The 42,055-nt window shown below is 64.0% G+C and carries 55 protein-coding genes (1 of these 55 running past the window's edge); 25 read left to right on the top strand and 30 right to left on the bottom strand.

The window, feature by feature from the left end:
• Positions 1 to 306: 306 nt before the first annotated feature.
• Positions 307 to 870 carry a phasin family protein gene (locus tag ABIB73_RS29745; RefSeq protein WP_354229848.1) on the top strand — a complete coding sequence of 188 codons (564 nt, stop codon included), beginning with the start codon at positions 307 to 309 and terminating at the stop codon, positions 868 to 870.
• 291 nt (positions 871 to 1,161) lie between these two features.
• Here the strand turns inward: ABIB73_RS29745 and ABIB73_RS29740 are convergent, their stop codons facing one another.
• Positions 1,162 to 1,449, bottom strand: coding sequence for a hypothetical protein (locus ABIB73_RS29740; protein WP_354229847.1), 288 nt, complete (start codon positions 1,447 to 1,449; stop codon positions 1,162 to 1,164).
• Between the two features lie 853 nt (positions 1,450 to 2,302).
• Between ABIB73_RS29740 and ABIB73_RS29735 the strand changes: the two genes are divergently transcribed.
• The 3 genes from ABIB73_RS29735 to ABIB73_RS29725 all read left to right on the top strand — a co-directional run bounded on the left by ABIB73_RS29735 (position 2,303) and on the right by ABIB73_RS29725 (position 4,467).
• Positions 2,303 to 2,497, top strand: a complete 195-nt coding sequence (locus ABIB73_RS29735; protein ID WP_354229846.1) for a DUF4926 domain-containing protein — start codon at positions 2,303 to 2,305, stop codon at positions 2,495 to 2,497.
• A 27-nt stretch (positions 2,498 to 2,524) separates the two neighbouring features.
• On the top strand, positions 2,525 to 3,322 hold the full coding sequence (locus ABIB73_RS29730; RefSeq protein WP_354229845.1) for a transglycosylase SLT domain-containing protein: 798 nt from the start codon (positions 2,525 to 2,527) through the stop codon (positions 3,320 to 3,322).
• Positions 3,323 to 3,537: 215 nt separating this feature from the next.
• Positions 3,538 to 4,467, top strand: a complete 930-nt coding sequence (locus tag ABIB73_RS29725) for a hypothetical protein (protein ID WP_354229844.1) — start codon at positions 3,538 to 3,540, stop codon at positions 4,465 to 4,467.
• Between the two features lie 136 nt (positions 4,468 to 4,603).
• Here the strand turns inward: ABIB73_RS29725 and ABIB73_RS29720 are convergent, their stop codons facing one another.
• The 3 genes from ABIB73_RS29720 to ABIB73_RS29710 all read right to left on the bottom strand — a co-directional run bounded on the left by ABIB73_RS29720 (position 4,604) and on the right by ABIB73_RS29710 (position 6,816).
• Positions 4,604 to 5,626 carry an acyl-CoA desaturase gene (locus ABIB73_RS29720; RefSeq protein ID WP_354229843.1) on the bottom strand — a complete coding sequence of 341 codons (1,023 nt, stop codon included), beginning with the start codon at positions 5,624 to 5,626 and terminating at the stop codon, positions 4,604 to 4,606.
• Between the two features lie 270 nt (positions 5,627 to 5,896).
• Positions 5,897 to 6,178 carry a hypothetical protein gene (locus ABIB73_RS29715; protein WP_354229842.1) on the bottom strand — a complete coding sequence of 94 codons (282 nt, stop codon included), beginning with the start codon at positions 6,176 to 6,178 and terminating at the stop codon, positions 5,897 to 5,899.
• Between the two features lie 239 nt (positions 6,179 to 6,417).
• Positions 6,418 to 6,816, bottom strand: coding sequence for a VOC family protein (locus ABIB73_RS29710; protein WP_354229840.1), 399 nt, complete (start codon positions 6,814 to 6,816; stop codon positions 6,418 to 6,420).
• 484 nt (positions 6,817 to 7,300) lie between these two features.
• On the opposite strand from ABIB73_RS29710, the gene ABIB73_RS37655 reads away from it, so the two are divergent.
• Positions 7,301 to 7,573: a GCG_CRPN prefix-to-repeats domain-containing protein gene (locus tag ABIB73_RS37655; RefSeq protein WP_502918466.1), complete on the top strand. Its 273-nt coding sequence runs from the start codon at positions 7,301 to 7,303 to the stop codon at positions 7,571 to 7,573.
• Positions 7,574 to 7,603: 30 nt separating this feature from the next.
• Here ABIB73_RS37655 and ABIB73_RS29705 read toward each other — a convergent pair whose 3' ends face one another.
• Positions 7,604 to 9,010, bottom strand: coding sequence for an adenylate/guanylate cyclase domain-containing protein (locus ABIB73_RS29705; RefSeq protein WP_354229838.1), 1,407 nt, complete (start codon positions 9,008 to 9,010; stop codon positions 7,604 to 7,606).
• A 139-nt stretch (positions 9,011 to 9,149) separates the two neighbouring features.
• Here ABIB73_RS29705 and ABIB73_RS29700 point away from each other — a divergent pair, with 139 nt between their 5' ends.
• On the top strand, positions 9,150 to 9,500 hold the full coding sequence (locus tag ABIB73_RS29700; RefSeq protein ID WP_354229836.1) for a zinc ribbon domain-containing protein YjdM: 351 nt from the start codon (positions 9,150 to 9,152) through the stop codon (positions 9,498 to 9,500).
• Between the two features lie 155 nt (positions 9,501 to 9,655).
• On the opposite strand, the gene ABIB73_RS29695 is transcribed toward ABIB73_RS29700, so the two are convergent.
• Positions 9,656 to 10,576 carry a DMT family transporter gene (locus ABIB73_RS29695; RefSeq protein WP_354229834.1) on the bottom strand — a complete coding sequence of 307 codons (921 nt, stop codon included), beginning with the start codon at positions 10,574 to 10,576 and terminating at the stop codon, positions 9,656 to 9,658.
• Between the two features lie 79 nt (positions 10,577 to 10,655).
• Complete coding sequence (locus ABIB73_RS29690) at positions 10,656 to 11,072, bottom strand: nuclear transport factor 2 family protein (RefSeq protein WP_354229832.1); 417 nt, start codon at positions 11,070 to 11,072, stop codon at positions 10,656 to 10,658.
• A gap of 113 nt (positions 11,073 to 11,185) precedes the next feature.
• On the opposite strand from ABIB73_RS29690, the gene ABIB73_RS29685 reads away from it, so the two are divergent.
• Positions 11,186 to 11,773, top strand: coding sequence for a bifunctional transcriptional activator/DNA repair enzyme AdaA (locus tag ABIB73_RS29685; RefSeq protein WP_354229830.1), 588 nt, complete (start codon positions 11,186 to 11,188; stop codon positions 11,771 to 11,773).
• Between the two features lie 84 nt (positions 11,774 to 11,857).
• Here ABIB73_RS29685 and ABIB73_RS29680 read toward each other — a convergent pair whose 3' ends face one another.
• The 3 genes from ABIB73_RS29680 to ABIB73_RS29670 form a co-directional block, all read right to left on the bottom strand.
• Positions 11,858 to 12,004, bottom strand: a complete 147-nt coding sequence (locus ABIB73_RS29680) for a hypothetical protein (RefSeq protein WP_354229828.1) — start codon at positions 12,002 to 12,004, stop codon at positions 11,858 to 11,860.
• A gap of 297 nt (positions 12,005 to 12,301) precedes the next feature.
• The gene (locus ABIB73_RS29675; RefSeq protein WP_502918465.1) at positions 12,302 to 12,553 is read right to left on the bottom strand and encodes a hypothetical protein; all 252 of its coding nucleotides are present in this window, start codon (positions 12,551 to 12,553) and stop codon (positions 12,302 to 12,304) included.
• Between the two features lie 358 nt (positions 12,554 to 12,911).
• A complete protein-coding gene (locus ABIB73_RS29670; RefSeq protein WP_354229857.1) occupies positions 12,912 to 13,076 on the bottom strand; it encodes a Flp family type IVb pilin in 165 nt (54 codons plus the stop codon).
• Between the two features lie 326 nt (positions 13,077 to 13,402).
• Here ABIB73_RS29670 and ABIB73_RS29665 point away from each other — a divergent pair, with 326 nt between their 5' ends.
• Positions 13,403 to 14,701: a M15 family metallopeptidase domain-containing protein gene (locus ABIB73_RS29665; protein WP_354229826.1), complete on the top strand. Its 1,299-nt coding sequence runs from the start codon at positions 13,403 to 13,405 to the stop codon at positions 14,699 to 14,701.
• Between the two features lie 8 nt (positions 14,702 to 14,709).
• On the opposite strand, the gene pdxY is transcribed toward ABIB73_RS29665, so the two are convergent.
• Together pdxY and ABIB73_RS29655 are read right to left on the bottom strand one after the other, a co-directional pair.
• Positions 14,710 to 15,522, bottom strand: coding sequence for a pyridoxal kinase (gene pdxY, locus ABIB73_RS29660; protein ID WP_354229824.1), 813 nt, complete (start codon positions 15,520 to 15,522; stop codon positions 14,710 to 14,712).
• 48 nt (positions 15,523 to 15,570) lie between these two features.
• A complete protein-coding gene (locus ABIB73_RS29655) occupies positions 15,571 to 16,212 on the bottom strand; it encodes an FMN-binding negative transcriptional regulator (RefSeq protein WP_354229822.1) in 642 nt (213 codons plus the stop codon).
• A 176-nt stretch (positions 16,213 to 16,388) separates the two neighbouring features.
• Between ABIB73_RS29655 and ABIB73_RS29650 the strand changes: the two genes are divergently transcribed.
• Both ABIB73_RS29650 and ABIB73_RS29645 read left to right on the top strand, forming a co-directional pair.
• The gene (locus ABIB73_RS29650; protein WP_354229820.1) at positions 16,389 to 16,733 is read left to right on the top strand and encodes a DMT family transporter; all 345 of its coding nucleotides are present in this window, start codon (positions 16,389 to 16,391) and stop codon (positions 16,731 to 16,733) included.
• Complete coding sequence (locus tag ABIB73_RS29645; RefSeq protein ID WP_354229819.1) at positions 16,733 to 17,302, top strand: TetR/AcrR family transcriptional regulator; 570 nt, start codon at positions 16,733 to 16,735, stop codon at positions 17,300 to 17,302. Before ABIB73_RS29650 ends, ABIB73_RS29645 begins: the two co-directional genes overlap by 1 nt.
• 11 nt (positions 17,303 to 17,313) lie before the next feature.
• On the opposite strand, the gene ABIB73_RS29640 is transcribed toward ABIB73_RS29645, so the two are convergent.
• Both ABIB73_RS29640 and ABIB73_RS29635 read right to left on the bottom strand, forming a co-directional pair.
• Positions 17,314 to 17,631, bottom strand: a complete 318-nt coding sequence (locus ABIB73_RS29640) for a hypothetical protein (protein ID WP_354229817.1) — start codon at positions 17,629 to 17,631, stop codon at positions 17,314 to 17,316.
• A 74-nt stretch (positions 17,632 to 17,705) separates the two neighbouring features.
• Positions 17,706 to 17,912 carry a hypothetical protein gene (locus ABIB73_RS29635; RefSeq protein WP_354229815.1) on the bottom strand — a complete coding sequence of 69 codons (207 nt, stop codon included), beginning with the start codon at positions 17,910 to 17,912 and terminating at the stop codon, positions 17,706 to 17,708.
• 118 nt (positions 17,913 to 18,030) lie between these two features.
• Here ABIB73_RS29635 and ABIB73_RS29630 point away from each other — a divergent pair, with 118 nt between their 5' ends.
• Positions 18,031 to 18,294 carry a DUF3551 domain-containing protein gene (locus ABIB73_RS29630; protein WP_354229813.1) on the top strand — a complete coding sequence of 88 codons (264 nt, stop codon included), beginning with the start codon at positions 18,031 to 18,033 and terminating at the stop codon, positions 18,292 to 18,294.
• 14 nt (positions 18,295 to 18,308) lie between these two features.
• On the opposite strand, the gene ABIB73_RS29625 is transcribed toward ABIB73_RS29630, so the two are convergent.
• From ABIB73_RS29625 to ABIB73_RS29615, 3 genes are all read right to left on the bottom strand, one after another.
• Complete coding sequence (locus ABIB73_RS29625) at positions 18,309 to 18,536, bottom strand: hypothetical protein (RefSeq protein WP_354229812.1); 228 nt, start codon at positions 18,534 to 18,536, stop codon at positions 18,309 to 18,311.
• A gap of 219 nt (positions 18,537 to 18,755) precedes the next feature.
• Positions 18,756 to 19,730 (bottom strand): SH3 domain-containing protein, encoded by a 975-nt coding sequence (locus ABIB73_RS29620; protein ID WP_354229810.1) that lies wholly within the window; start codon positions 19,728 to 19,730, stop codon positions 18,756 to 18,758.
• 158 nt (positions 19,731 to 19,888) lie between these two features.
• Positions 19,889 to 21,811 (bottom strand): FAD-binding monooxygenase, encoded by a 1,923-nt coding sequence (locus tag ABIB73_RS29615; RefSeq protein ID WP_354229808.1) that lies wholly within the window; start codon positions 21,809 to 21,811, stop codon positions 19,889 to 19,891.
• A 104-nt stretch (positions 21,812 to 21,915) separates the two neighbouring features.
• On the opposite strand from ABIB73_RS29615, the gene ABIB73_RS29610 reads away from it, so the two are divergent.
• Entirely contained in the window at positions 21,916 to 22,380 is a 465-nt protein-coding gene (locus tag ABIB73_RS29610; RefSeq protein ID WP_354229807.1) for a MarR family winged helix-turn-helix transcriptional regulator, read from the top strand.
• 120 nt (positions 22,381 to 22,500) lie between these two features.
• The gene (locus tag ABIB73_RS29605) at positions 22,501 to 22,935 is read left to right on the top strand and encodes a COG4315 family predicted lipoprotein (RefSeq protein ID WP_354229805.1); all 435 of its coding nucleotides are present in this window, start codon (positions 22,501 to 22,503) and stop codon (positions 22,933 to 22,935) included.
• On the opposite strand, the gene ABIB73_RS29600 is transcribed toward ABIB73_RS29605, so the two are convergent.
• Positions 22,932 to 23,153: a hypothetical protein gene (locus ABIB73_RS29600; RefSeq protein ID WP_354229803.1), complete on the bottom strand. Its 222-nt coding sequence runs from the start codon at positions 23,151 to 23,153 to the stop codon at positions 22,932 to 22,934. The two genes, ABIB73_RS29605 and ABIB73_RS29600, sit on opposite strands and share 4 nt — an antisense overlap.
• Positions 23,154 to 23,304: 151 nt before the next feature.
• Complete coding sequence (locus ABIB73_RS29595; RefSeq protein WP_354229802.1) at positions 23,305 to 23,901, bottom strand: L,D-transpeptidase; 597 nt, start codon at positions 23,899 to 23,901, stop codon at positions 23,305 to 23,307.
• A 329-nt stretch (positions 23,902 to 24,230) separates the two neighbouring features.
• Here ABIB73_RS29595 and ABIB73_RS29590 point away from each other — a divergent pair, with 329 nt between their 5' ends.
• Complete coding sequence (locus tag ABIB73_RS29590; protein ID WP_354229800.1) at positions 24,231 to 25,223, top strand: hypothetical protein; 993 nt, start codon at positions 24,231 to 24,233, stop codon at positions 25,221 to 25,223.
• Between the two features lie 404 nt (positions 25,224 to 25,627).
• Positions 25,628 to 25,858: a DUF6894 family protein gene (locus ABIB73_RS29585; protein ID WP_354229798.1), complete on the top strand. Its 231-nt coding sequence runs from the start codon at positions 25,628 to 25,630 to the stop codon at positions 25,856 to 25,858.
• A gap of 103 nt (positions 25,859 to 25,961) precedes the next feature.
• On the opposite strand, the gene ABIB73_RS29580 is transcribed toward ABIB73_RS29585, so the two are convergent.
• Entirely contained in the window at positions 25,962 to 26,747 is a 786-nt protein-coding gene (locus ABIB73_RS29580) for an SDR family NAD(P)-dependent oxidoreductase (RefSeq protein ID WP_354229796.1), read from the bottom strand.
• A gap of 131 nt (positions 26,748 to 26,878) precedes the next feature.
• Between ABIB73_RS29580 and ABIB73_RS29575 the strand changes: the two genes are divergently transcribed.
• On the top strand, positions 26,879 to 27,268 hold the full coding sequence (locus tag ABIB73_RS29575) for a hypothetical protein (protein ID WP_354229795.1): 390 nt from the start codon (positions 26,879 to 26,881) through the stop codon (positions 27,266 to 27,268).
• 104 nt (positions 27,269 to 27,372) lie between these two features.
• The gene (locus ABIB73_RS29570) at positions 27,373 to 27,621 is read left to right on the top strand and encodes a hypothetical protein (protein ID WP_354229793.1); all 249 of its coding nucleotides are present in this window, start codon (positions 27,373 to 27,375) and stop codon (positions 27,619 to 27,621) included.
• Between the two features lie 145 nt (positions 27,622 to 27,766).
• Here the strand turns inward: ABIB73_RS29570 and ABIB73_RS29565 are convergent, their stop codons facing one another.
• The 5 genes from ABIB73_RS29565 to ABIB73_RS29545 form a co-directional block, all read right to left on the bottom strand.
• Positions 27,767 to 27,952: a hypothetical protein gene (locus ABIB73_RS29565; protein ID WP_354229791.1), complete on the bottom strand. Its 186-nt coding sequence runs from the start codon at positions 27,950 to 27,952 to the stop codon at positions 27,767 to 27,769.
• Between the two features lie 202 nt (positions 27,953 to 28,154).
• A complete protein-coding gene (gene minE, locus ABIB73_RS29560; protein ID WP_354229789.1) occupies positions 28,155 to 28,436 on the bottom strand; it encodes a cell division topological specificity factor MinE in 282 nt (93 codons plus the stop codon).
• The gene (minD, locus tag ABIB73_RS29555) at positions 28,433 to 29,248 is read right to left on the bottom strand and encodes a septum site-determining protein MinD (RefSeq protein WP_354229787.1); all 816 of its coding nucleotides are present in this window, start codon (positions 29,246 to 29,248) and stop codon (positions 28,433 to 28,435) included. The genes minE and minD overlap by 4 nt, the downstream gene beginning before the upstream one ends.
• A 19-nt stretch (positions 29,249 to 29,267) precedes the next feature.
• The gene (gene minC / locus ABIB73_RS29550) at positions 29,268 to 29,957 is read right to left on the bottom strand and encodes a septum site-determining protein MinC (protein WP_354229785.1); all 690 of its coding nucleotides are present in this window, start codon (positions 29,955 to 29,957) and stop codon (positions 29,268 to 29,270) included.
• 281 nt (positions 29,958 to 30,238) lie between these two features.
• The gene (locus tag ABIB73_RS29545) at positions 30,239 to 31,255 is read right to left on the bottom strand and encodes an ABC transporter substrate-binding protein (RefSeq protein WP_354229784.1); all 1,017 of its coding nucleotides are present in this window, start codon (positions 31,253 to 31,255) and stop codon (positions 30,239 to 30,241) included.
• A gap of 100 nt (positions 31,256 to 31,355) precedes the next feature.
• Here ABIB73_RS29545 and ABIB73_RS29540 point away from each other — a divergent pair, with 100 nt between their 5' ends.
• From ABIB73_RS29540 to ABIB73_RS29515, 6 genes are all read left to right on the top strand, one after another.
• Positions 31,356 to 32,003 (top strand): TetR family transcriptional regulator, encoded by a 648-nt coding sequence (locus tag ABIB73_RS29540; RefSeq protein WP_354229781.1) that lies wholly within the window; start codon positions 31,356 to 31,358, stop codon positions 32,001 to 32,003.
• Positions 32,004 to 32,085: 82 nt separating this feature from the next.
• Complete coding sequence (locus ABIB73_RS29535) at positions 32,086 to 32,856, top strand: ABC transporter permease (RefSeq protein ID WP_354229779.1); 771 nt, start codon at positions 32,086 to 32,088, stop codon at positions 32,854 to 32,856.
• Between the two features lie 31 nt (positions 32,857 to 32,887).
• Complete coding sequence (locus tag ABIB73_RS29530) at positions 32,888 to 33,925, top strand: NAD-dependent epimerase/dehydratase family protein (protein ID WP_354229777.1); 1,038 nt, start codon at positions 32,888 to 32,890, stop codon at positions 33,923 to 33,925.
• The gene (locus ABIB73_RS29525) at positions 33,912 to 34,733 is read left to right on the top strand and encodes a GNAT family N-acetyltransferase (protein ID WP_354229775.1); all 822 of its coding nucleotides are present in this window, start codon (positions 33,912 to 33,914) and stop codon (positions 34,731 to 34,733) included. Before ABIB73_RS29530 ends, ABIB73_RS29525 begins: the two co-directional genes overlap by 14 nt.
• 6 nt (positions 34,734 to 34,739) lie before the next feature.
• A complete protein-coding gene (locus ABIB73_RS29520; RefSeq protein WP_354229774.1) occupies positions 34,740 to 35,795 on the top strand; it encodes a dihydrodipicolinate synthase family protein in 1,056 nt (351 codons plus the stop codon).
• Entirely contained in the window at positions 35,783 to 36,565 is a 783-nt protein-coding gene (locus tag ABIB73_RS29515; RefSeq protein WP_354229772.1) for an ABC transporter ATP-binding protein, read from the top strand. Before ABIB73_RS29520 ends, ABIB73_RS29515 begins: the two co-directional genes overlap by 13 nt.
• A 69-nt stretch (positions 36,566 to 36,634) precedes the next feature.
• Here ABIB73_RS29515 and ABIB73_RS29510 read toward each other — a convergent pair whose 3' ends face one another.
• The 3 genes from ABIB73_RS29510 to ABIB73_RS29500 form a co-directional block, all read right to left on the bottom strand.
• Positions 36,635 to 36,853 (bottom strand): hypothetical protein, encoded by a 219-nt coding sequence (locus ABIB73_RS29510; RefSeq protein ID WP_354229771.1) that lies wholly within the window; start codon positions 36,851 to 36,853, stop codon positions 36,635 to 36,637.
• A gap of 92 nt (positions 36,854 to 36,945) precedes the next feature.
• Positions 36,946 to 37,203, bottom strand: a complete 258-nt coding sequence (locus ABIB73_RS29505) for a hypothetical protein (protein ID WP_354229769.1) — start codon at positions 37,201 to 37,203, stop codon at positions 36,946 to 36,948.
• Between the two features lie 66 nt (positions 37,204 to 37,269).
• Positions 37,270 to 38,235 (bottom strand): DUF2778 domain-containing protein, encoded by a 966-nt coding sequence (locus tag ABIB73_RS29500; protein WP_502918467.1) that lies wholly within the window; start codon positions 38,233 to 38,235, stop codon positions 37,270 to 37,272.
• Between the two features lie 189 nt (positions 38,236 to 38,424).
• Here ABIB73_RS29500 and ABIB73_RS29495 point away from each other — a divergent pair, with 189 nt between their 5' ends.
• Positions 38,425 to 38,865: a DUF1810 domain-containing protein gene (locus ABIB73_RS29495; protein WP_354229765.1), complete on the top strand. Its 441-nt coding sequence runs from the start codon at positions 38,425 to 38,427 to the stop codon at positions 38,863 to 38,865.
• A gap of 99 nt (positions 38,866 to 38,964) precedes the next feature.
• Positions 38,965 to 41,046 carry a methyl-accepting chemotaxis protein gene (locus ABIB73_RS29490; RefSeq protein ID WP_354229763.1) on the top strand — a complete coding sequence of 694 codons (2,082 nt, stop codon included), beginning with the start codon at positions 38,965 to 38,967 and terminating at the stop codon, positions 41,044 to 41,046.
• Between the two features lie 107 nt (positions 41,047 to 41,153).
• On the opposite strand, the gene ABIB73_RS29485 is transcribed toward ABIB73_RS29490, so the two are convergent.
• Together ABIB73_RS29485 and ABIB73_RS29480 are read right to left on the bottom strand one after the other, a co-directional pair.
• The gene (locus tag ABIB73_RS29485; RefSeq protein ID WP_354229761.1) at positions 41,154 to 41,744 is read right to left on the bottom strand and encodes an NADPH-dependent FMN reductase; all 591 of its coding nucleotides are present in this window, start codon (positions 41,742 to 41,744) and stop codon (positions 41,154 to 41,156) included.
• 45 nt (positions 41,745 to 41,789) lie between these two features.
• Positions 41,790 to 42,055, bottom strand: the 3' end of a protein-coding gene (locus ABIB73_RS29480; protein WP_354229759.1) for a helix-turn-helix domain-containing protein. 682 nt of this gene lie beyond the right edge of the window; only the last 266 of its 948 coding nucleotides appear in the window; its start codon lies off the right edge, out of view — the gene reads right to left on this strand; it ends in the stop codon at positions 41,790 to 41,792.

The raw sequence follows: 42,055 nt of genomic DNA, 5'->3' as shown, positions 1-42,055 counted from the left end.
TTCTTCCCTCTTGCTGCCACAGGTCATCCTCGGAAATGCCCTGTCACCGAGATTATCGTGTCTCACTTGAGGGGTGCAGTCCAGCACTGTCACCGTAATCCTGTCACCGTAATCTGAGATCGATGACGCGGATGGGGCGAGCGTGGTCTCAGACGCAGGACGGTCAAGACCCGGCAGGATGGCCGTGCCGATGCCCGGCAAAATCTCACCACATGGCCGCCACGCAAGCGACAACCCGCAATCGCGATTTCAGCGCAAACACGACGGAGGCTTGCGGTTTCAGCGATATTTTAGGAGCCATTTGCAATGTTGAGTGCAGTCGAAAATAAGCCAACGGGAAAATCCGGCCGGCGCGGCGGGAAGAAGAAGGGCGGGCAACGGACCGGGGCCGGCGAGCAACACGCAACTGCAGCCCATCGATTGCCGGATGCCTCGGCGGAGATCAGCCAAGAGAACAGGCAAGAGATAAGGCAGGAGACGAGCCGAGAGATCAGTGCGCAGGTACCCTCGGCTGCAGCCTTGCCGGGCGAGGCTTCCGGGATGGAGATCGCTGCAAGCGCGCCCGTCGCACCGGTGGACCCCTCCCAGGCCAGCACGCAGGCGATTGCCGATGCCTATAGCGACTACACGAGGACGTCGCTTGAGCACGCCTGGACCTTCCTGGGAAAGCTCGCGACGGCCCGCTCACCCGTCGAGGCCTTTGAGCTTCAGATGGAGTACGCGAAGCAGGTGTGCGAATCGTTGATCGCCGAATCCCAGAAGATCGCCGAGTTGCATGGACAATTGACCAGACAAAGGGTCATGCATTTTGAGGGGTTCGTGGCCAGGCTCACCCAGACGACGCTCGAAATCCGCGCGACACGTCACTAACGACAACTGCGTATTCCGACGCGGCGGGGCCGGAAAACATATGAGCCAGCGAGCGGTGCGGCGATCACCTCGTTGGGGCCTATATCTGGGTCAACGCGATGAAGCGGCAATTTCCGCGCTTTGCGGCGGATGACGGCAATTAGATCGTAGGATGGATGGCGCGACTGTCCGCCGTAGCTCGAAGAGCGAAGGCGGAAGCGATACCATTAATTGCCGGCCGCAAAGATGATGCGTTTCGCAAAGGCTCAACCCATCCTTGTCTGAGCGTGCTTTCCGCCGGGTGCTTACGCCCTACCTGATCTTCGCCAAGCACTCCTTCAGCCGCTCCAGCTCCGAACGAACCTGCGCCTCCATGGCGTCCTGCAAAGCGAGCGTGCCTCTGCTGGACAATTCGGCGGAGGCCTTTCGGTCCAGATTCTGCCTCCAATCCCGGATTGCTTGCTTCGTGGCCCTTTGGGCCTCCGATGTTGCCTTAACGTACTCCTTCATGCAGGCGTCGGCCATTGAGCATGTCTGGCAGTCCTCGGCTGCGGCCGGGCTTGAAAGAAGCAGGGCGAGTATCGCGGTAAGGACTCTCATGCCGATTCCTCCCCCCATAAACATAGCACATCTCAGGGATGCCTCGGGGAGCAGCGCGCGATAGGGCGGACTAGCCGGAGGCGCAATCCGCCATTCATTCTCCAGAGGATCGGAGGGTTACGCTATTGCTAACCTGTCCCGCACGCTCTTCTCTTGTCTTGCGCGGCGACGCAAGTGGTGGGTTATGCTTCGCTACGAGCTGCTGTGGCCAACCGGTATTACCGGCATCACCCACCCCCACGTCGCGTTGGCGGCAATGGGAATGTCGTCCGGTGATCGTTGCGCGTCGGACAGGCGGCCACCAGACCCGGCTCAACCGGTTACTCGGTGGCCGCTGCGCCAAGACCGGCTACAAGACCGGCTAGTAGCAAGGCGGGTAAGGTTCGTAGCCGCAGCGGCGATAGCCTCCGTAGGCTCCGTAAGCCCCGTAAGCAGCAGCACCAACCGCAGCAGCTCCGACGCCCACGGCAACTCCACGGCGCACGGCTGCACCACGATAGACGCCACCGCGATAGACACCGCCGTGATAAACACCAGCGCGACCAACCCCAACGCCTCTTCGATACGCGAAGGCGTCAGTCGAGACAGTCACGATGCAGGCGATGCCAATGATGACGGATGCGGTAAGTGAAACGATGGTTCGGCGCGACATGACCACTCTCCTTCCAGGACTGGAACGGTTCGTCAGCGTAGTTCGCCAATGAGCGGGTTTGTTGATTTAGAACAATGCGGGCCCTTGAGATCTGGTTGCCGAGTTCCTGACGGGACAGTGAAACTGTCACGCTTACCTGCATAGGCATCAGCGGGAACCACGGCGACGCACTCAACTCTAAGGGATTGGGAATATAAGTCGATGCCGAAAGAATTTGACGTAGTCACCTTGAAGCAAATGACGCCAGCGATTCCACTGCCGCCGGGTAGCCGAGGGACTATTCTGATCGTGCATTCGGCCGACCCGCCAGCATACGAGGTCGAGTTTGTAGATGACGCAGGAGCATCACTTGGAACATATACGGCTCAAGCTGCGGAGCTAAATATAGACCCGTAGGACCTCCTGTTCGCTCCCACAACACCCATGCCAAGAAAAAGCAAGCGCCTCCTCCCTCGCCTTCGCAGCGTCCGGCGGGGCGCTCGGTGGGTGCGAAAGACGTTCGCGCGCGCACCGCGGTTCGTTCGGATCGCGTGCAGCGTGGCAATCCTGCTTGCGGTCGCCGCACTCCTGAACATCGTCTATCAAACGATCCGCAAACCGACCGAGCTGTTCGTCTTCGTCGGCAACGCCCTCGACAAGGATCCATCAGAGAACTGGCGGCAATACGGGCCGCTGTTCCGCACCTACTCCACTGCTACGATCACGCCCGAATTGCTGGCCGCGCTGGCGCAGGTCGAGAGTTCGGGCAATCCGGTGGCGCGCACCTACTGGCGCTGGCGATGGAGTCTCAATCCCTTCGCGATCTACCGGCCCGCCTCCAGCGCCGTCGGCCTCTACCAGATGACCGATCCGGCCCTCAGCGAGGCCGCGCGGTTCTGTATCCGCGGCAACGCGGTCACGGAGACCGGTTGCGGGTCGACCTTCCTCTATAGCCGCGCGATCCCGAGCCACGCCATCGAGCTGGCGTCGGTGTATCTGGACCGCAATGTGGCCGACATTCTCGCCCGCGCGGGCGATGTGAAAGCAAGCGCGCAGCAGAAGCAGGATCTGGCCGCCTTCATCCATCTCTGCGGCGCCGGTCCCGCCACGGCCTACGCGCGCCGTCACTTTCAGATGATGCCCAGTGAGCGCTGCGGCGATCACCTCGTTGCAAGCTATATCTCCCGGGTCAATGCGATGAAGCGGCAGTTTCAGCACCTTGCGGCGGATGACGGCAATTAGCATTGCAGCCCCGCCGTGACGGGCAACTGCGATCCGGCCCTGTTCCTGAACAGGCTTGCGAGCGAGATGGGCCGGCTTGACTTACCGGGGCCCCGCTCCGGCCGACCAAGGTCGCCATAATTTCTCCCTCGCGCGCGCGTTGTCTTGGCGGGCGGCAGGAACTAACCTCACGATGATCTCGGACTGCCGCACTCATTCCGTTGACGCAAGGCTGTATGGAGAGCGCATCGGTGCCTCAGACGAACGACCCGAAGCCGGACGATCCGCAAGGCCCGCAGCGCGCCGATGGCGATCTGACGCGGGCGTATGAACAGATCAAGGGCGCCGAAGAAGACCTTGCGCGCCTGGACCGGCTGGTTTCGGGAATGGAACGCGGCAGCGATGGCCCGTCAACCTCGCAGGCCAGGGCCAGTGCGGCGCCAGGCGTCAATCCCTCGGAAACGACGTCATCGCCGCAAAGCAAGGTTCGCGACCAAAACCCGAAGGGGAATCGGCCCTGGCTGCGAGGTTTCGTTGGCCTGTTGCTGACGACAGGCATCCTTGGTGCCGCGTTCGCTTCGCAATATCGCGATGAGGCGAGAGCGATCATGGCGCGATGGGCGCCGCCGGTCTCGAACCCGCCGCCGGAAGCGTCAGAGGTTCGCGCTCCGGTGAATCCACCAACAGTCCTGCTGGCCGCCGCCGATGGATCGGTGTCCGTGCCGGCACCGGCGGCCCAGAAGGACGCGGAAACTAGTCCGTCGACCGCCGCCACGCCGCCCGATCAGAAATCCGCCGAGTTGGCGCAATCGCTCAAGACCATCACGGACCAACTTGCAAGCATCAGCGACAAGCTCGAGCAACTGAAGAGCCGCAATGAGCAGACGCTTCACGAGCAGGCCGACGCCATTCAACAACTCAAGACGGCGCGGGAGACGGACACGGCGGACAGTGCGCGCCTCGCGGCGCAGGTCCAGGCGCTCCAGACGCAACTCACTGCGCTATCCGCATCCGCGAAATCCGCGCCGCGCAGCGTCGTGAGGGAGAGCGATGCGGCTGCGCGCCAGCATATACAAGCAGCCGCACCTCGGCGGCCCACGCCGCCACGAAGACCCTGGATGCCCCCGCCCTATATGGTCGACCCTTACGGCGATCCGGATTGGTGAGCCTCATCGGCGCATGAGCCGAAGGCGCATTGAAGCACAGCGCGCGCTTGACCGCGGCGTCGACATCGTCAACGACGACGTCGAGCGGCGACGCCGTTGGCCAGGTGTCCGCGGGCGGATGTCTCCGCTTCGTGGTTCAGACCATAGCTTCCGGATCTGGTATTGAATGTTTTCCGCCGTCCGAATCTCGGGAGCCAGGATCTTGGGAGAGACGGGTCCGGCTTCCGGCCGCGAAAATGTCGTGCACCAGCCCGAGTTTCCCGAGCCCCAGAATGATCAGGCCATTGATGTCGATTTCGTACCAGGCGTGCGAAAGATAGGCGTCCCGCGGAAACCGATGATGGTTGTTGTGCAGCCCTTCACCGAAGGTGAGGATCGTGGTCACCAACTCGTTGGTCGTACCGTCATTGAGGTTGAAGCGACGGTAGCCGTAGCGACCATCGCTGTGGCAGACCGAGTTGACCAGCGAGGTGGCCATGGTCATGAGGTAGCTGCGGAACAGGCCGGAGAACAAGACGCAGCCGATCATCGCGTGCACGCCGCCAAACGCGTAGCCGAGGGCGCCCGGAATGATGATCGCCGACAGCGCGTACCAGTACCAGCGCGTCCTGGTGAAGAACATGGCGATCGGGTCGGCCAGAATATCCCTGGCGTAGTATTCGGCATCGGTGGTGGCGAGGTCCCACACCCAGCCGCCTTGGGCATGCGACATGCCCTTGGCGAAGCTGGCAATGCGGTTACCGAAGCCGTCATAGTAGGGGCTGTGGACGTCGCCGGGCTTGTCGGAGTGAAGATGGTGCCGCCGGTGGTTGCTCACCCACTTCAGGATCGAGCCCTGCACCGCCAGCGTGGCGATCGCGGCGAAGACCGTCCGCATCACCGGACCGCAGCGGAAGCTGCGGTGGACGAAGTAGCGATGCATGAACCCGATGCCGACCGTGGACATCACAAACATGCCGGCGAAGACCGAAATCTCCACCCTGCCGATGCCTTGCGTGAAGGCCCAGACCAGCGCCGCGATCGAGCCCAGGATCATGATGGCGAACGAGATGTAGGAATCGCGAAACTTGGCGTCGACCACCGGGCCATCGACAAGCACGCCCGGTGGCATTTTGAGGTCCGCACCTGCCTCCGACGCCACGCCCTCGATTACAGTCATTTCAGCCGATCCGTTGATGGAAAATCAACTCTTCTGCAACGCAGGGTACAGACGCCAGTTATTTTGAGCAAGCCGCGGCAAGCGCGGTGCGGCGATCACCTCGCCGCAAACTATCTCGGGGGTTAACGCGGTGAAGCGGCAATTTCAGTTGTAGGGTGGGCAAAGCGAAGCGTGCCCGCCATCTGAATGCTGTGCCAGGAATGGTGGGCACGGCGCTTTGCGCCTTTGCCCACCCTACGCACTATTCGCCTCCCTGTGCCTCGGTGGCCTTCACCACCAGTACGGCCACCGCCACCCCTCATAGCGGACGAACGACGGCACAAGCGGCGGGCCGTAGGGATCGACCCGGTCGTCTTCAGGGCGATAACGATATCGTGGAACAACATTATAATCCCACGGCGTTGGCCTGAGAACAGGCGCCGTGACGACAAGCCTCTGCTGTGGTTCACGAACGACCTGGCTCTTCCGCGGCCGGGCTTCAGCACCTGATATCCCGAGGCTACAGAGCACCAGGGCCGCTCCGAGCGCACACGCGACGGTCATGATCTTCATGCGTTGGTCTCCTTCCCGCAAGAGTGCTAAAGGAAGCCAAGCAACGCAAGCTTAATTCGTTCTCGATTTGCTTGAATGACCGCTGTTGGCTCTCACGGATTTCGGCGGCCGCCCGCACGGCTACGGGCACCATGCCATAATGCCCCTGTTTTGCCCGACGGGTCAAATCCTATTCGGTATCGCCGAAATCAAAAATCCTGAGCGATTTCTACTTTGCATGGGGTTGTTTTCGATATTTTTCATCGGACCAATGCCCCATACCCCTCGTGACTGAACGCCAACAAACAGAACCCATGCCCGAACGGATCGGCCAGCATCGCGATCCGTCCATACGGCGCATCGCGCGCGGGGGCTTCGAGCACGGCGCCGGCGCGCACCGCGCGCTCGACTGCAGCGTCGACATCGTCGACGACGACGTCGATATGCAGCGGCGTCCAGTGCCGCTCGTAGCGGCGGCGGTCACGGCCGGCGCCTAACGTGCCGGCCTGCTTGGTCAGGAGATAGACCGGCGCGGGCCAGCCCAGAAGCTCGACGAAGTCGGTGCCGAAGCGGCGGCCGACGGTCAGGCCGAACGCGGCGGTGTAGAAATTCGTGGCGGTTTCGACATCGGGGACGTCGATGTTGAGGAGGAAGGTCATGGGGCGGACCTCTTCAAGATTGAGCACGGTGGAGCGTCGGCGCGATCCAATCAAGCCGCGACGGTGGAGTGTCTCACGAGCGCTCTCCCCATACTCGGCTCGCCTGCCTCACGCCCCCGAGTTCCTGTTCCGGAACACACAATTCGTCATACACATGCAGCAAATCCGTGTAAGCTTTGGCCAGCCGGGGCAGACATTTGTAGCTCGTAGCGATTTCTTTAACCCGGGGCTGGTTTTTGTGGACACCTGTTCGATTGCGTCAGCGCTTTGAGACTCAAACGGTCGCCCATTTGGCGACCGTTTTGCTGGCAGCATCGCCGCCGTCGCGCGGGGCTCAACAGCGCCGGCGCAGCCGCGCACGAGATCCTTGGCGTCGGCGTTCTCGGGCACAGCCTTTGGTGCTATGCTTCAGGGCAATCCGGCCGGCAGGCCCGCGGCCAGGCTTGTGCGACATCGAGACGGGCATCGGTAAAGGAGCGAGCGTATGAGTAGGCACTTTCCACGCCTCTTGTCAGCCAGTGCAGCCCCTCTCGTGCTTCTGCTTGCGATCTGCACAGCCAACGCGGCAGACGGCTGCGGTCCTGGTTGCCACAACACCGCCGCGGGCGCGTGTGTGGTCGATGGCTGGGGCACGGGCGCGCGTGTCTGGAATGAATGTCCCGCCACTACACGTCCGCGGCCGCCCTGTGGCGGCTCCGATTACATTTGGAGCTCGCGCCAACGGGCGTGCGTCCCGAAGATAAAAGACTGGCTCTGAAGCGCCACGCTGCCCGCGACCTGCGTGCGTTCACGGAATCTCATACACCGACACCTTGTCCGCGATCCCGCTCAGCGCCACGCTGCGCCGGGTCGGGTTGAGGCCGCTGGCCTCGAGCAGCGTCCTTGTCTCGGCGTTGTCCACCACCGCTTCCGTCACCACGATCGCGCGCGAGGCGGCAAGGCCCTGGACGCGCGAGGCGATGTTCACCGTCTGGCCGAAATAGTCCTGCTGGCCGTTCAGCGTCACCGCGAGGCAGGAGCCTTCGTGGATGCCCATCTTCAGGAGCAGGCCCTGATGCTGGCGCTGGGCCCCTAGCTCGCTCATGGCCTCGCGCATGCGGATCGCGGCAGCGATGGCGCGATCCGGGGTCTCGAACGTCGCCATCACGGCGTCGCCGATGGTCTTGACCACGGCGCCCTGTTCGGCCGCGATGATCTCCTGCAACAGCCGGAAATGCTCGTTGACGAGATCGAAGGCGACGAGGTCGCCGACATGCTCATAGAGCCCGGTGGAGTCCTTCAGGTCCGAGAACAGGAAGGTCAGGCTCAGGATCTTCAGCCGCTGGCCGATCGCCAGCGTCTCGGTGCGATAGAGGTCGCGAAAGGTCTGGTTGGTGAGCAGGCGTTTTGCGGTGAGGCTCGGCTTGCGCCGGGTCAGGAGATCGTCGAGCCGCTGGCTCGCGACCCAGACCGCGGGCAGCACGCGGGCGTCGGTGCGGTTTTCGAGCGCGAGGCGCAGCGATCCCGGGCGCAAGGTCACGGCATCGGCGGGGACGTCGGCCTTGTTGAAGATCAAAGAGAGGTTCTGGCGCTCGCTCGTCTCCTCGCCCTTGACCTCGATGAACTGCGCCGTATGGGTCACCGGATCGAACACGATCAGCATGCCCGCCGGCACCTGGAGGGAGAGGATGGCGCGCTCCCCCGCCGGCAGGTCGACCGCTTCCAGCGTCAGCTCGCGTAATAGACCGTCGAGGTCGGGCGGAAGATCGATGGTCGAGCTCCAGAACACCTGGCGATAATATTCGGCGAGCGGCAATTCGTCGGCACTGTGGGCCGCGATCTTGCGCACGCGCGGGCTGACCATGAAGGTCACCTCGACCAGATTGTCGAGCGTGGTCTCATAGCCGGCGGCACAGAACGCGCAGTGATATTGCGGGCTGGTCACCGTCTTCAGGCTCTTGTTAGCAGAGAGCACGCCGGCGCAGCTCGGGCACATCACGCTCCAGGTCATCTCGAGAATGCCGAGCCCGACCGCATGCAGCAGCCCCGCGATCACCTGCTCCTCGCCGAAGCCGGAAGCCCCCGCGAGATCCAGCGCATTGATCTTGCTCAGGGCATGGTCCGGCGCCTCCCGCACCATGCGCTCGAGCATGTCGACGATGCCCTCGTCGGCCGACTGCCGCAGGACACCGAACAAGGTTTCGATTTCGCTCATGCGACGATGTTACCCGAAAGTTGTGTCAGCGAAAATCCGTTTTCCCGATCACGTCTGCGTAGCGGCCCGGCAGCTTTCCCTTGCATTCCTCTTCTCCGCCCCTACGGTGCGCCGCGCCAACGGAAGATCGAGACCAGCCATGAGCGATGCCATGAAATGCCCGACATGCAACTCGGAGCATGCCTACCAGGATCGCGATCTCTGGGTTTGCCCGGACTGCGGCCATGAATGGAGCCCTGCGGCTGACGCCGCCGCGCTGGCGCCGCAGGAGGCGGGCGTGCGCGATGCCCACGGCAATGTGCTGGCCGACGGCGACAGCGTCATCGTGATGAAGGACCTCAAGGTCAAGGGCTCGTCATCGGTCGTCAAGGGTGGCACCAAGGTTCGCAACATCCGGCTTCAGGATGCGGCCGATGGCCACAACATCGCCTGCAAGATCGACGGCATCGGCGCGATGAACCTGAAGTCGGAGTTCGTGAAGAAGGCCTGAACCCTCAAAGCATGGGCGGATGGACTTGTCCGCCATCCGCAAGGCGCCGGCCAGATCGTTTGCCTGTTCACGGGATGTCGGCCGGTTCGAAAGGGATGCGATCTCGAACATATCGGCATCTACAACGAGGAGGTCTGCAGTTAGCAAACAGCGGCCTATCGCTGCCGCTGCGCCAGATAAAACCCGCACAGCACCGTGACGAGCCCCGCCGCCTGCAACGCCGTCGGCGGCTCGCCGAGCAGGAACCAGCCGGTGAGCAGCGTCAGCGCCGGCACGCATGCAGGAAACACCGCAGCGCGGGCGACGCCCAGGCGCTGGACCGAGACGGCGAACAGATAAAGCGCGGCGGGGCCTGCGAGCACGCCCTGCGCCAGCGCCTGGATCGCATTCTCGCTCACGCCGATCGCCGCGATGCGGGCGAGCCCGCCGGTCAGGAAATACAGCGGCAGCAGCAGCAGCGACAGCACGTTGATGACGAGCGCGGCCGAAAATGCGGAGACACGCCAGTGGCGCAGCAGCGCGCCAAAGCCCGCGAACATGAATCCGGTAAGCACGAAAATCAGATCGCCCTGCACACCATCGGCCCCGATATGGCCGATCGATTCCGCGCCGATCACGCCGAGACCGCCGACGATGACGACGGCACCGGCCAGGCGCGAGGCGGATACGTGTTCTTTCAGGAACAATGCCGCGAGCAGCAGCCCGCCCAGCGTCGCGCAGGACGGCTGGATCACGCTGCCATGGCCGAGCGGCACGAACTGGAATCCGGTGTAGGAGATCAGCGACATCACCGGGCCGCCCAGCACCATCAGCGCGAGGCCCCTGCCCCAGCCGATGCCGCAGAGATCGCTGATGCCGGCGCGCAGCACCAGCGGCAGGAAGGCGATGCCCGACCAGACATAGCGATGCACCAGCAGATCGACCGGCGTGAAGCCGACCTTGAGGCCATGCCGCGTGCCGGCAAAGCCCAGCGCCCAGAACAGCGCAGCCGACAGGCCGCAGACGACGCCGAGAAGCGCCGGTGCCGCATCGTTCTTTTGAGTGAGAGCGTCAGCGCCGCTCGTTCGCTGATCCATGGGCAAGCCTTATGTCAGCGCGTGCACCGACTCAACCCACGCGGCTGCAGGGCTGGCACGCAGCGAAGAATGTGGGCCATCACGCTCCCGCGCCAAACACCATCCGCCATCCCTTGCGCGTATCCATGTATTCCCTGACCTCGCGGATGCGGTCGCCGGCCACCGTGAACACGAAGCAATAGTCGTTTTCGTAAGGCTTGCCGCCGGCAAGGGTGGCGCGCATCCGCTCCTCCACGATCACCACATCGCCGTCGGCATAGACGCCGCGAAAGGCGATATCGATCTCCGAAAACATCCGGTGCATCTCTTGGGCGATGAAGCGCGCGATCGCTTGCGCTCCGACCATGTGGTCGGTGTGATCGAGCGCGACCGCGGTGGCGTTGCCTTTCGGCGCGATCCATTCGGCATCCTCGGTGAACAGCGCCGCGATGCGCTCGGCGTCGCGCGATGAAAAGTTCTTCCAGGCGTTGAGTACGATATCCCTAGGGCTGGTCACGACAGGCTCCCCTGCTTGCGTTGGCGTGAGGATCGCCTTTCTAGGCCGGGATACGCATTGCGGCTCGCCACAATCGGACTCGGTCATCCCGCGGCACTTCCCCGCGCACATGCATGCGCTATCATGAGGCCATGCTGAGCTTCGAGATCTGCAACGCCGCGCGCCTGCGCCGCGACCCCCGCTATGACGGCCGCTTCTTCACGGCAGTGAAGACCACGGGCATCTATTGCCGCCCGGTCTGTCCGGCCAAGCACCCGCTGATGCGCAACGTCGCCTATTATCCGACGGCGGCCGCGGCCGAGGCCGCCGGGTTCCGGCCCTGCCTGCGCTGCCGTCCCGAGACCGCGCCGTTCTGCCCGGCCTGGAACGGCACGCGCGCGACGGTCGCACGCGCGGTGAAGCTCATCAATGAGGGCGCGCTCGACGACAACTCGGTGGTGACGCTTGCCGAGCGGCTCGGCATCTCCTCGCGCCATCTGGCGCGGTTGTTCGAGCGGCATGTCGGCGCCACGCCGCAGCAGCTCGCCAGGACGCTTCGCGTCCAGCGCGCCAAACGCCTGCTCGACAGCGGCGATCACACCATGACGGACATCGCATTCCAGGCCGGCTTCGGTAGCCTGCGCCGCTTCAATGCCGCATTCGCCGAACTCTACGGCCGTTCGCCATCGAGCCTGCGCGCGGTACGGAAGCGGAGAGCGTAGCGTTCGTTACGCCGCTCGCCTTTGCCTATTGAAGTGCGCATAGCCCGAATTGCGCTTCGCTCCATCCGGGCTAAAAGAAACTGCTCAGAAAAAACCCGGGCTGAGATCGAGCCCATAGGTCAGGCTCAGCACGAACACGAACAACGCGGCCGCGGCGAACAGCGCAGCATGCCTGAAAATGAATGCGCGCGGCGCGGCGGTCGCAATGACGGCTTTCTGGGCAACAGGCATGATGGCCTCCAATATATGAAATCAATTATTGGCCGCTCACGATGCGGCTGGCGCATCAAGCACCGCGATCTGCAAAACAACTATTAAGAAGATCACACTCGTTTTGAACGGCTGTACATGATCGGACGTTTGCAGCGATCTTTTCCGCCGCAAGCTTCTCAGTCAGCGCATCGAGCGAACGCGCGAGAGATGCCATCGGTCACCCTCGCGTGATGAGCATGCAACGCCTCGCGTGCGTGCTGTCGCATGAGGCAGCGGGCCTCGCCTCGCGAGCCCACTGCTCTCACGCGATATCAGTTAGCGGGCGCTGCCCGTCGTCACCGTCGCGGTCTTCAGCTTGCGCGGCGTCAGAACGCTCGCCTGGTGAACCGTGACGGTCGTGGCCGGCGTCGTCTGCTCCTGCTGCACATGTGCGGCACCGACTATGCGAACCTGCACGGGCGAGACCGGGAAGCCATTGGCTTCATAAGCCGGCAGTTCGGCGGCGAAGCTCGCCGTCGAGGCTGTCATGGCAAGGGCGGCGGCGATCGAGAATTTCAGTTTCTTCACTGTGATGCTCCTGAGTGAGGATTCGGAGCACATCTAAGGGTGATTTGCTGCATTGCGACATGCATTGTCGCATCGCAACATCGCACGGCGCGCATGGGCGCAATGGTTAACTTTCACAAAGACTTGCGCAGGGAGCCGCCGGGCAAGACACCCGGTCCCGACTCGGGCGGAATAAACCGCGAGGAGGCGGTAGTTGCCCCCTCTCTTGTGCCCCGGACGCAGCGCAGCGTCCCTTCGACAGTGCGCTGCAGAGCCGGGGCCCACGTTGCCGCGAGCAATCGCTGCGGCATGGGTCCCGGCTCTGCGCAGCAACGCCAAAGGAGCGTTGCAGCGCGTCCGGGACACGAGAGGGAATGACCTACTTCAACGCAGTCGCAAGCGATTGCAGTTTTGCGACGAGATTGGTGCCCAGCGCGTAAATCACTTCAATAATCGCGAGCGCGATGCCCGCTGCGATCAGGCCGTACTCGATCGCGGTGGCGCCGGATTCATCGGCGGCAAAATCAGCCAGCATGCATTTCAAATTCACACTCGTGTCCTTCCCAAGGTCTACCGGACGTTGCCGGCGCGCGAGCAATGCATCACTACAATCCAAGATTGAGTAAATCCGGATCATCCAATTTGATGACAATCGAAGGCTGTTTTTTGCCTGCTTTTCCGCCTGCCGGCCACTGGAACCACTGGGGAACCCGCGTTGCACCCGGGCAACACTCGTCTGAAAAGCCCTTTTTCGGGGATTTGCGCCATTGCACCGCCACATCGTCCTCCGAACAATCGATGTGCCGCGTGCTTGGCTGTGTGCTTGGCTGTGCAAACTGGTTCGGTCAGAACCTTTTGGAGGCAGGGATCATGAATGATCGGCGGTCTCTTATCGTAGCGGTCTCGTGCCCCTCGGCCGTGATGGTCGGCTGGCTGGCGCTCTCCCTCTCCGCCTATGCGCCGGCCCTGATCGAAAACAGCGGCGCCAATGCAGCCGCCGTCTCTCGCGCGAAAGATCTCACCCACCTGGAGCTCGCCGACATCCCGCGTGCAGCGACCATCGATGACGGCATCGCCCTGACCGCCGACATCGCGGCCGCGGCAGCTGCGACGCCGAGCCTGGCGACGGTTGAAGCGGCAACGCCCGAGACGCCCGCCCCCGCCATCAAGCTCGCCTCGGCCGATCCGACGGAGATGCTGCCAGCGGCCTCGCCCGCTCCTCAGATGTCGCCCGAACCCGCTCCCATCGCCAGCGAGGCTGCGCCCGCGCCGGAGCCCGCCATCAAACTCGCATCCGCCGATCCCGGCGACGTCGTCCCGTCCGAGACGCTCTCGCCTGCGGCGATCGCGAGCGGACCTGTTGCCGAGAGCAAGGCATCGCCGTCCGCCGACACCGTCGCCGTGCTCGACGAATGCTTCGTCATGGATGCCTGCATCGACCGCTATCTCTGGGCGCTCTATCAGCGCACGCCGAAGGAAGACTCGATCAAGGTCGAGGACCGGCACGCCGTCACCATCAAGCGCAAGGGCAAGATGGTCACGGTGATGCGCAGCTTCACAAAGCTCGTCGACGAGGACTTTGGCTGGAAGGATCCGAAGGCAGCCGAGCACGCCAAGATGCCGCTGATGGATTACGTCATCGGCGGCATGGACCGCAGCTTCAAGCAAAAACTGTTTCGCACGCTGCTGGCGGCGGAAGCCGCAGGCCTCTCGCCCGGCATCACCAGCGCGTTCCGCGACGACTATCGTCAGTCGATCGCCAGCGGGTTGAAGGCAGCATCCGACCGCTCCTATCACGGCGGCAGCACGCGTGGCGGCTACGGCCACGGGCTTGCGGCCGACATCGTCAGCACCAAGGGCGACAACCGCGCGCAGCGCTGGGTCTCGACGGAAGTGCTGTGGAAATGGGTCGATGCCAACGGCAAGGCGCTCGGCATCGGCCGGCCCTATCTCGGCCGCGATCCGCCGCATGTCGGCCCGATCGACGGCCAGGAGTACATCTCGAAGCGTGGCGTCGCGACCGACCGCAAGGTGGCCGCCAACAACATCAAGCCGAAGAAGGCGCGGGCTGTGGCCAGCGCAAAGCCGTCAAAGGCTCAAGTCGCGCGCGCGAAGAGCCCGGCAAAGCCGCAGAAGTCGGCGCAATCCGCCGCGAAGCGGGCGACTTAATTGAGAGCCTAAGTCCCAGACGCCGGCAACGGCACGAGGCGCATCTCGGCCGATCCTGCTTCCTGCGTGCGGACTAGCACGGCAAAGATGGTCTCGACCGCAAGCCGCACCCCCGCCTCGATCGCCATGCCCCTGGCGAGATACGCCGCGATCAGGCCGGTCAGGAGATCGCCGGTGCCATAGGGGCGGATCGGCAGGCGCGGCGTCGCAAAGCGCGACAATTGTCCGTCCGCGCACAAAATCGTCTCCACCTGCCCTTCCGGCGTATCGGTGAGCGTGCAGCCGGTGGCGACAATGTCGATCCGGCCCTTCCCTGAAATCGCAGCCGCTGCAGCACGCAAGCCGTCTGCATCCGCGATCGTGACACCGGAGAGCAGCTCGAGCTCGAACTGGTTCGGCGCGATCAGGCTTGCCGCCGGCAACAGCCGGTGCCGGACCACGTCCAAAATGCCGTCGGCCACATAGATGCGGCCGTCGTCGCCGATCACGGGATCGCAGAGATAGACGAGCTTCGAATTCCGCGAGAGCGCGCGCTCGACGAAATCGGCGACGACGGCGGCGTTGCCGGGCGAGCCCAGATAGCCGGTGACGAGCACGGCCGCCTCATCGACGAGGTCGCGCTCCTCGACGCCCTTGAGAAGATCGGCGACGAGCTCGGCCTCCAGCACGCGTCCGCGCAAGGTCGGATAGCGTGGATGGTTCGACAGCAGCGTCGTCGGCACCGCGGCGACGTTCACGCCCTCCGCCTGCATGGCATGGACGGCCGCGCTGTTGCCGACATGGCCGTGGACCACCTGGCTTTGAATGGAGATGACGAGCATGGAGAGGTCCGTAGGATCAATCGCGCTGCAAGGCAAGCGGAGCCCCGATCACGAAAAATCATACCCTAGTCCCGGTCGTAGCGCCCGCATTGTCCGCGCCAGCCGCCGGTGTCCCGTCTCCTCCGACTGCGCCAGTCGATCGGCAACCGCGACATGGTCCGCATCGCTCTTGTGCTGGTTGAGCTTGGCCTGCCCCTCGACCTGGTCGACCACGAGATCGATGACGCGGATCGCAGCCAACATGGTCTCGCGCTTGCCGGGCTCCATCTGCGCAAGATCCCAAGGTGCTTTCCGCAGCCGCGCCTCGGCCACCACAAGCAGCGCATCGCCATGGCCGCGGTTCTCGCCGTGTGCGCGCAGATACGCCACACCCGACAGGTGCACCGCCTCATAGAGCCAGGTCGAGACGTTGTCCCGCGAGGCATACCAGTCGTTGGAGATATAGGCATCGTCGCCGGTGACGATCAGCAGGAAGCGACGCGTGCCGTCCGCGAGCTCGACCAGCGGGTTCCTGGCCGTGAAATGGATTTGCACGATCGTGCTGCCATCGCGCTGATTCAGCACGAACGGCACGTGCGAGGCGCGTGGTCCCTGCACATCCTCCGCGACGATCACACCGAAGCCGCGTCGGCCCGCGAACTCCAGCGCGCGCTGTTCCTCGATGTGAAACTGGGGACGAAGGACATGCATGGCGTGGCGCTCGATCTCTCGGACGGAAGGAAAGGTAAGGCTAGCTATTTGTCGCGGGTTCGTCACGCCTGAGTGGTATGCCTCGGGGGCATGGCCAGCCCACTGAAAAGCCATGATCCGCCTGCTAAACATACCTACCGCGCGGTATCTTTTGCGCGCCAAACCCCGAGTCGACCATGACCACCGCCTTCAATGCCTATGCTGCGCTCGCCATCGCCATCGTCTTCGAGGTGACGGCGTCCGCCTTCCTGCAGCAGTCCGCGCAGTTCTCGCGGCCCTGGCCGACGCTGGCAATGGTGCTGTTCTATGTCGCCTCGTTCTACGCGCTGTCGGTCGCGATCCGGGTCATCCCCCTGAGCATCGCCTACGCGATCTGGGGCGGGGTCGGCATCATCCTGACCGCTACCGCCTCCTTCGTGTTGTTCCGCCAGATGCTGGACGCCGCCGCCTTCGTCGGCATCGCGCTGATCGTATCCGGGGTCGTGGTCATCAACCTGTTTTCGGAGACCACGGTGCACTGATGCCGGCAAGCGCCTACACCCGCGCCAAGCAGCCGGAGCAGGTGCGGCGCGCCCTGCTCGACTGCGCGGCGGCGATCGCCATGGACCACGGCGTGTCCGGCGTCACCGTACAGGCGGTGGCGGCGGCGGCCGGCGTCACCAAGGGCGGGCTATTTTATCATTTCGGCAGCAAGCAGGCCCTGATCGAGGGCCTGTTCGCCGATCTGCTCGCCCGCGTCGATGCCGAGATCGACGCCACCATCGAGGCCGATCCGAAGCCGCGCGGCAGTTTTACGCGCGCTTACGTGAACGCGGTGTTCACCGGCAAGGCCTTCGGCTTCGCCACGCCCTGGGCGGCACTGAGCATGGTCGTCGTCACCGATCCGTCGTTGCGCCGAGTCTGGAACGACTGGATGAAAGCGCGCCTGAGGCAGCATCGCGCAACCGACGGGGCGCCCGAACTTCACGTCGTTCGTCTCGCCGCCGACGGCGCTTGGCTGTCCTATGTCACGACAGGACAGATCCGGATGAGCGCAGACCTCCGCGCCGTGCACGCGCGGCTGATCGCACAGTCCCATCGGCGCGGCTAGCGGCCCGCTGGCTAGTGGCCTTGCACCGGCTTGGGCGGATGTGGCGAGAATCTGGACGATTTTCCGCCCGGCTTCGCCGCGGCACGTGGGGGCGGCCCGTCGACCGATTCCAGATAGGCGGCGAGCGCCTTGGCGGAGTCGGAACTGGCCGCGTAATGGTCGTTCAGGAACCAGGTGAGCGTGAGGCTGAAGCGCCCCTTCGCAAGCCCTCGCGGGCTGCGATGGCAGGTCGCGCAGCCGTCAGCAAAGAGCTTTTCGGCCGATTTGCCGGCGTCGAGATTTTGCGCAGACGCGACCGTCGCCGTCAGCGCGGCTGCGGCCACAAGCATTATCAGAGGCGCGATAACCTCACGCCCCCGCCGAAACAGCGATGTCAATGTCGTCCCCTAGCCCCGTCTTGCGATCACGCCGCCAGCAATTGATCGAACTCGGGCGGCGCGTAGGCCTTGCCGTCCTGATCGGTGATGACGACCCGCCACCCTTCGCTCGCCCAAACCTTCGCTTTTGCCACGATGAGCAACCGGCTCTCCCGGGCAAAACTGTACTTCGCATTGTCGCGTTCTGCGATCATTTTATAGGCCAATGCGCATCCCCTTGCGTTGCCCTGCACCCGTTCTCCTCGTCGCAGCGGGCTTTGGCGGCAATTCGCCGGGAGCGTGGCAATTTGGTGCCGTCCACGGCAGCATTGTGCGCCGACACCGGGTCCAGCCCAGCGGAGGAGGTTGATCATGCGCACCATTATGAACGCGATTCTGCTGGTCGGGGGCCTGTTCGCTGCCTCGGCTGCGGCCGCGCAGACCTATGATCCGCGCTATCCGGTCTGCATCGAGGTCTACACCATCGACGGCAGCACCATCGACTGCGCGTTTACATCGATAGTGCAGTGTGCCGCGACCGCCTCCGGGCAGGCCGCCCAATGCTACGCCAACCCCTATGTCATGCAGGGCCGCCAGCCGGCCCCGGGCCCATCGCCGCCGCGACGGAACCGATAGCGCCTGCGATCCGCTCAGTGGACGCGGATGATGTGTGGCCGGCCGAGATTGATCAACCCCTGGACCGCCGACAGACGGTCGTCCAGGGCGGCGATGGTGAGCAACAGATTGTTGCGGCGCTCGTCGAGCAGGCCCATCTCGGCGCCGGAGAGCTTTGTACTCGCCCGCTGCTTGTGGATGCCATCGAGGGATTTGCGCAACGCGGCGATCAGGCCGGTCAGTTGCTTGGCCTCTTTGGTCATCGACCGTTTCGCGACATTTTGTTGGCGGCGCGACTCCGCCTGGCTTTGTCTCATCGTCATCCTCCCGTGCCCCGCCTGCCCCGAGTGGATGCTTACAGCTTTTGGTAGAGATATTACGATCGATGAAATCTGCTCGCGAAAAACTGGCTCAAATTGTAGATGCATTGCGCCCGGTTCAGAAAAGCCCGGCACGAGGGCCGGGCTTCTCGAAACAGCTAGCTAGTGTTTCTGGTGGCCACCGGGACCGCCGGCGGGCGCGCCGCCGCCATGCGGAGCAGCATTGATGTGTGGTGCACCGCCACCTGCATGCGGCATGGCAGGCGCGGCGGCGCGCGGCGCCGGCATCTGCGCATGGGCATTCATCGGCGAACCATGGCTGACGTTCGGCTGTGCAACATGCGGCATCGACGGCCTGGCCGCAGGCGCTGCCGACACACGCGGCGCCTCGTGCGGACGCGCCATCGGTTGCACGCGCGCGGCGGTGGCGGTGTGGCTCCCGGCATGATCACGCATCATGCGCGCTTGGGCATCGCGGATATTGTGGTTCTGGACGTTGGTCCGCTCGTGCGCGAAACGCTCGCTTCGTCCAGCGTGGGTCCGATCGACCGCAGCCGCAGCGTCGTGCTTTGCGATAGCGGCGTCGTGCCGTACCGTCGCAGCATCGCGCCCGGAGACCGCAGCACTGCCCCTGGTGTTCGCACCGTTGCGCCCCAGTGCGATCGTAGCGTCGCGCGTCGCCGCGCGGCCGATCCGGGCGGCGCGCGGATCGAGGATCATCCGTGTCGCGAAACGTTCGTGCGAAGTCCAGTAGTTGTTCCAGTAGGCGTGGCGGCGATACCAGGGCCGCGCCTCGTAATAGTTCGACCAGTACGAACTCAGCACGAAGGGAACGACGGGCACGTCGATCTCGTCGACATAGTCGGGGAGATAGACGTAGTGATTGCGGTAGAGGTATTCGAGATATTGCGACGACACCCAACCGCGATCATCGGAGAAGCTCACGTCGCACCAGGCATTGCCGCGCAGGCAACCATGGATGTTGACACGAGCCCCCTCGGGAACGCGATCGACCAGGGGAAAACCCGAACCCGGACCGGCACGCAAGCCGGTCGAGGCGGTGACGATGCCCGGTGCGGCCAGCGCAGCCGACGGAGCAAGCAGCAATGCTGCAACCAAAATGCTTCTGAGTTTCATGGCGTGTTCCTCCTCTGTGGGTCGGAACGCGCAAGCGGAACGAAGCGTTCCGCGCGCCGTCGCCATATCCGTCGAAAAACTGAGGTACGCGGCATGCGCGCCGAGTTCGATATTCATCTGCCATTCATCGGCGAAGCGAGCAAGCGCGAGAGCGGCCCTCAACTCGCGTGCAACATGAACCCGTCGAAGTAGGACGCAAGCTCGGCGAAGCCGTCGAGCGGCAGCACTTGCGCGACATATTGGTCCGGTCGCACAACCACCATGCAGCCAGCCTTCCGATCGATGCCACGCATGGCGAAGATGTCGTGGCCGCTCTTGAGATCAGGACAGTACATCTTCTCGTAGTCGATCAGGCCATAGCGGCCCTTGCCCGGCAGAAGCAGCGGGGGCATCTCCTCGACCGCGAGCTCGCGATGATCCTGCTGAAACACCGCGCGCAGATCGATCACGCTGTCGACGTCGGCGCCCGCTGGTGTATACCGCCGGATCGGCGATTCCCTGGCTTCAGTGAGGAAGTTGCACAACGTACGAATGGCCGAGCCCGCTTCCGTGGGATCTTCCGCGCGCGAAAAGGCGTAGATGCGGAAACGGCCGTCTGCCTTTGCAGCGTGGCCGAGATGGACGGGCTTTGCGTCCGCAAGCCGGATCACCAGCGCGGAGTGAAAGCGCTTGCCGACGGCAAGACCTTGCGCGAGATGCCGATGGGACGCAGCGCCAGTCACGGTCGACGCGCGATAATGCGTCGCCGTGCCCGCCGTGTAACGGCCATGCCTGACGAAATAGTCCTGCGTCCTGGCCGCATCGGCGCCGCCGGCCTTGGCGGCAGAGGCCAATATCCCGGCCCATTCGCGATCGAAATCGATCAGCTCTTTCGCAACCGCCTGACGTTCGGCCGAATAGGAATGCAGCAAGCTCGGCGCACATTGCTTGCGGATGACGGCAGCAAGCTTCCAGCCGAGATTGAAAGCGTCCTGCATCGAGACGTTCATGCCCTGCCCCGCCTTTGGGCTGTGGGTGTGGCAGGCATCGCCGGCAATGAAGATGCGCGGCAGCCGCGTATCGATCTCGGCCTCGGGCACATCGTCGAACTTGTCGGTCAGGCGCTGGCCGATCTCGTAGACCGACCACCAGGCGATCTCCTTCACCTCGAGCGTATGCGGCCTCAGGATCCGCTGTGCCTTGGCGATCACGTCAGCGGCCGTGATGTTGCGGTTGGCAACGCGCTCGCCGGCATCGAGCTTGGCGAGCTCGACATAGAGGCGGACCATGTAGCCGCCTTCGCGGGGAATGATCAGCAGGCTGCCGTCCTTGGCCGACTGGATCAGGGTCTTGAAGCGGATGTCGGGAAAATCGGTCACCGCCAGCACGTCCATCACGCCCCAGGCGTGGTTGGCGGAATCGCCGTGGAGCTCGCGGCCGATCGATTTGCGCACCGTGCTGCGCGCGCCGTCGCAGCCGACGACATAGCGCGCCTTGATCGTTTCGACCTGGCCCTCGTTCGCAGCATCGACCCGTTCAAGGCGGATGGTCACCGCATGATCGGCAGAGCCCGCAGTTGGATCGACCTGGAGGTCGAGCAGACGCCGGCCGTAATAAGGTTCGAGCTTTGCTGGAGACTTGCGCATCACATCGAGAAACCCGTCATGGATGCGCGCCTGGTTGAGGATGACGTGCGGGAATTCCGATAGACCGTCCTCGACGTCCTGCACCCAGCCGCTGCGAACGATCTTCTCCGGCGCGCCGGCATCCGGCTTCCAAAACGTCGTCTCATTGACCCAATAGGCTTCCTTCAGCACGCGCTCGCTAAAACCATAAGCGTGGAACATCTCCATGGTACGGCATGCAACACCATCCGCCTGGCCGACGGTGAGCCGCCCCGGCTTCTGCTCGACGATGCAGGTCTTGATGTCACCGAATTGCGCTAGCTGGGCGGCAAGCGTCAGGCCCGCGGGGCCGCAGCCGACGATGAGGACGTCGACCTCGTCAGGCACCGCACCCATTGCGCCGGACGGCTGAATGCGCTCGGCGGAATCCGCGATCTCAGGGTCACCCGGCTGAAATCCATTCAGGTGGAATTGCATGAGCACCTCTCCCGGCGAAGTTTATTTGGATATTGCTCAGTATGCTGACTATCAGTATACTTGTCAACGATCCCGTACCCTTCCCGCTCGCTGAGGAGAATTTGGTGAAAGACAACAACGACATGCCCGGCCACTTGGCGCGCCGGTTCCAGCAGATCGCGGTGGCGGTGTTCCTGGCCGAGGTCGGAGACGCCGGCTTCGATCTCACGCCAGTGCAGTACGCAGCGCTCGCTAGCATCCAGGCCAATCCGGGGCTTGACCAGGTGACGTTGGCCGGACTGATCGCCTATGACCGCACCACCATCACCGGCGTCATCGACCGCCTCGTGCAGAAGGGGCTTGCGGAGCGCCGCGCCTCCAGCCGCGATCGCCGCGCCCGCGAACTCGAGATCACCGACGAAGGCCGGCGCACGCTGCGCAAGATCACGCCGGCCGTCGAATCCGCCCAGCGCATCATGCTGCGCGGGCTCAGCGCCAAGGAAGGCGAGGAGCTGATGCGGCTGATGCACAAGGCCATCGCCGCCGGCAATGAGCTCAGCCGCGCCCCGCTGCGTGAAGCGCAGGCATAACCCCGTACTTCTATCCGTAATTGTCGCAGGAGCGCGAAACCTGGAACTAACCTTCGGTTGCTACCGTCCGGCCTATTCGGCGCTTAACGCGCGATTAACTTTGCCGTTCGGGAGTTTTGAATGTTCAGGTTCGTCATTGTTGCCGCAGCGGTCGCGCTCTCGGCCGGTCATGCGCATGCGAACGGACATGGTGGCGGCGATGCTCCCCCACCGCCGAAGCCCGACGCAACGACCTCGCCGGCGCGCTCCGTTCTGACCAAGCAGGGTCCCAAGCTCGTCGATCTCAAAGGCATGACGCTCTATTTCTACGAGCGTGACACCAGTGGAAAAACATCGAGCTGTGACGGCAAATGCGCCGAGGCCTGGATTCCGCTGGCCGCTCCCGTGGATGCCAAGGCAATCGGCGATTTCACGCCGATCACCCGCAACGACGGCAGCAAGATGTGGGCGTTCCGCTATCGCCCGCTCTACACGTCAGTCGCCGACAAGTCGCCGGGCGATACCAACGGCAACGCCACGACGTTGCAGTGGCGCGTCGCCCGACCTGAAGACTAAGGCGAGAACGGCGCACGTCCGTCAGTGCCTGACGTGCCCACGAGCTTTGCGTGTGCCGTGGAATCGACCGAGGCATAATTGACCTCCGGATTCCAGTGCAGCGCCGTGTACACGATCATTCCCGCCAGGATCGACCCGTAGAAGCCGAGCGTCACCAACCGCCATTTCCGGGCAATCGGGCGGTCCGTCTCGTTCAATTGATAAAGAAATTTCTGCATGATGCCTCCAATGGCAACGAGCCATTGAGACATAGCGCAGCCTGAGAAAACCGCGTGTGAAGCAATTCACCCTTGGAGGGTCCAGGTCGCCGATGACCGCGGACGCAGCATTCAAGCTTCGGTGAACGCGCCAATATTTCGGGACGTTCTCCTACCCGCGCCAGCCTGTCCCCGTCTCGGCCCGCGCGCTCTGCCCGGGCGGCAGCACCACGACGGTCGAATTGAGCTTCACCCGATCGAACAGATCAATCACGTCCTCATTGCGCATCCGGATGCAGCCTGACGAGATCGCCTGCCCGATATATTCCGGCTGGTTGGTGCCGTGGATACGGTAGAGCGTGTCCTTGTTGCCGACATAGAGATAGATGCCGCGCGCGCCCAGCGGATTGGCGGGGCCACCGGCGACGCGAGCTGGATACGGTCCGAGCCGCGCCTGTATTTCTGCTGTCGGAACCCAGTCGGGCCACTCCGCCAGGCGGCCGACGCGGGCCACACCGGAGAACGCCATGGCTTCCTCGCCAACCGCGACGCCATAGCGGATCGCCTTGCCGTCCGGCAGCACGTAATAGAGATAGCGCGCATCGGTATCGACCAGGATCGTACCGGGTTGTTCCTTGCGCGGATAATCGACGACGTGGCGGAGATATTGCTCGGGCACGTTCGCCTGAGCGTAAGGCGTATGCGCCAGCAACTGCCGGTCGCGCGGCGTCATGCTCGCGTCGGTCGACGGCGAGAGCGTTGCCTGCATGCATCCGCCGAGCGGAAGCAAGGCAACAACGAAACAAGCAATAAATGATCTTGGCACCGCCGGGCCCCCCATAGCGGATAAGCAGCACCCCCAGCGGCATCAGATGCTGCCCTAATCGTGCTGAAAACAAGGCAGTGCGGAACACGTGGCCGTGTTCCCGAGACCGGGTTCCATCACCACAAACGGCGAAAGACTGTCGCATAGTCTCCATCCCCTCGCCTTGCTTTGGTCAAACCCGGCTGGACTCGTGCGTCATCGGGCTTGGGATGGGCTCACGCAATCGATCGGCTCGCGCCAATGCGGACGACCAAGGCTTCAAAGGAGCTGCGATGCTCGCGACGCTGAACAGCAGGCAAATCGTCGATGAGATCGTGAAGGACACGGTCAAGGACAACGATCCGCACGATGCGGTTCAGATTTCGCCCGAAATGGTGCTGGCCGCGCGCGCCAGCAGCGTTCTTCCGAGCCTGGCGTCGGAGATCGCGAGCCGTTCGGTGCCCAAGACCAGTCCGGAGCCCAAAATCAGTGGTGTTTCCGAGGCCCCCATGGCGATGCACACGGTCGACACGGCCGTGCGGGCGGCCGCCGGCGATCTTCACAGCCGGCAGAAGCGATCGTCTGCCGCCAAGTGGCTGCGCGGCGCGTTCGTCACGATGCTGTTTGCTGGGGGAAGTGCGGCAGCCACAGTCGCGTGGGAGAAACACGGCGACACAGCCAAGCAGATGTTCGCCCAATGGTCACCGGCGTTGACGTCGCTGATGCCTTTGACACTGATTCCTTCGACACTGATGCCTTCGACGTCGCAGACAACACCGGTCGCCGCCGCGCAAGCAGATGATACCCCCGATCAATCTGCAACGCCGCCCGCTACGCAGGATGCTGCACCCGCGCCCGCTGTGACACAACCCGCTGCAACGCAACCCGCTGCAACGCAACCCGATCCAACGCAACCCGATCCAACGCAATCGGTACAGGCGATGACGCGCGATCTCGCCGTGATGGCGCAGCAGATCGAGCAACTCAAAGCCAACATTGCCGAACTGAAGGCCGGACAGGAGCAGATATCGCACGAGATGGCAAAGCCGCCGGCACCTAAACCGGTGGCCGAGGTGAAACCGATCGATCCGCGCGCGCGCGTTTCCGCGCTCCCGCCACGGCAGCCGGTTCGCAAGCCGAAGCCTGTCGCGACGCAAGCCTATGTGCTCGCACCGCCTGCACCTCCGCCCCCGCAGGCTGTCGCCGTCCCGCCGCCTGTGGCCACGACGCAAGCCGTTGCTGATGACGATGGACCGGTCGTGCGTCCGCCAATGCCGGTGCACTAGACGAACATCACGCGGCAGCGACGCGTCGCAGACGCTGTGCAGGCTGTCCGAGTCGATGTGATGCGTTGAGTCCGGGCGACCACGGAGAGCGATGCTTTGGATGCCTTCCGCCAAGATTCGCCAAGAGAAAAGGCCGTCGGGATCTATGCCGCCGGCCTTCTCTTGCAACTGCCGGTTCCCGGAGCCCGGTTCTGTTGCAATTCCATGCCTAATGATCACGCTCACATATTTAATAAAATCTTAACGCACCCATCTGCTGCACACGATTTTTGCGTCATAAGCACAGAGTTTGCGCGACCGCTTCATTCAGTAATAATCGACTCAGTGGTACCATCCGACATGTGTTGAAGATTTCTGCTGAAGACTCGCGCTGAAGATTTGGGTCGTCACACCGGGGAATTCGGATGCCTTACTACTCTTTCGATCTTGTGGTTGGTGAAGAGTTCAAGAACCAGGGCGGAATCATCCTCGAAGACATCGAGGTCGCTTCCGATCGCGCTCACCAATTGGCCAACGAGCTGTCGCAGGTAAAGCCGGAGCTGCAGCAGAAGGGTTGCGCGGTGCGCGTCACCGATCGCGATCACAACGAGGTCTACAGGACGCCGCTCGATCCGGTGCCGGCCTGGCAACGCTGAGAGAGAGCGTTTTCGAGCGAAGTGGACACCGGTTCGCGTAAAGAAAACGCGTCGAAATAGGACTCTAGAGCCCCGTTCCGATTCCATCGGAATGGAAATGGCTCTAGTCGTCGAGCTCTGGCGCCTCGAACCAGTTCGTCAGCGACAATCCGCCGTCGACGACGAAGGCTGCGCCGGTGACATAACCGGAGAGCTTGTTCGAGAGCACCGCGAGCGCCATCGGTGCGAGGTCGTTGGCCGCGCCGAGACGCCCGAGCGGGATGTGTTGCGCTAGCGAAGCGTCCGCAACGAAGCCACCGGCCGCGATCGCGCCGGGCACCAGCGCGTTGACTCGGATGCCGTAGCGTCCCCAGCTCTTCGCAAGCTCCCTCACCAGCATCGCCATGCCCGCCTTCGCCGTCGAATAATGCGGCAGGTTGCGCGGCGTGCCTGCGTGCAGAGAGGTCAAAAACAGGAACGAGCCGGGCCGCTTCGCTGCGATCAGCCGCTTCGCGAGCTCGCGCGCCAGATGAAAGCCGGCATCGAGATTGACCGCATGCATCTCGCGCCAGGTCTTGCGGTCGACGGCGAAAGCATGATCGGCTTCGCGCCGCGGCGGAGACGCGCTGTGCACGAAATGCGTCACCTCGCCCAGCGCTTCATGCGCGGCGGCGAGCAGTGCATCGCAGGCTTCGATTTGGGCGAGATCGCCGACCCACGGCACCGCCAGTTCAGGCCTGCTGCTGGCGCCGATCGCAGCGCTCACGCGCTCCGCACTCACATCAGCGAAGACGGTCCGCACGCCCTCGCCGACCAGGGCCTGCGCGATCGCGCGGCCGATGCCATTGCCCGCGCCGGTGACAAGCGCCGTGTCGTTGGAGGGATCGAACGGCGTGCTGAACAAGCTCATCTCGCTCTCCGGGGGCAGCAATGACGGCCACGATAGCGCACTGCACCGACGAGCGACAATTGCATCCCGACACCATTGCGGAGGGGCGCTCCGGACGCTAGCCTCCCAAAAAAACGGAGGAGGCACCAAGGATGCGCTACGGTTTCCTGATGGCAGGGCTGTTGCTGATCGCCGCGCCAGCCCAAGCCGCCGATCATTCACGGTCGATCTATGTGACACTGGTCTTGCAGGCGTTCGCCGCCAAGGTCGAATGCCCGAACACGGACGTGGCCTATCAGGATCTGGTGCAGAAGGCGCAACAGATGCAGCTGCCCGACGGTACCACAGAGAAAGTGCGCAAGGCGATCGCCTTCATGCATACCGGCGGCAAAATGGGCGAGAAGCAGGACGACGACCTCATGGCCGAGGTCGCGGTGGCGACGCAAGCGACCGACCTGGACCAGCGCCGTCTCGGCATGCCAGGCTGGTGCGACATGCAGAAGACCAACCTCGCCGGCATGATCCGCAGCAAGGGCGGTTAGCCGGTTATTCGCGGCACTAATCACACCGTAACGGAACCCCCGCTCCGGCCAATAATCGTCACATTCCTCGCCAGCATACGGGCGTCTTCAAATCGGAGAACCCCATGCGGATAGGTCAAGTCGTTTTCGCCGGAGCGCTCGCGGCCAGCACGATGCTGGCTGGGCCGGCGTTAGCAAAGAATTCCGACGCCCAGAACGGCGGGGACAAGTCGACCGCGTCATCCTGTAGCGCCTATCAGCAGGCGCCGGACGGATCGTGGGAGCAGCTTCCCTGCAAGGAGACCGGCGACCGCGAACAGCCACAGACCCAGCACAAGCCGGCCGCGCCCGGCGCCGATCAGAGCGAGCGTTAATCCGCCCGATTGCTCAGGAGCCCGACGGTTCCGGCCGGGGTTGAGCGGGGTGCTGCGGTTCCGGACAAAGCCCTTTGTGGGCGAGGCGCTGGCGAGCCGCGTGCTGGACATGATCGAGGATGGAACCGGGCGAAGCTGACGACGGTCAGCTCTGATGCGGGCCACGCATGATCTTCATCGCGTCGGCGATGTGACGCCACTCCTTCGCCTCATCCGCCTCGCCGCGGCCGTCGCAGGCCTGCGCCTGTTCGGCGGCCTTCGCAATCGCAGCGAAACCGTGTCGTTCCAGCATCTGCCGCGCGACGGTGTGGACCTGGACCTCGGACATCATGGGCGCTCTCCCGTTTGACGAAGCCGCGGTGCATCGCTCCGGCTGTTCCGCGGGTCGTTAACAACGATTTCGCCGCAAGTCCCGTTCCGCCCGCTGCCGATCACATCGGCCGAGATCGGGCACAGACGACAAAGGCGGCCCGCTATGCCCAGCGGACCGCCTTCTCACCCACCCCAAGTGGGACGTCTTCGGCCGGGTCCCCTTACCCGACCGCCGCACGCTTGCGCTCAAAGTCGTTGGGCACCTCGATATCGACCTCAAGGGTCGATACCTCGTCGCCGCGCTCGAGCCGAACGATGACTTTTGTCGGATCCAGCGTGACGTGCCTGGACACGACGGCGAGAATTTCCTCACGCAGCACACCGAGCAGATCGGGCTGGCCGCGCAGTCCGCGTTCATGGGCAAGCAGGATCTGCAGCCGCTCGCGTGCGACCGGAGCAGACGCCTTTTTGCCGCGGAGAAGCCGGAGCAGACCCATGCTCATGCGGCCCTCCGTCGCAGCAGGCGGTCCATGAATCCCTTGCGCTCGGTCGGCACCTGCATCGGCACGGTGTCGCCGCACAGCCGCCGCGCCGCGTCGATATAGGCCCGCGCAGGCGCGCCGTCCGCGTTCGACAGCGTCACCGGTGTGCCAACATTGGAGGCCTTCAACACGTCCTGGCTCTCCGGAATGATGCCAAGCAAGGGCGTCGCGAGAATTTCGAGGATGTCGTCAATGGTTAGCATCTCGCCGCGCGCGGCGCGGGAGGGATCGTAGCGGGTGATGAGGATGTGCTTCTCGACGCGCTCGCCCTTCTCGGCCCGCACCGTCTTGGAATCGAGCATGCCGATGATGCGGTCGGAATCGCGCACCGAGGAGACTTCCGGATTGGTGACGATGACGGCCTCATCCGCGAAGCGCATCGCCATGGAGGCGCCGCGCTCGATGCCGGCGGGGCTGTCGCAGATCACCCAGTCGAAACGGCTGCGCAGGTCGGCGATGACCTTGCCGACGCCCTCCTCCGTCAGCGCGTCCTTGTCGCGGGTTTGGGAAGCCGGCAGCAGCCAGAGGTTTTCGAGCCGCTTGTCGCGGATCAGCGCCTGCGGCAGCTTCGCCACCCCCTGCACCACGTTGATGAGATCGAACACGACGCGGCGTTCGGCGCCCATGACGAGGTCGAGGTTGCGCAGGCCGACGTCGAAGTCGACGACAACGACCTTGTCGCCGCGCTGCGCCAGCGCGGCTCCCAATGCAGCGGTCGTCGTCGTCTTGCCGACGCCGCCCTTCCCTGATGTCACGACCAGTACCTTGGCCATCTCTAAAATCTCCTTCTGGTCAGTTCAGCGCTGTAATTCGCATGGTATTACCCTGCAGCCAGGCTTGGGCCGGCCGGCCGCGCAAGGCTTCGTCGATATCGTCCGCAGTCTGATAAAACCCATCAATTGCAAGCAGTTCGGCTTCGATCTTCTGACAGTAGATGCGTGCGCTCGCGTGACCGTTCACGCCGGCCATCGCGCGGCCGCGCAGCGCGCCGTAGATGTGGATGGAGCCGCCGGCGACGACCTCGGCCCCGGAGCCGACCGAACCGAGAATGGTGACGTCGCCTTCCGGGAAGATGATGGTCTGGCCAGACCGCACGGGGCTTTCGAGCAGCAGCGAGGTCGGCTGCTTGGTCTCAACCTTCTTCGGCGCACTCGGCTCCACGACGCAACTGCGACCGCCCGAGAGCAGCGGCGGCATCGACGGCATCAGCCGCGCCTCCTCCACGCCCTCGATTCCGAGCACGCGGATGTTGCGGTCCTGGAGGCTGATGAGCAGATGATTGATGCCGGACTGGCTGAGATCGACCGAGGACAGGTCGATCACCACGGGACGGCCGGCAAAGAAGCCCGGCGAGCGCGCGATGGTGGCGTCGATCTCCTGGAGCCAGTCCTGGATCGGAACCGTCGGCACGAACACGAAGGCCACATAGGAGCGCCCGCGCAGGCGCACCATTTGGCGTTGAGGTTTTGCTGCAGCCTCCATAGCGGCCGACTCGTTCCCTATTATTGAATGGTTAACGATGCGGCGGATATGGTTAACGGCCGGTTAATTTCTCAGTGAGGTTACGTGGGGTGGAGCGGGCAGCCCCCCTGCTGTCATCGCCCGCGAAGTGTTTAGCCCGGACAGATCACTGACAGGTGTTCGGAGACATAGCTGACACATCAAACTGGGCTGGATTGGTCGATTCGGGAGGCGGTCCATGCCCCGGTCAAGCCGGGGCATGACAGCGGCATGTGGAGCGAGCGCTTGCGCCTGCACGCCCCCTACTTCTTCACCTTGCTCGCATCCATCTTGATGGCGGGATCGAGCATCTTGGTCGTGAACGCCGTTGTCACGTCGAACGGCTTTTCCATACCGAGATAGGTCTGGACCAGCTCGTAGTCCTTCTTCATCCGCTCGCCGTCGATCCAGCCGAGCGCATTCGTCGTCGTGAACTCGTCCGTCATCAAATATTTGATGCGCTCCCACTGACGCTCCTGGTTCTCCTTGTCGAGACCGGAGACCTGATCGAGCAGCGCCTTCAGGCACGGCGTGACGTCGGCGACGCAGGCCGCAAAGGCCCTTTGCGTGACACGCACGAACTCCTCGACCAGCTTCGGATTCTTCTGGAGATAGGCGCCGTTGACGATCAGCGAATTGCCGTAGGGGTTGAGGCCGATGTCCTTCCAATTGACGTAGCCGAGGTCGGCGCCGAACTCGATCACCTTCAGATCATGCTCGTTGTAGAAGTCGCTGATGATGTCGACGGTGTGGCTCTTCAAGCCTGCGATCTTCGCGGTCGGCCCGATATTGACGAAGCTGACGGAGTCCGGTGCAAGGCCCGCGGCCTTGGCGAAGGCCGGCCACATCACGCGGGAGGCATCGCCGGGCGGATTGCCGATCTTGTGGCCGGCAAAATCCTTCACCCCATTCACGCCGTAGCTCTTCAGCCAGTAGAAGGTCTGGCCGGTGTTGGCGTAGACACTCATCACGGCAACTGTGTCGGCGCCCTTGCTCTTCGCCACCAGCATCGTGGCGAGATCGGCGACGCCGAACGGCGCGCCGCCGGACCCGACCTTGGCTGCGGAGACGCCAGAGCCCTTGCCGGTTTCAATCGTGAGGTCGATCCCGGCCTTCTCGTACCAGCCTTGCGCCTTGGCATAGTAATATGGCGAGTGGTCCGCGGTCGGCGTCCAGTTCAGGATGAGATTGACCGCCTCGCCGGCATTTGCCGGCGCCGCCGGAAGACCGAGCATCAGGGCCAAGACCAGAGCCGAGCCCGCCGCCTGCAAACGCTTCATCGCATCTCTCCTCATTGCCGCGACCCGGCTTGTCGCTCTCCCCGTGTGAGGATACCAATGCAACAAGCCCACCCTCAACTTGTCAACTGTTTGGTTGGAAATGCCCGCAAAACGATCTGGCGACACCGTGCCGCAGCGGCGCGACCCCGTCGCCACCCGCAAAAAGCTGCTCACCGCGGCGCGCCTGGAATTCGCCCGGCACGGCTTTGCAGGCGCCCGCGTCGACGAGATCGCGGAGCGCGCGGGCGTCAACAAGCAGCTCGTCTATCACTACTTTGGCGACAAGGATGCGCTCTACCTCGCCGTGCTCGAATGGGTCTATGAGGATATCCGCGAGCAGGAGCGCAGGCTCAATCTCGAAGGCCTGCCGCCGGTCAAGGCAATCCGCAAACTGATCGAGGCCTCGTTCGACCACCTTGCGGAAAACCCTGATTTCATCGTGCTTTTGAATGACGAGAACCGCGGGGGCGCCCGCCACGTCCGCGGCTCGACCCGGCTGGAAGCGATGCATTCGCCGCTGGTCAAAAGCGTCTCGCACATCCTCAACGAGGGAGTGCGCTCGGGCACGTTCCGCAAGGGGATCGACCCCGTCCAACTCTATATCTCCATTGCGGGCTTAAGCTATTTCTTCTTCTCCAACACGCCGACGCTGTCTGCGATCTTCGGCAAGGACCTGTCGAGCCGCACCGCGCGGCGCGCCCGCCGCAGGCACGTCGCCGACCTCGTACTCCAGTCGCTCCGGCCCTAATCAACCAACTGGTTGAAACTTGCCCCAAGGCCGGTTAGGCTAGTCGTCGTAGCAGCGAGGCCGCAACAACAGGGAGCAATCGGTGGCAGCAGACGGAGCAAGCCCGGCGCGCAGCTTTGCGATCATCCTGATCGTGCACCTCGCCGTGCTCGTGCTCTGGCAGGTGCTGGTCGACGCCTTCCACGTCCCGAAGTTCATCCTGCCCTCTCCACTCGCGACGGTGCAGACGCTGGGAACCGCAAGCTACGCCTGGGGCGCCAATACGCTGGTCACAGCCGTCGAGATCCTCGGCGGTTTTGCGCTTGGCGCGGTCGTCGGGGTGGCGTTCGCCGTGATCTTCAGCTGGGTACCGCTGGTCAGTCTCGTACTGCTGCCGCTGTTCGTGACGCTGAACATGATCCCGAAGGTTGCGCTCGGCCCGCTCCTGATCGTCTGGTTCTCCTACGGCATCGTGCCGAACATTCTGATCGCGTTCAGCATCTGCTTCTTTCCGATCCTGCTCACCACGGCGCGGGGCCTGCGCGAGGTCGAGCCGGACCTGCTCGACCTCGTCAAATCGCTGCGCGGCTCGCGCTGGACGCTGTTCCGCAAGATCCAGCTGCCGGGGTCGCTACCTTATATCTTCTCCGGCATGAAGGTCGGCGCCATCCTGGCGGTCGCCGGCGCCATCGTCGGCGAGTTCATCGCCTCCGAGCGCGGGCTCGGCTACCTCATGATCCAGGTGCAATCGTCGCTCGACACGCCCGCGATGGTGATGGCCGTCGTGCTGCTGACGCTGCTCGGCGTCGCCCTCTATGGCCTGGTCCTCGCCCTCGAACGGATGTTCGTGGTCGGCGACGCAAGACAGACCTGAAAACGGCAGACTTAAAGATAAGGACCGATCGATGCCGCTCACCCGCCAGACGCTGCCGAAGACGATCCCGGACATCGCTGCGCTCGATGATCTCCTGTGCCGGCCGAGCCAGGCGCTGATCGACGACCTCAACAAGGTCGACGGCGACATCATGATCCTCGGCGTCGCCGGCAAGATGGGGCCGACGCTGGCGGGGCTTGCGAAAGCAGCTGCGCCCGACCGCCGCGTCATCGGCGTCGCCCGGTTCAGCGATGCCGGCGTCAAGGATTGGCTGCACGCGCGCGGCGTCGAGACCATCAATTGCGACCTGCTGGACGAGGCCGCAATCAACGCGCTGCCGAAGGCGCCGAACATCGTCTTCATGGCCGGCCGCAAGTTCGGCGCGGAGGGCGATCTGTCGCTGACCTGGGCGATGAACGCGCATGCGCCGGCGCTGGTCGCGCGGGCCTTCCCGTCGTCGCGGATCGTGGCGTTCTCGACCGGCTGCGTCTACCCGTTCGTGCCGGTCGAGGGCAAGGGCTCGACCGAGGACATGGCGCCGAACCCGCCCGGCGAATACGCCCAGTCCTGCGTCGGCCGCGAGCGCATGTTCGAGTATTTCTCGCGCAAATTCGGAACACCGGGTCGCCTGTTTCGGCTCAATTACGCGATCGACATGCGCTATGGCGTGCTGCACGACATCGCGACAAAGGTGCTCACGGGCACGCCGATCGACGTCAGCATCAGTCATGTCAATTTCATCTGGCAGGGCGATGCGTCGTCGCAGGCGTTGCGTTGTCTCGCGCATTGCACCGCGCCGACCTCGCCGATCAATGTCAGCGGCCATGAGATCCTCGCGGTGCGCGATCTCGCCGCAAAGTTCGGCGCAAGGTTCGGCCGCGCGCCGGTGCTGGTCGGCAAGGAGGAGCCGACGGCGTGGCTGACCGACACCTCGCAAGCCGTCGAGCTGTTCGGCCTGCCTGTGGTCGACACCGAGCAGCTGATCGCGTGGACGGCCGACTGGGTGTCGCGCGCCATGCCGAGCCTTGGCAAGCCCACCAAATACGAGGTGCGCGATGGCCGCTACTGACGGTCCGCCCGTCATCAAGCTCGGCGTCGATGATGCGATCGCCGGGCTGGTGCTGTCGACGGAAGCGCACTGGAACCAGACCGAAGAGGACTGGCGCGTCTTCCTGCGCGAGGGCGTCGTGTTCGGCGTCCGCAACGGGCCACTGCTGGTCGCAACGGCTGCGCTCCTGCCCTACTCCGGCAACAACGCCTGGATCAGCATGGTGCTGGTAACGACGAGCCACCGACGACGCGGCCTCGCGACGCTTCTCGTCGATGCCTGCCTGGAAACGGCGCGCAAGAACGGCCTGACCTGCTGGCTCGACGCAACGCCGGCCGGCGCCAATGTTTACGGTCCGCTGGGATTCACGCCGACCCTGCAACTGCGCCGACTGAAGCTGGTCAGATCCGGCCACGCATCCGGGCCGGCACCTTCAGTTGCGACGCTCGACGCGCTTCGCGCACGGGACCGGCGGGCCGCCGGTTTCGACCGGACTGCCCTCCTCTCCGCCTTCGCGCAACGCGCCGGCTCCCGCATCGTCGCAGCGCATGGATGCATCGCGCTGGTCCGGGACGGCAGAACCGCGCGACATATCGGCCCGCTGTTTGCCGATAATGCCGCCGAAGCGCTGGCCTTGGTCGATGCGATCGCGCGATCCGAGACCGGACCGCTGCTGATCGACACCGTCGCCTCGCAAAGCGCGTTCCTGGAAGGATTGACCGCATCGGGCTGGACCATCGAGCGGCCGTTCCAGCGGATGCGGTTCGGCCCCGCTACCGCAGCGGGTGAGGAATTGCCATTCGCCGTCGCCGGCCCAGAATTCGGATAGGACATCATGCATCACAGCCAGATCAACAGCGAAATCCGCAAGCTGATCGCCGAGGGCACCGTGCTGCCGGCGCATCCGCTCGCACTCACGGCCGCGCGCCAGCTCGACAAGCAGCATCAGCGCGCGCTGACACGTTATTACATCGACGCAGGCTCAGGCGGCCTCGCAGTCGGCGTGCACACGACGCAGTTCGCGATCCGTGATGTCGGCCTCTACCGTCCCGTGCTCGAGCTTGCCGCCGAGACCGCCGCGAGCTGGACCAAGCGGCCGCTGGCGATGGTGGCGGGTCTCGCCGGGCCGACCCGACAGGCAACGAGCGAGGCGCGCACCGCGCGCGACATCGGCTACCACGCGGGGCTGCTCAGCTTGGCCGCGATGAAGAATGCCTCCGAAGACGAGATCATCGCCCATTGCACGGCAATTGCCGCCGAAATCCCGCTGGTCGGCTTCTATCTCCAGCCGGCCGTCGGCGGCGTCATTCTGTCCAGCCGCTTCTGGCAGCGCTTTGCCTCGATCGACAATGTCATCGCGATCAAGATCGCGCCGTTCAACCGCTACCGCACGCTCGACGTGCTGCGCGGTGTCGCCGCGGCCGGCGCGCTCGACCGCGTCGCGCTCTACACCGGCAATGACGATCACATCCTGCTCGATCTCACCCTGCCGTTCGACCTGCGCGACAATGGCGTTACCACGCGGACGTATTTCAAAGGCGGCCTGCTCGGCCACTGGTCGATCTGGACCGCGAGCGCGATCAAGCAGTTCGAGCGCTGCAAGGCGGCGCGGCACAAGGACAGCGTGCCGGCCGATCTGCTCGCGCTCGATGCCCGGGTCACCGACTGCAACAGCGCCTTCTTCGACGTCGCCAACAATTTTCACGGCTGCATCGCCGGCTGCCACGAAGTGCTGCGCCGTCAGGGCCTGATGCAGGGCCTGTGGTGCCTCGATCGGAACGAGGGCCTGAGCCCCGGTCAGAAGGACGAGATTGATCGCATCTATCGCGAGCACGCCGACCTCAGCGACGATGCGTTCGTCGCGGCCAACCTAGACAAATGGCTGGCATGAGCTCAGAGCCCTTCATCAGCCTGCAAGGCGTCCGGAAAGTCTATCGCAGCGGCGGCGCCGAGTTTCTCGCGGTCTCCGACGTCACCATGGACGTGCAGGAAGGCGAACTCGTCTCGCTGGTCGGCCCGTCCGGCTGCGGCAAGACCACGGTGATGAAGATCCTGGCCGGCCTGCACGGCGCCGACGGCGGCACGGTGACGATCGGCAACGCCAAGAGCCCGTTCGACCCCACCCGTGACATCGGCATGGTGTTCCAGCAGGCGCTGCTGCTGAAGTGGCGAACCATTCTGGACAACGTGCTGCTGCCGGCCGAGATCGTCGGCCTGCCGATGAAGGCGGCGCGCGAGCGGGCGCGCGACCTGCTCAACCTAGTCGGGCTTGCCGGGTACGAGCAAAAATATCCGCAGCAACTGTCCGGCGGCATGCAGCAGCGTACCGCGATCGCACGCGCCTTCATTCACGATCCAAAACTGATTCTGATGGACGAGCCGTTCGGCGCGCTGGACGCGCTGACACGCGAGCAGATGAATCTGGAGATGCTGCGGATCTGGCGCGAGAGCGGCAAGACCATCGTCTTCGTCACGCACTCGATCCAGGAGGCCGTGTTCCTGTCCTCGCACTGCGCGGTGCTGACGGCGGGCCCGGCAAAGATGGCCGATTACTTAGCGATCGACCTGCCCTTCCCCCGCGACCTGCCGCTCAAGACGACCGATGCGTTCGGCGCCTATGCGCGCCGCATCTATGGCAAGCTCGGCCTGGGCGCCGCGTGAAGCGCTGCGCCCGCACTTGCGCGATCAGTCCCGTAGCCCGGATCGAGCGCAGCGTAATCCGGGAGAGATTTATCGGCCGCACGTGTTTCCCGGATTTCGATACGCTCCATCCAGGCTACGAATTTCCTCATACAGTCCGGCGACGAAATCGCTGAACGTGGATGCGAGCGGCAGGACGTAGCCCCATTTGTCCGAGATCGCCTCGGCAAGCGTCCAGGGCCTGTCATATTCGGCGACTTCGTGATCGACGAACCAGATTTTGCCAAAGTGCGCCTTGTCGATCGTCATGCAGATCGATTCTCTCCTCGGCGCGAACACGCACCCAGCCTTCGTCGGGCCGCGCCAAAGCCGGTTCGATACAGTAGGAGAAGAACGTCCGCTCAGAGCAGCTTCGCGCTGACGAACAGCGCCCGCACGGCGTTGGTCGCCTGCACCGCGAGCATGGCATTGCCGGCTGCGCCTTCCAGCGCAGCGACGGCATCCTCATGCAGCGAGCGGTATTCCATCCACTCGACCGATTTGAAGTTGGTGAGGAACTGATAGGCTTGGCCGACGGTCGCAATCGCAAGCGTATCCCCGTTCAGCTTGATCTTGAACGTCGTACGCAGCGGGGTCTCGGAACTCTGGGGATCACTCATGGGCTGCTTCTGGACGAGGACGGCTTAACGAAGGGGAAACGGCAGCCCCGCCGTGGCAGGCAAATATCAGGAGTCGGTGCTCGCCCGTTGCGAGGCGGTCGCCGATCCGCTCAGTCTCGGCACGACGACCAGGCGGTTGAACTCACCATTGTCGTAGGCCTTCAGGAAGCGGTCGTAATCCTTGATCGAGACGCAGCCGTTGGAATCGCCGCGCGGCCCAAGCATGAAGCTGTGAGTGAGAAGACCGACACGGCCGAGCGTGCTGGTGCCCTCAGTGGGCGTCAAGCGCAGCGCCCGGATGCCGTGGAACAGTTTTTCGCGCGGCTTCAAATCGTAGGTCGCCGGCGGGGTCGCGCCCACCATGCGCTGGTCGACATGGTCGGGGTCGTCCATCAGCGGGCCCATGCCCGAATGCGCTTCCAGCGCCACGCCGCTCGGCAGGTAAAGCGCCTTGGCCGAGATGTCATAGACCGCCGTCTGGGAATCGTAGCCGAGCGCGGCGAGGTTCGGCGCTTTGCGGAACAGGCCGCTGTCGGGGGTCAGCGAGGCCAGCTTGATCTTATCGGTGAACTTCTCGAGGAAGTTGCGGTTGTCGACCCTCGGGTTGGTCTCAGCGAAGGCCTGGCTGGAGGCGATCTGGGAGGCGAGATCCGCCTGGACCGGGCGCGAGCGCGGCATCGGGACGGAATCGGCACGCTGCGAAGGCCTCGTCTCATCGATCGGCTGCCGGTCGTCTTCCGTCAGGGTCGAGCGCCATTCGTCGCCCTGGAGTTGTTGGGTGAGCATCGCCTTGGCGTCGCGCAGCTTGAGCTGGACCGCATTCAGGGCGGAGCGCTCGAGCGACCGGAAGCCGGCGTCACGAACGGGCTGGCTCTCCGACAGCGGGGTGAAACGCTCTTCAAACGAAGGGCTATTAAACGAAGAGCTATTGGCCGGCGGCAGCGCGGCGGAGACCAGCGGAGTCGAATCGCCCATGTCCGCGACCCAGGCGGCGGCGCCCACCGACAGCGCAATGGCAGCCAGAGACAGCAAAATTGTCTCGGCCCGCCCGATACGGCGGCGCGACAACAGCCTCTCGGCTCTTGCGGTGTCGGAAACCATCAGATCCCCAAATCGACCCCCGGGGGGACCCACCCCCACCCGGAGACTCTATACCAGCTACCACATTGGGAGCCAAAAGTTAGGCATAATCGCGGCCGGCGAGGCATCCCAAGGTAGCTAATGATCGATCCTTTTGACCTAAATCGGTTCGTCCAGGCCCAAAATCCGGTTTATCACGACGTTCAGGCGGAACTGTCCCGGGGCCGGAAGCAGACTCACTGGATGTGGTTCGTCTTCCCGCAGGTGGCTGGCCTCGGCCTCAGCGCCATGTCGCAGCGCTATGCCATCGGCTCGCGCGGGGAGGCGAAGGCCTACCTCGCCCACCCCGTTCTCGGCCCCCGCCTCGTCGAATGCACCGGCCTCGTACTTGCCGTCGAGGGGCGAACCATCAACGCGATCCTCGGCACGCCCGACGATGCAAAATTCCGCTCGTCGATGACGCTGTTCGGCGCCGTCTCCGCTGAGCCCGTTTTTGGTCAGGCGATCGCCAGATATTTCGCGGGCGAACGCGATGGTGCGACGCTTGAGATCCTCGCCGCTCTTGATCGAAAGGCCGAGTGACTGCGGCTATTGCGGCCCAGCAGCGTAAACCCGCGATTAACACGGTCCCCTTATCGTCCGGAGAATATCTTTCTCCCCGCGCCAATTGCCGGACCAGTCATGAAAATCGGTACGCTCCTGACCACCGCGATCGTCTCGCTCTCGACCGTCGGCGGCGGCCTCGCCGTCTATGTCGCCGTGACCAAATACCAGACGATGGACAGGATAGCCGAGGCGCAAGGGCGGCTCGCGATCGTCCGGGCCGTCAGCGACATACCGCGCTATCTCAACCCCGAGCGCGGCTTTGCGACCAACATCCTTTATGGGCCGCCGACCGTCGACCCGGCACAGCTCACCGAGCACGATAAGCTCCGCAGGCAGACCGACGGCGCGCGCGACAAGATGAACGCCCTGCGCAAGGACCTGCCCGGCCCGTTCGACGACGGCAACACCATCGGCAGCAACATCGACGGCATCAATTCGAAATTCACCGCACTGCGCGAGGCCATCGACAAGGCGATCGCGGGACCGGCCGATGCGCGCAAGGAGGCGGCCAAGAAGATCGTCGCCGACAACGCCGTGCTCAACGGCGGCGTGACCGCGCTGCTCAACGAGCAGGTCCGCCGCATGGCGATCCTCAACGGCGATGCCTACCGGCAGGCCAGCTACGCCAACATCGCGATGACGCTGCGCGACATCGGCGGCCTCAACGCCAGCCTGCACAAGAACCTCGTCGGCTCGAAGAAGGTGGCGACCGACGCCGAGAAGGCCGACATCGCCCGGTCGCAAGGGCGCAACGATCAACTCGTGATGTCGCTCCAGGAGCTGCGCGGCAATCCGGCGACGCCTGCCAATGTCGCGGCTGCGCTCGAGACGATGAACTCGGTCTATGTCGAGGCTTTTGGCCGCGAACAGAAACTCGTCAAGGACGGCGCGGTCAGCGGCAAGTACGAGCATGACGTCGACACCTATTACGCGGAATCGCAGCGCGGCCTCGGCGCGATCATCGGCGTCCGCGACGCCTTTTACGACAATGCCGAGCAGATCCTCGCCGGCGCCTCCTCCGCCGCCCACACCAGCTTCACGATTGCTCTCGCGGGCCTCGTCGCCGTGCTGATTGCCAGCGTCGGCCTCATCGTGATGGTTCGCCGGCGCGTCTGCGCCCCAATCGTCAACCTGACGACGCGGATGTCGCGGCTTGCCGATGGCGATGTCGCTGAAGCGATCCCGGGCGCCGAGCGCTCCGATGAGATCGGCGCGATGGCCGCCGCCGTACGGGTCTTCAAGGACAACGTGATCCGGGCCGACCGGCTCGCAGCCGAGAAGCAGGCCGAGAGCGACGGCAAGATGCGCCGCGCGCAGGCGCTCGACGAGCTCACCCGCGGGTTCGAGGCCAAGGTCACCGAGCTCGTCGGTGGCCTGTCCCGGGCGTCGTCGACGATGGAGAGCACGGCGCAATCGATGACCTCGACGGCGGCCCAGACCAACAGCCAGGCCGCGGTTGTCGCGGCCGCCTCCGAGCAGACTTCGACCAACGTCCAGACGGTCGCGAGCGCGACCGAAGAGCTGACCTCCTCGATCGCGGAGATCGGCCGTCAGGTCGCACAAAGCACCGAGATCGCCACCCGCGCCGTCGACAACGCCCGCCGCACCGGCGACACCGCGCGCGCGCTCGCCGAAGGCGCGCAGAAGATCGGCGACGTCGTCACGCTGATCCAGAGCATCGCGGAGCAGACCAACCTGCTCGCGCTGAACGCCACCATCGAGGCCGCCCGTGCTGGTGATGCCGGCCGCGGATTCGCCGTGGTCGCGTCCGAAGTGAAATCGCTGGCGGGGCAGACCGCGAAGGCGACGACCGAGATATCCGAACAGATTTCAGCGATCCAGGCCGCGAGCGACGAGACCGTGACCGCGATCCGCAACGTCGCCGACGTCATCGCCGAGATCGACCAGATCGGCACGGCGATCGCGGCTGCGATCGAGGAACAGGGCTCCGCGACCAAGGAGATCTCCCGCAGCGTCCAGGAGGCCGCCCGCGGCACCCAGGAGGTCAACACCAACATCACCGGCGTGCAACGCGCCGCCGACGACACCGGTGCGGCCGCCTCAGAGGTGCTGGGCGCCGCCGAACAGCTCTCGACGCAGTCACGCGACCTCGCCGGACAGTTCGACCGCTTCCTGAGTGAGGTCAGAGCCGCCTAGAGCGTTTTCGAGCGAAGTGGATACCGGTTCGCCTAAAGAAAACGCGTCAAAGCAAGAATCTGGAGCCCCGTTCCGATTCCATCCGAACGGAAATGGCTCCAAGCGGCTCAGTAAGGCGGCGCCTTCCGCGCGCGCTGCGCTTTCGCCGCCTCGATCCACCACAGCAGATCGTCGGCAAAGCGCGGGAACGAGCGCTCCAGCGCCTTGCCGCCCTCGCCGATCGGCTCGCTCTCGGCCGACAGCGTTTGCGCGATCGGGCCGACGCCAATGGTGCTCGACACCACCACCATGCCCATCTCCGACAGCGTACCGTGCCAGGCAGTGGAGGCGCGCGCACCGGACAGCCGGCCGGCGGAATAGCTCACGATCGCGGCCGGGCGCCAGAACCACTCCTCCAGGAAGTGGTCGGTGAGATTCTTCAGACCGGGCTGAATGCCCCAATTGTATTCACCGGTGACGAAGACAAAGCCGTCGGCGCCACGGATCTGCCCGGCCAGCTTCTCGAGCGTCTCCGGCGCTGTGCCATTGGGATATTCCTTGTACATGCGGTCGAGCATCGGCAGGCCAATCGCCTTGGCGTCGATGAACTCGACCTCCTCGCCGCGCCCGCGCAGGCGATCGATAACGAAATTCGCAAGGCGGATGCCCATGCGATCGGAACGGTAGGAGCCGTAGAGGACAAGGATGCGATTGCTCATGGCTGGCAGGCTAGCACGGAGTCCGGTCCCAATCCATTTGCCACGCTATCGCCTCCGTCCGCGCTCCAGTGTTTCCGACGGCGTCTCGCCGAACTGGTCGCGATAGCTTCTGGAGAAATCGCTGAGATGCCAGAAGCCGAAGGCCAGCGCGACGGCCTTCACGCTCTCGGCGCCTGCCAAGAGCTGCTGGCGGACCAACCACAGGCGCCGCAGGCGCAGGTAACGGTGCAGGCTCATGCCGCGATAGCGGCGGACGACGTCGTGCATGGTGCGGACGGAAATGCCGAGCTTGCGGGCGATCTCCTCGCTGT

The organism is Bradyrhizobium sp. F1.4.3 (genome assembly GCF_040548375.1).
Classification (GTDB): domain Bacteria; phylum Pseudomonadota; class Alphaproteobacteria; order Rhizobiales; family Xanthobacteraceae; genus Bradyrhizobium.
The sequence above is the reverse complement of the archived record's forward strand: the minus strand, read 5'-3'. Positions and strand labels throughout refer to the sequence as shown.

Coding starts and splice junctions, on each gene's coding strand:
- ABIB73_RS29745 (WP_354229848.1), top strand. CDS start 307: ATGTTGAGTGCAGTCGAAAATAAGCCAACGGGAAAATCCGGCCGGCGC.
- ABIB73_RS29740 (WP_354229847.1), bottom strand. CDS start 1,449: ATGAGAGTCCTTACCGCGATACTCGCCCTGCTTCTTTCAAGCCCGGCC.
- ABIB73_RS29735 (WP_354229846.1), top strand. CDS start 2,303: ATGCCGAAAGAATTTGACGTAGTCACCTTGAAGCAAATGACGCCAGCG.
- ABIB73_RS29730 (WP_354229845.1), top strand. CDS start 2,525: ATGCCAAGAAAAAGCAAGCGCCTCCTCCCTCGCCTTCGCAGCGTCCGG.
- ABIB73_RS29725 (WP_354229844.1), top strand. CDS start 3,538: ATGGAGAGCGCATCGGTGCCTCAGACGAACGACCCGAAGCCGGACGAT.
- ABIB73_RS29720 (WP_354229843.1), bottom strand. CDS start 5,626: ATGACTGTAATCGAGGGCGTGGCGTCGGAGGCAGGTGCGGACCTCAAA.
- ABIB73_RS29715 (WP_354229842.1), bottom strand. CDS start 6,178: ATGAAGATCATGACCGTCGCGTGTGCGCTCGGAGCGGCCCTGGTGCTC.
- ABIB73_RS29710 (WP_354229840.1), bottom strand. CDS start 6,816: ATGACCTTCCTCCTCAACATCGACGTCCCCGATGTCGAAACCGCCACG.
- ABIB73_RS37655 (WP_502918466.1), top strand. CDS start 7,301: ATGAGTAGGCACTTTCCACGCCTCTTGTCAGCCAGTGCAGCCCCTCTC.
- ABIB73_RS29705 (WP_354229838.1), bottom strand. CDS start 9,010: ATGAGCGAAATCGAAACCTTGTTCGGTGTCCTGCGGCAGTCGGCCGAC.
- ABIB73_RS29700 (WP_354229836.1), top strand. CDS start 9,150: ATGAGCGATGCCATGAAATGCCCGACATGCAACTCGGAGCATGCCTAC.
- ABIB73_RS29695 (WP_354229834.1), bottom strand. CDS start 10,576: ATGGATCAGCGAACGAGCGGCGCTGACGCTCTCACTCAAAAGAACGAT.
- ABIB73_RS29685 (WP_354229830.1), top strand. CDS start 11,186: ATGCGCTATCATGAGGCCATGCTGAGCTTCGAGATCTGCAACGCCGCG.
- ABIB73_RS29680 (WP_354229828.1), bottom strand. CDS start 12,004: ATGCCTGTTGCCCAGAAAGCCGTCATTGCGACCGCCGCGCCGCGCGCA.
- ABIB73_RS29665 (WP_354229826.1), top strand. CDS start 13,403: ATGAATGATCGGCGGTCTCTTATCGTAGCGGTCTCGTGCCCCTCGGCC.
- pdxY (WP_354229824.1), bottom strand. CDS start 15,522: ATGCTCGTCATCTCCATTCAAAGCCAGGTGGTCCACGGCCATGTCGGC.
- ABIB73_RS29655 (WP_354229822.1), bottom strand. CDS start 16,212: ATGCATGTCCTTCGTCCCCAGTTTCACATCGAGGAACAGCGCGCGCTG.
- ABIB73_RS29650 (WP_354229820.1), top strand. CDS start 16,389: ATGACCACCGCCTTCAATGCCTATGCTGCGCTCGCCATCGCCATCGTC.
- ABIB73_RS29645 (WP_354229819.1), top strand. CDS start 16,733: ATGCCGGCAAGCGCCTACACCCGCGCCAAGCAGCCGGAGCAGGTGCGG.
- ABIB73_RS29640 (WP_354229817.1), bottom strand. CDS start 17,631: ATGCTTGTGGCCGCAGCCGCGCTGACGGCGACGGTCGCGTCTGCGCAA.
- ABIB73_RS29630 (WP_354229813.1), top strand. CDS start 18,031: ATGCGCACCATTATGAACGCGATTCTGCTGGTCGGGGGCCTGTTCGCT.
- ABIB73_RS29625 (WP_354229812.1), bottom strand. CDS start 18,536: ATGACCAAAGAGGCCAAGCAACTGACCGGCCTGATCGCCGCGTTGCGC.
- ABIB73_RS29620 (WP_354229810.1), bottom strand. CDS start 19,730: ATGAAACTCAGAAGCATTTTGGTTGCAGCATTGCTGCTTGCTCCGTCG.
- ABIB73_RS29615 (WP_354229808.1), bottom strand. CDS start 21,811: ATGCAATTCCACCTGAATGGATTTCAGCCGGGTGACCCTGAGATCGCG.
- ABIB73_RS29605 (WP_354229805.1), top strand. CDS start 22,501: ATGTTCAGGTTCGTCATTGTTGCCGCAGCGGTCGCGCTCTCGGCCGGT.
- ABIB73_RS29600 (WP_354229803.1), bottom strand. CDS start 23,153: ATGCAGAAATTTCTTTATCAATTGAACGAGACGGACCGCCCGATTGCC.
- ABIB73_RS29595 (WP_354229802.1), bottom strand. CDS start 23,901: ATGCAGGCAACGCTCTCGCCGTCGACCGACGCGAGCATGACGCCGCGC.
- ABIB73_RS29590 (WP_354229800.1), top strand. CDS start 24,231: ATGCTCGCGACGCTGAACAGCAGGCAAATCGTCGATGAGATCGTGAAG.
- ABIB73_RS29585 (WP_354229798.1), top strand. CDS start 25,628: ATGCCTTACTACTCTTTCGATCTTGTGGTTGGTGAAGAGTTCAAGAAC.
- ABIB73_RS29580 (WP_354229796.1), bottom strand. CDS start 26,747: ATGAGCTTGTTCAGCACGCCGTTCGATCCCTCCAACGACACGGCGCTT.
- ABIB73_RS29575 (WP_354229795.1), top strand. CDS start 26,879: ATGCGCTACGGTTTCCTGATGGCAGGGCTGTTGCTGATCGCCGCGCCA.
- ABIB73_RS29570 (WP_354229793.1), top strand. CDS start 27,373: ATGCGGATAGGTCAAGTCGTTTTCGCCGGAGCGCTCGCGGCCAGCACG.
- ABIB73_RS29565 (WP_354229791.1), bottom strand. CDS start 27,952: ATGATGTCCGAGGTCCAGGTCCACACCGTCGCGCGGCAGATGCTGGAA.
- minE (WP_354229789.1), bottom strand. CDS start 28,436: ATGAGCATGGGTCTGCTCCGGCTTCTCCGCGGCAAAAAGGCGTCTGCT.
- minD (WP_354229787.1), bottom strand. CDS start 29,248: ATGGCCAAGGTACTGGTCGTGACATCAGGGAAGGGCGGCGTCGGCAAG.
- minC (WP_354229785.1), bottom strand. CDS start 29,957: ATGGAGGCTGCAGCAAAACCTCAACGCCAAATGGTGCGCCTGCGCGGG.
- ABIB73_RS29545 (WP_354229784.1), bottom strand. CDS start 31,255: ATGAAGCGTTTGCAGGCGGCGGGCTCGGCTCTGGTCTTGGCCCTGATG.
- ABIB73_RS29540 (WP_354229781.1), top strand. CDS start 31,356: ATGCCCGCAAAACGATCTGGCGACACCGTGCCGCAGCGGCGCGACCCC.
- ABIB73_RS29530 (WP_354229777.1), top strand. CDS start 32,888: ATGCCGCTCACCCGCCAGACGCTGCCGAAGACGATCCCGGACATCGCT.
- ABIB73_RS29525 (WP_354229775.1), top strand. CDS start 33,912: ATGGCCGCTACTGACGGTCCGCCCGTCATCAAGCTCGGCGTCGATGAT.
- ABIB73_RS29520 (WP_354229774.1), top strand. CDS start 34,740: ATGCATCACAGCCAGATCAACAGCGAAATCCGCAAGCTGATCGCCGAG.
- ABIB73_RS29515 (WP_354229772.1), top strand. CDS start 35,783: ATGGCTGGCATGAGCTCAGAGCCCTTCATCAGCCTGCAAGGCGTCCGG.
- ABIB73_RS29510 (WP_354229771.1), bottom strand. CDS start 36,853: ATGACGATCGACAAGGCGCACTTTGGCAAAATCTGGTTCGTCGATCAC.
- ABIB73_RS29505 (WP_354229769.1), bottom strand. CDS start 37,203: ATGAGTGATCCCCAGAGTTCCGAGACCCCGCTGCGTACGACGTTCAAG.
- ABIB73_RS29495 (WP_354229765.1), top strand. CDS start 38,425: ATGATCGATCCTTTTGACCTAAATCGGTTCGTCCAGGCCCAAAATCCG.
- ABIB73_RS29490 (WP_354229763.1), top strand. CDS start 38,965: ATGAAAATCGGTACGCTCCTGACCACCGCGATCGTCTCGCTCTCGACC.
- ABIB73_RS29485 (WP_354229761.1), bottom strand. CDS start 41,744: ATGAGCAATCGCATCCTTGTCCTCTACGGCTCCTACCGTTCCGATCGC.